The sequence below is a fragment of the Streptomyces sp. NPDC006923 genome (assembly GCF_040635655.1).
Taxonomy (GTDB): Bacteria; Actinomycetota; Actinomycetes; order Streptomycetales; family Streptomycetaceae; genus Streptomyces.
On the sequence record NZ_JBEYIF010000006.1, the window covers coordinates 197,914 to 252,954 of the forward strand.

The window sequence follows — 55,041 nt, forward strand, 5'->3', positions numbered from 1 at the left end:
CCCGACTTTTTTTGGTTGTGGGGGGGGTCCAGTCCTCCCTGGCCCGCGGCCTCACCTCATGTCCTGCGGCAGATCGCCGGCCGTGGTCCACGAACGGGGATCACGCCGACGTCCTACGCGTGCGGCGGCAGCGGTTCCGCCGACGGGGCCCCGTGTCCATGGAGATAGAGCCTCATGGCGCACTGGTCCACGGCCTCGACGAATACCCGCTGACCCCAGTAGGCGCTGAGGCGGTGCGCGACATCGATCAGTCGGCGGCGCTCCTCCGGCGTGTACGCGGGGAACCGTGCCCAGCCCCGGTCGGCGATTTTGTTGCCGAGTTCGCTGAACAGCACGGCGCGCATGCGCTGTTCCTCCTCCTCGGTCAGCGGAGTGAGACCGCCCTCCACGGGCTGCAACCGGACGTTGTACAGGTCTCGGATCACTGTTCGCTCGCAGATCGCTCGGGTTCGGTCCGGAGAGACTACCGGCACGTGTGTGCCGGCAGCCCCTCCATTCCTGGTTCGGTCCGCCCGGTCGCGAGCCCTCTCCCGGGCCGGTCCGCTCCCGGAACTAGAAGTCGTCGTCGAAGCCGACCGTCCCCTCGACCGCGACCTGATACGCCGACGGGCGCCGCTCGAAGAAGTTCGTCAGCTCCTGGACGCCCTGGAGCTCCATGAAGGAGAACGGATTCTCCGAGCCGTACACCGGGGCGAAGCCCAGCCGCTGCAGGCGCTGGTCGGCGACGCACTGGAGGTACTCGCGCATCGAGTCGGTGTTCATGCCGGGCAGCCCGTCCCCGCACAGATCGCGGCCGAACTGCAGCTCCGCCTCGACGGCTTCCTTCAGCATGTCCGTGACCTGCTGCTGAAGGGCGTCGTCGAACAGCTCCGGCTCCTCCTTGCGTACGGTGTCGACGACCTCGAAGGCGAAGTTCATATGCATCGTCTCGTCGCGGAAGACCCAGTTGGTGCCGGTGGCCAGGCCGTGCAGCAGGCCGCGCGAGCGGAACCAGTAGACGTACGCGAAGGCGCCGTAGAAGAAGAGCCCCTCGATACAGGCCGCGAAACAGATCAGATTCAGCAGGAAGCGCCGCCGGTCCGCCTGTGACTCCAGCCGGTCGATCTGCTCGACCGAGTCCATCCAGCGGAAGCAGAACTGCGCCTTCTCGCGGATCGACGGGATGTTCTCCACGGCGTCGAAGGCCGCCGCGCGGTCCTCGGGATCGGGCAGATAGGTGTCCAGCAGCGTCAGATAGAACTGGACGTGCACGGCCTCCTCGAAGAGCTGGCGGGAGAGATAGAGCCGCGCCTCGGGAGAGTTGATGTGCTTGTAGAGCGTCAGCACCAGGTTGTTCGCCACGATCGAGTCGCCCGTCGCGAAGAACGCCACCAGCCGGCCGATCATGTGCTGCTCACCGGGGGAGAGCTTGGCGAGGTCGGCGACGTCCGAGTGGAGGTCGACCTCCTCCACCGTCCAGGTGTTCTTGATCGCGTCGCGGTAGCGCTCGTAGAAGTCCGGATAACGCATCGGCCGGAGCGTCAGCTCGAATCCCGGGTCGAGCAGGTTCTTGGTGTTCTTGTCGTCGGAACTCATCACTGACATGCCTCGCAGGACTCGGGGTTTTCCAGGGAGCAGGCGATGGCGTCCGCGTCGGGCGCCATCGGGCCGGGCTGCTGGACGGGGACCGCCGCCGGCCCGGGGCCGGGGGAGACGGCCGTGGCCGGCGCGCTGCCGCCGCCCGCCGCGCGCGCGATCCGGGTCGCGGGGCGCGAACGCAGGTAGTACGTCGTCTTGAGGCCCTTCTTCCAGGCGTACGCGTACATCGAGCTGAGCTTTCCGATGGTCGGCGTCTCCAGGAACAGGTTCAGCGACTGGCTCTGGTCGAGGAACGGCGTGCGGGCCGCCGCCATGTCGATCAGTCCGCGCTGCGGGATCTCCCACGCCGTCCGGTACAGCTCACGGACCTCCGCCGGGACCCAGGTGAAGCCCGCCACCGAGCCGTTGGACTCGCGCAGCGCCTCGCGCGTCTGCGCGTCCCAGACGCCGAGCCGCTTCAGCTCCGCCACCAGATACGAGTTGACCTGGAGGAACTCGCCGGAGAGCGTCTCGCGCTTGAAGAGGTTGGAGACCTGCGGCTCGATGCACTCGTAGACGCCCGCGATCGAGGCGATGGTCGCCGTCGGCGCGATCGCCAGCAGCAGGGAGTTGCGCATACCGGTGGTGGCGACCCGGGCGCGCAGCGCGGCCCAGCGCTCCGGCCAGTTCAGCTCCACGTCGTAGTGGTCCGGGTGCAGCACTCCGCGTGCGGCGCGCGTCCGGGACCAGGCGGGCAGCGGGCCGTTCCGTTCGGCGAGGTCGCAGGACGCCTCGTACGCGGCGAGCATGATCCGCTCGGCGATCCGGGTGGAGAGCGCGGCGGCCTCGGCGGAGTCGAAGGGCAGCCGCTTCTTGAAGAAGACGTCCTGGAGGCCCATCACCCCGAGGCCCACCGGGCGCCATTTGGCGTTGGAGCGGCCCGCCTGCTCGGTCGGGTAGAAGTTGATGTCCACGACCCGGTCGAGGAAGGTCACGGCCGTACGGACGGTCTCGTCCAGCCGCGCCCAGTCGAGATCGCCGGAGGCCAGCACGAACGCGCCGAGGTTGACCGAGCCGAGGTTGCAGACGGCCGTCTCGCCGTCGTCCGTGACCTCCAGGATCTCCGTGCAGAGGTTGGAGGAGTGCACGACGCTGCCGGGCTCGGCCGTCTGGTTGGCCGTACGGTTCGACGCGTCCTTGAAGGTCATCCAGCCGTTGCCGGTCTGGGCGAGGGTGCGCATCATCCGGCCGTACAGCTCGCGGGCCGGAATCGTCTTCCGGGCCAGGCCCTCCGCCTCGGCCTTCCGGTACGCCGCGTCGAAGTCGTCGCCCCAGAGGTCGACCAGCTCGGGCACATCGGCGGGCGAGAACAGCGACCAGTCGCCGTCCGCCTCGACCCGGCGCATGAACTCGTCGGGGATCCAGTGCGCGAGATTCAGATTGTGCGTACGCCTGGCCTCCTCACCGGTGTTGTCCCGCAGTTCCAGGAACTCCTCCAGGTCCGCGTGCCAGGTCTCCAGATAGACACAGGCCGCGCCCTTGCGCCGGCCGCCCTGATTGACGGCGGCGACCGAGGAGTCGAGGGTCCGCAGGAACGGGACGATGCCGTTGGAGTGCCCGTTGGTGCCACGGATCAGCGAGCCGCGCGAGCGGACCCGGGAGTACGGGATGCCGATGCCGCCGGCGTGCTTCGAGAGCCGGGCGACCTGGTGGTACCGCTCGTAGATCGAGTCCAGCTCGTCCAGCGGGGAGTCCAGCAGATAGCAGGAGGACATCTGCGGATGACGGGTGCCGGAGTTGAAGAGCGTCGGCGACGACGGCAGGTAGTCCAGCCGGCTCATCAGACCGTAGAGCGCGGCGACCTCGTCCAGCGCGTGGGCGGCCGCCGCAGAACCGGGCGCGGCCTCCTCGGCGAGGCCGGAGGCGACCCGGAGCATGAAGTGCTGCGGTGTCTCGATCACCTGACGGGTGATCGGGTGGCGGAGCAGATAGCGGCTGTAGAGCGTCCGCAGTCCGAAGTAGCCGAAGCGGTCGTCGGCGGCCGGGTCGATCAGCCCGTCGAGGCGAGCCGCGTTGAGTGTCACAAAACCGGCGGTCCGGTCGGCGATCAGGCCCTCGCGGTGGCCGACGGCGACGGACGCGGAGAACGACACGGCGCCCTGGCCCGCCGCCTCGTCCGCGATGGCGCGGGCCAGCAGCCGGGCGGCGAGACGGGAGTAGGCCGGGTCCTCGGAGATCAGTCCCGCGGCGGCCTCGGTGGCGAGTCCGCGCAACTCCGCCTCGTCCGAGCGGGCGTTGCGGCCCCGCAGCGCGGCGGCGGCGACTCTGCCGGGGTCGGTGTCGGGCAGATCGGCGGTCAGCTCCGTCAGGGTCCGCAGCAGGGCGGTCCCCGGTCCGTCGGCCGCCCGCGCGGTGATCTCGTAGCTGCCTGAAGCCGGATCGGCTGGCGCGATGGTCACGTGATGCTCTCCCTCGCTCGGCTCTGGGCCGGTCGGCGGGAAAGCGGAGGCGCGCACCCCCGTACGACCCGACTCGGGTCAGCACGGCGTGCGGCGTCCACCGGCCCAGCCTCGGGGCCCGGACGTCTCGGCGTCCGGTTCGGTCGAACCGGACGCGCCGTCGGCAGGTGACCGGACTCGCGGGTATGGCAAAGCACACCACAGCACACCGTTGCGGGACAGTTCCGGATTCGCACCGGATTCCCCTGTGTCGACAGCGAGCACGAGCATACATGTGGGGCCTTGCTCGGAACGCACCCCCCACATCTTGTGTCCCGGTGCTCTTGCCGTCGGGCGTCGGTCGGCTCCGCCGTCGTCGTCGGCGCGAGGAGGTGTCCCGGTGACGAGCCGGACGGGGTGCGTTACGAGAGCGCTCGTACGGTTCCGTTCGGCAGGCAGGTCACGCTTCCCGGACCGGTGGGGATCACGCTGGAGACCGGGCAGCTCAAGGAATGGGTGCGCCGAACGGCGGACGGGCCGCCGGAGGTGTTCCGGCGGCCCGTCAGGCCCGAAGGCGCCATGTGTCGGACAAACACGTGTCGGACAGCGCCGCGTCGGACAGGCACGTGTCGGACAGCGCCGACAGCGCTGTGTCAGCGGGGCCGGTCAGTGCACCGGGTCCGGGTCGGCCGCCGTGGCGGGCGGCAGCTCGACCTGCACGCCCGGGTCCCCGGCGTCGGCCGTGTAGTCGGAGGGACTGGTCTCGTCGATGCCCTCGGGCGCCTTGAACGCCCTCAGGACGAAGGTCAGCACCACCGTGATCACCACATTGAGCACAAACGCCGTGAGGCCGATGTAGCCGATCTCCCCGAGGCCGGGGATCTCCTTGGAGGACCCCCCGAAGTGCGCCTGGGTGGGGCTGGCCACGCCATAGGCCGCGGCCGTGCCGTACACCATGCCGACCGCCCATCCGGCGAGCAGCGCCCAGCGGTGGAACCACCGGGTGAACAGCCCGCCGACCAGCGCGGGCATCGTCTGGAGTATCCAGATCCCGCCCAGGAGCTGGAAGTTGATCGCGACGGTCTTGTCCATGCTCAGCACAAAGACCAGCGCGCCGACCTTCACCAGCAGCGAGACCAGCTTCGACACCTTGGTCTCCTGCGCCGGTGTCGCGTCCGGCTTGATGAAGTCCCGGTAGATATTGCGGGTGAAGAGGTTCGCCGCCGCGATCGACATGATGGCGGCCGGCACCAGCGCGCCGATACCGATCGCCGCGAAGGCCACGCCCGCGAACCAGTCCGGGAACATCGTCTCGAAGAGCTGGGGGATCGCGAGCTGGCCGTTGTCCACCTTGATCCCGGCCGCGATCGCCATAAAACCGAGCAGCGCCAGCAGGCCCAGCATCAGTGAGTACAGCGGCAGGATCGTGGTGTTGCGCCGGATCACCTCACGGCTGCGGCTGGAGAGCGTGGCCGTGATGGAGTGCGGATACATGAAGAGCGCGAGGGCCGAGCCGAGCGCGAGCGTGGCGTATGTCCACTGTCCGGCCGCGGGCGGCACCACGCCGCCGGCCTTGGCTTCCGTGTACTTGTCGCCCGCCGCCTGGAAGATGTCGTCGAAACCGCCGAGCTTGATCGGGATGTAGATGATGGCCACCGCGATCACGATGTAGATCAGGGTGTCCTTCACAAACGCGATCAGCGCCGGCGCCCGCAGGCCCGAGGAATAGGTGTACGCGGCGAGCACACCGAAGGCGATCAGCAGCGGCAGGTCCTTGATGAACCAGTTGGTGTCCTTGCCGCCGCCGACGCCCATCACGTCCAGCACCGCCTGGATCCCGACGAGCTGAAGCGCGATGTACGGCATCGTGGCGAGGATCCCGGTGACGGCGACCGCCAGCGAGAGCCCCTTCGAGCCGAACCGCCCGCGCACGAAGTCCGATGTGGTCACATAGCCGTGCTTGTGCGACACCGACCACAGACGCGGCAGGAAGGTGAAGATCAGCGGATAGACGAGAATGGTGTACGGCACGGCGAAGAAGCCGGACGCGCCCGCCGCGTAGATCGCCGCGGGCACGGCGACGAAGGTGTACGCCGTGTAGAGGTCGCCGCCGAGCAGGAACCAGGTGACCCAGGTGCCGAACGACCGTCCGCCCAGGCCCCATTCGTCCAGGCTGTGTTCGTTCTCGGCCTTGCGCCAGCGCGCGGCCAGAAAGCCCATGGCGGTGACGGCCACGAAGAAGAAGATGAAGACGGCGAGTGCCACGCCGTTCACGCCGCCGTTCATCGCGACACACCTCCCTTGCGGGAGCGCTGGTCGCGCTGCCAGAGCTGATGGGCGATCAGGGTCAGTGCGGTCGAGATCAGTACCCAGGCCATCTGGTACCAGTAGAAGAACGGGATGCCGATGAACGTCGGCTCGACCTTCGCGTACGAACTCACCCAGAGCATCGCCACGAACGGCGCGAGCAGGCAGAGGCCGATGACCACTCGCATGGGTGTGACCGTGGGCGGTTTCTCTTCCGGAACTTCTGACATACGGCGGCTCCGTCCCCTCACTGATCGCCTGTCGTAATGCGCAGGTAATCTAGGGGTGGCTTTCGCCCACCGTCACCCCCCGTCCGCATATCGGTACGGCAACGGTATGTGGCGGGCATATAAGAGGCGCGATATCCGGAACCGGGCCCGGAGGCGCGGTTCTTGACGGTCCGTCCGTTTCTGTTTTCCGTCCGGACGGACCGCCGCCGCCGTTGTCAGGGTGTCGGGCGCTTCAGCCGCGCCACGAACTTGTAGCGGTCGCCGCGGTACACCGAACGCACCCACTCCACCGGTTCGCCGGCCGCGTCGAGAGAGTGCCGCGAGAGCATCAGCATCGGCAGGCCGACATCGGTGCCCAGCAGCCCGGCCTCGCGCGGTGTGGCCAGCGAGGTCTCGATGGTCTCCTCGGCCTCGGCCAGATGCACGTTGTACACCTCGGCCAGCGCCGTGTAGAGGGAGGTGTACTTGACGAGCGAACGGCGCAGCGCGGGGAAGCGTTTCGCCGACAGGTGCGTGGTCTCGATGGCCATCGGCTCGCCACTGGCCAGCCGCAGCCGCTCGATGCGCAGCACGCGTCCGCCGGCGGTGATGTCGAGCAGCCCGGCCAGTGTGTCGTCCGCCGTGACATAGCCGATGTCGAGGAGCTGCGAGGTCGGTTCGAGTCCCTGGGCCCTCATGTCCTCGGTGTACGAGGTGAGTTGGAGGGCCTGGGAGACCTTGGGCTTGGCGACGAAGGTGCCCTTGCCCTGGATGCGTTCCAGCCGGCCTTCGACGACCAGTTCCTGGAGCGCCTGGCGTACGGTGGTGCGCGAGGTGTCGAACTCGGCGGCGAGCGTACGCTCCGGAGGTACCGGCGTGCCGGGCGGCAGGGTGTCCGTCATCTCGAGCAAGTGCCGCTTCAACCGGTAGTACTTGGGCACGCGCGCGGTGCGGGTCGTGGCGCCGCCCTCGGTCTCCGTACCGCCCCCGTCCGTGGCCATGGCCTGCCTTCCCGACTCCTGCGCTGCTGCCGTCACCGGCTCCTCCGTCTGTCGCGGCTCACATGGTGGCACGGTCCGGTCACGGGTCGTCGCCCTCCCTCAGGTGTCGGTCCGATAACGGACACGACTGCCCTTCTTATACACCCTTGACACCCCTAAAGGTCTAGGCCAAGCTCCCCGTACTGGTCTAAACCATTAAAGACCAGGTCCCAGCCCCAGCAGTACTCGTCGTAAGTCTTCGCGGTGGGCGGGGGGTTGCAGGAATCCCTGAGGAGGGTGGCGTGAAGCGCAAGCTCATCGCGGCGGTCGGCGTCGCGGGCATGTTGGTCGGCATCGCGGCGTGTGGCTCCGAGGACAACAAGGGCGGATCGGCCGGTGCCGAGTCCGTCAAGGAGCTCACCGTATGGCTGACGGTCGATGCCCAGAACAACTGGCCGGAGCTGGTGAAGGCCGCTGACGACGCGGTCGCCAAGAAGCACCCCGGTATCAAGATCAAGCACGAGTACTACGGCTGGCCGGACAAGAACGCCAAGCTTGACGCCGTCCTCGCGACGGACAAGGCCCCCGACGTTGTCGAAATGGGCAACACCGAGATGCTCGGTTACACCGTGAAGGGCGCCTTCGCCGAGATCGACCCGGCCAAGTTCGACAACTCCGAGGCGTGGCTCGACGGCCTGAAGTCGTCGGTGACCTACGAGGGCAAGACCTACGGTGTGCCGTACTACGCCGGTGGCCGTGTGGCCAACTGGCGCAAGGACGTGGCCAAGGAGGCCGGGGTCACGGCCGTCCCGAAGACCTACGCCGAGCTGACCGGCGCCCTCGACAAGATCCAGGCGAAGAAGGGCGGCAAGTTCAGCGCCTGGTACCAGCCGTCCCGTGACTGGTACGCGGCCATGTCCTTCGTGTACGACGCCGGCGGCTCCATCGCCAAGGAGGAGGGCGGCGCGTTCAAGGCCAACCTCTCCTCTCCCGAATCCCTCAAGGGCCTGGGCGACTACAAGAAGGTCCTCGACACGTACATGAAGGGCGACAAGACCAAGGACGAGTCCGACCGTTACATCGTCTACGGCCAGGGCAACGCCGGCATGATCTTCGGCGCGGCCTGGGAGGGTGCCTCGACCGAGGACCCGAAGGTCGACAAGACGGGCAAGCTCAAGGGCAATCTGGAGAACTTCGTGATGCCCGGCCCGTCGGGCAAGAACATGCCCGTCTTCCTCGGCGGTTCCGACCTCGCCGTCCCGGTCAAGTCCAAGGCGCAGGCCACCGCGGCCGAGTGGATCAACGCCTTCACCGGCAGCCAGGGCCAGAAGGGCCTGATCGGCAAGGGCAACCTGCCGAACAACAAGACCGACCTCGCCAGCCTGAAGAGCGACCCGGCGACGGCGGTCCCGGCCACGGCGGCCGAGTCGAGCTGGTTCGTCCCGATGGCACCGGGCTGGGGCCAGGTCGAGAAGGCCCAGGTGCTGCAGACGATGCTGCAGTCCATCGCCACCGGCAAGAAGTCGGTCGCGGACGCCGCGAAGGAAGCGGACGCCGCGATCGACAAGGTCATCAACACCAAGTGACCTGAGGGCGGGGTTCCGTCGGCCGGACGGGGCCCCGCCTGGCCCGCACCAGGAGAGGGACCGCTGAGGAGCGCGCGATGAGTGCCGTAGAGACAACCACCGTCAAGGTGCCGCCGGCGCGGCGCGATCCACAATCGGGCGCGGGACCGGGCGGCCCGGGCAGACCGGCCAAGAAGCCCGGCGCGGGCGGGGGTTCGGTGCCCTGGCTGCTGCTGGCGCCCTGTCTGGCCGTTCTCGCCCTGGTGCTCGGCTACCCGCTGGTGCGGCTGGTCACCCTGTCGTTCCAGAAGTTCGGACAGCCCCAGCTCTGGGGCTTCCAGCCCGCGGAGTCCGTGGGCCTCGACAACTTCACCCATGTCCTCGGCGACGGCGAGTTCTGGGCGGTGGTCGTCCGTACGATCGTCTTCGCCGCCGGGGCCGTCGTCCTCACCATGGTGCTCGGCATGCTGATCGCCCTCCTCCAGCAGCGGGTCTCCGGCTGGGTGAAGACGCTGATCAACATAGCCCTGGTGGCGAGCTGGGGCATGCCCGTCCTGGTCGCCATCACCATCTTCAAGTGGATGTTCGACTCGGACTACGGCGTCCTCAACTGGGTGCTCAGCAGAATCCCCGGCGTCGACCTGATCGGCCACAACTGGTTCGCGAGCGGCCCCCAGGGCCTTGCCGTGATCATGCTGCTGGTGGTCTGGGGCGCCGTCCCGTTCGTCGCCATCACCCTCACCGCCGGTCTCACCCAGGTCCCCAAGGAGCTCGAAGAGGCGGCCCGCCTCGACGGCGCCGGAGCCTGGGGCGTCTTCCGCCATGTCACCATGCCGATCCTCAAGCCCATCATCGTGATGCTGGCGACCCTCTCGGTGATCTGGGACATGGGCGTCTTCCCGCAGGTGTTCGTGATGCGCAACGGCCACCCGGAAGCCGAGTTCCAGCTCCTCACCACGTACTCGTACGACAAGGCGTTCGTGGTCAACGACTACTCCCAGGGCTCCGCGATCGCGCTCATCACCGTCCTCCTCCTGCTGGGCGTGATCGCGGTCTACATGCGCCAGATGCTCAAGATCGGAGAGGTGGAGTGACCACGACGACCGCGGCTCCCGCCGCCACCGCCGTCCGCAGCCGCCCCAAGAAGAGCAAGCTCGGCTGGAACCTCATCGGCCTGCTCGTCTTTGTCGTCGTCGGCTTTCCCGTCTACTGGATGCTCAACACGGCGTTCAAACCGGCCAGGGACGCGATCGACCCGAACCCCCGCTTCTTCCCCGGGACGTTCACCCTGGAGAACTTCCGCCGGGCGCTGGACATCGCCGACTTCTGGGGCCCGGTCGGCCGCTCGCTGCTGGTCTCGTCCGTCGTGGTGGTCATCGGCATCGCGGTCGGCCTGCTGGCCGCGCTGGCCATCTCCCGATTCGCCTTCCGCGGCCGGAAGATCGTGATCGTCGGCATCCTCGCGGTCCAGATGGTCCCGCTGGTCGCCATGATCATCCCGGTCTTCCTGCTGCTGAACGACCTCGGCCAGTACGACAGGCTGTCCGGCCTGGTCATCACCTATCTGACCTTCATCCTGCCCTTCACCGTGTGGACCCTCCGGGGCTTCATCGTCAACATCCCGAAGGAGCTGGAGGAGGCGGCGATGGTCGACGGCTGCAGCCGCACCAGCGCCTTCATCCGGGTGGTCTTCCCGCTGCTCGCCCCGGGCATGGTCGCCACCTCCGTGTACGGCTTCATCCAGGCGTGGAACGAATACCTCTACGCGCTGATGCTGATGAGCCAGCAGAACCAGACCGCGACCGTCTGGCTCTCCAACTTCTCGACCAAGCACGGGACCGAGTTCGCTCCGATGATGGCCGGCTCCACGATGATGGCCGTCCCCATCGTGATTCTGTTCCTCCTCGTCCAGCGCAAAATGGCCGCGGGTCTGACGGCCGGCGCGGTGAAGGGTTAGGACCGCCGATGACCACCCTCGTAACCAGTACGGACACCCTCACCCGCGACGCGCTCGCGGTCCTCCAGCCCGGCTTCCTCGGCACCACCGCCCCGGACTGGCTGCTGCGCCGGATCGGCGAGGGCCTCTCCTCCGTCGGCCTGTTCGGCCGCAACATCGACTCGCCCGAGCAGCTCGCCGCGCTCACCGAGCGACTGCGGGCCGAGCGCGGCGATCTCCTGGTCGCGATCGACGAGGAGGGCGGCGACGTCACCCGCCTGGAGGTACGGCACGGCTCCTCCTTCCCCGGCAACTACGCGCTGGGAGAGGTCGACGACCTGGATCTCACCCGGGCCGTCGCCCGGGAGCTGGGCCGGCGGCTCGCCGAATGCGGGGTCAACCTCAACTGGGCCCCGTCCGCCGATGTCAATTCCAACCGGGACAATCCGGTTATCGGCGTGCGGTCCTTCGGCGCCGACCCGGAGCTGGTGGCCCGGCACACCGCCGCCTATGTCGAGGGGCTGCAGAGCGCCGGTGTCGCCGCCTGCACCAAGCACTTCCCCGGCCATGGCGACACCGCCGTGGACTCGCACCTCTCCATGCCCCGGATCGACGTGGACTTGGACACAGTGCACGCCCGTGACCTGCTGCCTTTCCGAGCGGCGATCGCGGCGGGTTCCAAATCCGTGATGAGCGCGCATATCCTGCTTCCCGCGCTCGACCCGAACCGCCCGGCGACTCTCAGCCCGCAGATCCTCACCGGTCTGCTGCGTGAGGAGCTCGGCTACGAGGGCCTGATCGTCACCGATGGCATGGAGATGCAGGCCATCGCCTCGACGTACGGAATCGAGCGTGGCTCCGTCCTCGCGATCGCCGCGGGCGCCGACGCCATCTGTGTCGGCGGCGGCCTGGCGGACGAGGAGACCGTACTGCGGCTGCGCGACGCACTGGTGGCGGCGGTACGGGACGGTGAACTGCCCGAGGAGCGACTGGCCGACGCGGCCGCGCGGGTGCGCGGTCTCGCCGACTGGACGCTTCGGGCCAGGGGGGCTTCGGAGCCGGGCGCGGCTTCACAGGAGGGGACCGCGCCCGGCACCGCGATCGGTCTGGTCGCGGCCCGTCGCGCGCTGCGGGTGACCGGCGGGGCCGAGCCGCTCCGGGACGCCCCCTATGTCGCCGCCTTCACCCCCGTCGCGAACATCGCCGTGGGGGACGAGACCCCGTGGGGCGTGGCGGCGGAGCTGGAGAGGCTCCTCCCCGGCACGGAGACCGGCTCGTACAACAGCGCCGGGATCGCCGGAACGGACACGTCCGACCTGGTCGGGAAGGTGCTCGCGGCGGCCGGCGGACGCACGGTCGTCGCCGTCGTACGCGATCTCCACCGGCACCCCTGGATGGCCGACGCCGTGGACTCGCTGCTGGCCGTCCGTCCGGAGACGGTCGTGGTGGAGATGGGTGTGAACGAGGCGGAGCCGAGGGGGGCCCTGCACATCGCGACCTACGGCGCCGCCCGGGTGTGCGGTCGTGCGGCGGCCGAGGTCATCGCCGGCCGCAGGGACTGAGTCCGGGCCGGTGACAGGATCCCGGCCGGGACGGACATGACGGTGCCGGGCCACCCCCGCGGGTGGCCCGGCACTGTCGTAGCCGCGGGCGGACGCTCGCCCGCGGCCTCAGATCCCCTGCCAGCGCGGCTTGGCGGCGAAGGTGTCGCGGAAGTAGTCCGCGAGCTTCAGCTTGGAGGCGGCGGCCTCGTCGACGACAACGGTGGCGTGCGGGTGGAGCTGGAGCGCGGAGGCGGGCACCAGCGCGGCCACCGGCCCCTCGACGGCCTGGGCCACGGCCTCGGCCTTGCCCTCGCCGGTGGCGAGCAGCACCAGGTGCCGGGCCTCCAGGATGGTCCCGATGCCCTGGGTGATGACGTGGTGCGGCACCTCGTCGAGGCTGTCGAAGAAGCGCGCGTTGTCCGCCCGGGTCTGGCGCGTCAGCGTCTTGATCCGGGTGCGGGAGGCGAGCGAGGAGCACGGCTCGTTGAAGCCGATGTGCCCGTCCGTACCGATGCCGAGCAACTGGAGGTCGACGCCGCCGGCCTCGGCGAGCGCGCGGTCGTACGCCTCGCACGCCTCCTGGACGTCCGCGGCGGTGCCGTCGGGACCCATGAAGGAGCTCTCGCTCAGGCCCAGCGGCTCGACGACCTCGCGGAGCACGACCGAGCGGTACGACTCCGGGTGGCCGGCCGGCAGGCCCACGTACTCGTCGAGCTGTGCGATCCGGGCGCCCGAGGCATCCACGTCACCGGCCCGGACCCGGGCCGTCAGCGCCTGGTAGACGGGCAGCGGGGACGATCCCGTGGCGACGCCGAGCAGCGCGTCGGGCTTGCGGCGCAGCAGGCCGGCGATGCTGTCCGCGATGAGCTCGCCGCCTGCCGCTGCGTCCTGGACGATGACAACTTCCACGCTGGGCCTGCCGATCTGATGATGGGTCTTTTGTGGTATAGACCAATCTAGCAGAGTGGCCGGATCGTCCCGGGAAAAGAGGGAAAGGGCTGGGAACGGCCGGTCCGGCGGGCTCCGTGTCCGCGCCGCCCGGACCGCCGGGCCCGGAAACACCCGCGGGCCGCGGCGCCGCGACGGGACCCTCAGCCCGTCCGGCACCGCAGCCCGGAGTTGCTACGGCCGACGGGTGTGCGGTCCCGCCCGGCCGTGTGGGAGGTCTCGGCGCAGTCAGGGCAGAGAGCGCCGGGTACCTCGTTCCGCCCTCCTGTGCGGGGAGGGAGGAGGCTTTACCTTGCCATTGTGGACTAGACCATTCGGCCCTGTCCATGCGTACGCGGAGCATATTTCCCGCCGTCCGCTCCTGGACAGACCACCGTTCGCCCTGGTTCATACCGCGGGTACGCTCGCCTGTGTGCCCTCCATGAACGACCTCGTCCGCCAGCACACCGCCCTCGGCGAATCCGACCTCGAGTGGCTCCATCTGCTGGTCTCGGAGTGGCAACTGCTCTCCGACCTGTCCTTCGCCGATCTGGTCCTCTGGGTGCCCACCCGGGACGGCACGCGCTATGTGTCCGTCGCCCAGATGCGCCCGAACACCGGCCCGACCTCCTACCAGGACGACATGGTCGGCCATCTGGTCCCGCGCGGCCGGCGGCCACTGCTCGACGCCGCGCTCGACGAGGGCCGGATCGTCCGCGAGGGCGACCCCGAATGGCGCGAAGAGGTGCCGGTACGGGTCGAGTCCATCCCCGTGCGCCGCGAGGGCCGGGTCCTCGGGGTGATCGCGCGCAACACCAATCTGCTCACCGTCCGTACGCCCAGCCGGCTGGAGCTGACCTATCTCCAGTCCGCCTCCGACCTGGCCCAGATGATCGCCGCGGGCTCCTTTCCGTTCCCGGGCCAGCAGGTCGACATGGACGCCTCACCGCGGGTCGGGGACGGACTGATCCGGCTCGACGCCGACGGTGTCGTTCAGTACGCCAGCCCCAACGCGCTCTCCGCGTACCACCGGCTGGGCCTCGCGTCCGACCTGGTCGGGCACCATCTTGGCAAGACCACCGACGAACTCGCCCCGGCCAGGGGCCCGGTGGACGAGGCGATGATCAAACTGGCCAGCGGCTACGCGCCACGTGAGACCGAGGTCGAGGGGAGCGGCGGAGTTATTCAATTGCGCGCCATTCCGCTCAAACCGAAAGGCACCCGGATCGGTTCTCTGGTCCTGCTCCGGGATGTCACGGAACTCCGACGCCGTGAGCGCGAGTTGATTACCAAGGACGCCACCATCCGGGAAATCCACCACCGGGTGAAGAACAATCTCCAGACCGTCGCGGCGCTGCTGCGGCTCCAGGCCCGGCGCATGGATTCTCCCCAGGGCCGGGACGCGCTGAACGAGGCCGTGCGGCGCGTCGGTTCCATCGCGATCGTGCATGAGACGCTCTCCCAGAATCTGGATGAGCGGGTGGATTTCGACGAGATCGCCGACCGGGTGCTGTCCATGGTCTCCGAGATCTCCCCGGGGACGGTGAGCTGCCGGCGCACCGGGCGGTTCGGCATTCTCGACGCCGAGGTGGCCACTCCGCTCTCGATGGTGCTCGCGGAGATCATCCAGAACGCGCTGGAACACGCCTTCGCGCCGGGAGAGCAGGGCCGGGTCGAGCTCTCGGCGGTCCGCAGCGGGGGTTCCTCGGTGAAGCGGGGAGACGGCACGCGCTCGGACGCCCGGCTGCTGATCACCATTCAGGACGACGGGTGCGGCCTGCCCGAGGGATTCGACCCGCGAAGGGCCGGAAACCTGGGGCTGCAGATCGTACGGACCCTGGTGGAAGGGGAGTTGGGCGGCGGCTTCGACATGGTGCCCGCTCCGGTGCGCGGCACCCGGGTGCTGCTCGACATTCCGGTGGAGCCGCTCACCTAGGGACATCACGGTCCCGGCACAGCAACGAGCCCCGGACCGTGACATACGGTCCGGGGCTCGGTTCGAAGCTCACTTTGCGATGCGCATCGGGGGTACTGCGCGCTGCGGTTCGGGGGCGGGGCTATGCGTACACGCTGTACGCTCCGCCGGGCTCAGGCTCGTGGCAGGGGGCTTCAGGCGGTCGCGTTACGCGCCCGGTTACGAGCGGCGCGGCGCTTCATAGCGCGGCGCTCGTCCTCGCTGAGGCCACCCCAGACACCCGAGTCCTGACCGGACTCGAGCGCCCACTGCAGACACTGCTCCATGACGGGGCAGCGACGGCAGACGGCCTTGGCTTCCTCGATCTGCAGCAGCGCAGGACCGGTGTTGCCGATGGGGAAGAACAGCTCGGGGTCTTCCTCGCGGCAAACGGCGTTGTGACGCCAGTCCATGGCTGCTACCTCTCTTGGTATTACGTGCAGATTGCTTGTGAATGTGAACGCTTTCACGAATCCCTCGACAAGGGAAGGGCCGACCGCCAGACGGACTGGTGTGGTCCTAGGTTTGAGGAGGGGTTCTGGTTCTCAGGGAGGCCGATGCTGCGGGCCGTCCCGATCGCCATGTAGAGATTCGCAAACCTCGGCGGCGGATACAACCCCTTCCGGAAAGTTTTTTTTGATTCCTCGGTGTCGACTAGGTCACAGCCGTACTTCCATGGGGTGGATGCCAGGCTAAACGTTCGAGTGAAAGGACTTTGGCCCCTTCCACTCACACAATCACACGCAGTGCACGGCGTACGCCTGTGAACGTCACGCTCGTGCGCACTCCGAGATGGTCGCCGTCCATCTGGAAGGGGAGGGGCGCCTTGGAATGCAAGGTGAAGTCCGTCAGATCGTGAAGTGACGCCGCGTGCCGTCCATGAGGGCCCCGATCCGGGGTCGAAGTGAGCAATTGGGTCGCGTAACGCGCAACGGCCGAAGGAGACAAACTGGTCAGCCCGAGCACATCGAGAGCCGTGTCGAAAGAGGCCCTCGGGGACGCGTAGAGCGCTCTGTTGCCCAGGTAGGACCAGGGGGACGTGTTGCAGACTATGGACAGCACCAGGCCCTTGACGGGGTCCTCTCCGGGCCGGTCCAGAGTGATCACCCCGTGTCTGCGGTGCGGCTCCTGAAGGAACTGGCGTACCACCTGGCGCACATAGAGGGCGTGCGTCGACCGCTTCCCGCGCTCCCGCTGTTGTTCGACCCGGCCCACCACTCCCGCGTCGAAGCCGAAGCCCGCGCAGAAGGTGAACCAGCGGGAGGGCACCGACTCGTCTTCCGTGCCGGGAGTTCCGCCCGCCAGTCCCAGACCGACCGTACGTTCGCTCCGCCGGGCCAGCGCGTCGAGGATCGCGCCCGTCGCCTCCACCGCGTCGTTGGGCAGACCGAGCGCGCGCGCGAAGACATTGGTCGAGCCGCCGGGCACGACCGCGAGGCGCGGCAGCCGGTCGGGATCGGGCCCCTTGTGGAGCAGGCCGTTCACGACCTCGTTGACCGTGCCGTCCCCGCCGAGGGCGACGACCAGCTCGATGTCGTCGGAATCGGCGGCCCGCCGGCCCAGGTCCCGCGCGTGCCCGCGGTACTCCGTCGTCACCGCCTCCAGCTTCATCTCACTGGCCAGCGCGTGGATGAGAACGTCGCGGGTGCGGGCACTGGTGGTGGTTGCTGCCGGATTGACCACGAGGAGTGCGCGCATGCCCAGCAGATTACCGGCCGGGGCCCGGCGGGTCGCCCCCGGTGCGATGTGGCATACCGCACGGTATGTGACCTCGCACGGAGAGTCACCGGGTCTGCCCTGCCGGGCTGCCGGTCTCTCCCGCTCCCGGGCGCCGACGTCCGCCCGGGGACGGCGGCTACCCTGCAGGGGTGAGCAGCAGCGAGCAGACAGCACCCGCACCCACCCCGCGCCCTCCGCGCCTGACCGCGGCGGCCGCCGTCTGTGGGCTGGACGCCCTGGCGCTGCTCGCCGGCGGTGTGTATCTGCTGGTGATGGGGTTGCTCGGGCGGCCCGACAGCCCGCAGCAGGCGGAGATGGGCGGTCTCACGCTGATCGCGCTCGGTGTCATCCCCCTGCTGGCCGCCCGCGGTCTGCTGCTGCGCCGCGGCTGGAGCCGGGGGCCCGCGCTGATCACCCAGATCATGGCGCTGCCGGTCGCCTGGACGCTGCTCCAGTCCTCGGCCGGGCTGATCCCGGTGGGCATCGCGCTCGCGGCGGTGACCGTGACGGGCCTGGTCCTGCTGGTCAACCCGGCGACCACCGAGGCCCTGAACATGCGCGGCCGGGACCGCGAGGACCGGCCGGGCGTGTAGGTCCCGGACCGGCCGGGACCCGGACCCGGTACGGCCGGCCGCGAGCGCCGCTACTCCTCCACCAGCAGCCGCTCGCGGAGCTGCGCCAGCGTGCGGGCGAGCAGGCGCGAGACATGCATCTGGGAGATGCCGACCTCCTGGGCGATCTGAGACTGCGTCATATTGCCAAAGAACCGGAGCAGCAGGATCCGCTTCTCTCGCGGCGGCAGATCCTCCAGCAGCGGCTTGAGGGACTCCCGGTACTCGACGCCCTCCAGCGCCTCGTCCTCCGAGCCCAGTGTGTCCGCGACGGCCGGGGACTCGTCGTCCGTGTCCGGGACGTCCAGCGAGAGCGTGGAGTACGCGTTGGCGGACTCCAGCCCCTCCAGGACCTCTTCCTCCGAGATGCCCAGCCGCTCGGCCAGCTCATGGACCGTGGGCGAACGGCCGTGCTGCTGGGAGAGTTCGGCGGTGGCCGTCGTCAGCGACAGGCGCAGCTCCTGGAGCCGGCGCGGCACCCGCACCGCCCAGCCCTTGTCCCGGAAGTGCCGCTTGATCTCACCCACGACCGTCGGTGTCGCGTAGGTCGAGAACTCGACCCCGCGCTCCGGATCGAACCGGTCCACCGACTTGATCAGGCCGATGGTCGCGACCTGGGTCAGATCGTCCAGCGGCTCGCCCCTGTTGCGGAACCTTCGGGCGAGATGCTCGACCAGCGGCAGATGCATCCGCACGAGCTGATTGCGGAGATCCGCGCGTTCGGACGAACCGTCAGGCAGCTTGCGCAGCTCGATGAACATCGCCCGCGCCCCGCTGCGGTCATGTGGATCGTGGTGTTGCTCGCTCATAGTGGCCGCCCGCTCTGCCTGCTCCGCCGCGGCCGTCTGGCCGTCAAGCCCGTCCTCCGGGTGGGGACGGGCCTGCTGTCCTGGGATGCCCGACGGGGCGAGCTCCGGCTCCGCCGGAGCCTCGTGCCCGCCCTGCGGCTCCCCTGGGATGCGCCCCTCGTCACGCACCGGACCGTCCCCGTTCCTCACGCCGGCCCGGGTCCCGCGCCGCGCTGTTTGTAGAGGCTGATGGTGACCGTACGGTCTTCCGCGACGGTCGACTCGACCTTGCCGGCCAGCGCCGAGAGCACCGTCCAGGCGAAGGTGTCGCGCTCCGGCGCGCGCCCGTCGGTGGTGGGGGCCGAGACGGTCACTTCGAGCGAGTCCTCGATGAGGCGGAAGACGCAGCTCAGAACGGAGCCAGGGACGGCCTGCTGGAGCAGGATCGCGCAGGCCTCGTCGACCGCGATGCGCAGGTCCTCGATCTCGTCGAGAGTGAAGTCCAAGCGCGCCGCGAGGCCGGCCGTAGCCGTACGCAGCACGGACAGATAGGCACCCGCAGCGGGCAGCCGGACTTCCACGAAGTCCTGGGTCCCGGGCTCGCCTGCGATCTGGGACACCCTCACCTCCAAGGTGGCACAAGCTCTTCAGGGCTCCGACGGGGTGCGTCCGGAGCCTTGCGGTACGTAGTCGGTACGTATCCGGTCTGGACTGGCGACGCTATCGCGATCCAGGGTCCCCTGTCGCCGGGACCCCCGCCCGGCGTCCATTACTCATGGTAAGCGTATGGGTACGGAAAGTGGCCAGAGGTCGGGTGTGCCCAATTGCGCGGGAGCGGCGAAGGTTTGATGGTTTGACGTACCCACGCCTCAGACGATCGAACCGTCCACGAAGCACCAGCGCCAGCGCTCGCCCGGTTCGAAGCTCCGCATGACCGCGTGGCCCGTGTCCTTGTAATGCTGTGTGGCGTGTTGATATGGCGAGGACTCGCAGCATCCGACCTGCCCGCAGACGAGACAGAGCCGCAACTGAACGGGATGACTCCCGGCCGAGAGGCATTCGGGGCACGTCTCCTCCCGCGGTTCGGGCTCGGGGCGCGGCAGTTCCGCTACGTGTGGGCACTCGCTCATGATGACCAGGTTACGACGCATGTGAGGACAGTGTGATGGACGTATTGCCGCTGATCGCGCTGGTGGCGGGGAGCGCGGCGATCGCCGGGGCGGCCCGCAGGACACCGGTGGCCGCGCCGCTGCTGCTGGTGGCCGCGGGGCTGATCGCCTCGTACATCCCGGGCGTGCCGGATTACACGCTCGATCCGCACATCGTGCTGCCGCTGCTGCTGCCGCCTCTCCTCTACACCGCCGCGATGGACAGCTCGTACCTCGATCTGCGGGCGAACTTCCGGCCGATCGCGCTGCTCTCGGTGGGGTATGTCCTCTTCGCCACCGTCGCCGTCGGTCTCCTCGCGTATCTGCTCGTGCCCGATCTGCCGCTGACCATGGCCCTGGTGCTGGGCGCCGTCGTCGCGCCGCCGGACGCGGTGGCGGCGACGGCCATCGCCCGCAGCCTGGGACTGCCGAGCCGGATCACCACGATCCTCCAGGGCGAGTCGCTGGTGAACGACGCGACCGCGATCACCGCGTTCAAGGTGGCGCTGGCCGCCGCGGCCGGCGCGGAGGCGAGCTGGGGCAGCGGAGTCGAGGAGTTCGCCCTGGCGTCGCTCGGCGGCGTCGGCATCGGGCTCGCGCTGATGGTGCCGCTGCACTGGCTGCGCACCCATCTCGGCGCGGCCCTGCTGCAGAACACCCTTTCGCTGCTCATCCCGTTCGTCGCCTACGCGGTGGCGGAGCAGGTCGGCGCGTCGGGCGTGCTGGCCGTCGTGGTGGTGGCCCTCTATCTCGGGCACCACGCCTGGCAGGTCGACTTCGCGACCCGGCTGCAGGAGGCGGCGGTGTGGAAGATGGTCGCGTTCGTGCTGGAGTCGGCGGTGTTCGCGCTGATCGGGCTCCAACTCCCGTTCGTACTGGAGGGGCTCGGGCAGTACGGCGTCGCGGAGGCCCTGGTGTACGCGCTCGGGGTCTTCGCGGCGGTCGTGGTGGTCCGCTTCGTCTGGGTCTTCCCCGCGACGTTCCTGCCGCGCGTCCTCTTCCCGAAGATCAGGGAGCGTGAGCCGGACACCAACTGGACCGCGCCGGTGATCGTCGGCTGGGCCGGGATGCGCGGTGTGGTGTCCCTGGCGATCGCGTTCTCCATTCCTCTGGCGATGGCCGACGGCCGGCCCTTCCCCGGACGCAATCTCGTGCTGTTCCTGACCTTCACGACCGTGATCGGCACGCTGGTCGTGCAGGGCCTCACCCTGCCGCCGCTGATCCGGCTGCTGAAGGTGCCGGGCCGGGACCGGCAGGCCGAGACGCTGGCCGAGGCGCAGGCGCAGAGCGAGGCGTCCCGGGCGGCGGAACGACGGCTGGACGAGCTGCTGGCCGACGAACGGAACACACTGCCCTCACCACTGACGAAGCGGCTGCGGACGGTGCTCGAACGCCGCCGCAACGCCGTCTGGGAACGGCTCGGGACGGTCAACGAGATAACGGGGGAGTCGGCGGACGAGACCTACCGGCGGCTGTCCCGGGAGATGATCGAGGCGGAGCGCGAGGTGTTCGTGGAGCTGCGGGACCGGCGGAGCATCGACGACGAGATGCTGCGGACACTGCTGCGCAGACTCGATCTGGAGGAGGCGGCGGCCTACCGCGAGGACGGCTCCGAGTGATCAGGGGCGGAACGGCCCCGGCCCGGACGGCTCCGGCGGGCCGGTGACCACCGCGGCGACGGAGCTGCCGGGAGGGAAGGCGCCCTCTTCCGCCAAGGCCGTGAGGCCGTACAGCATTTTGGCGACATAGAGACGTTCCACCGGAAGTCCGTGCCGGTCCTCGAAGTCCTCGGCGAAGGCGTTCAGCGCGGGCGGGGTACGGGCGAAGCCGCCGAAGTGGAAGCGGTCGTCGAGACTCCAGGCGCCCGCGGGGCCGCCGAACGCCGCGCGCTGGAGGTCCTGTATCTCCCGCCCCAGGAAGCCGCCCCTGAGCACCGGGAAACCGAGCGCCCGCTGATCCGGTCCGAGTCCTGCGGCGAGTCCGGCGAGCGTCCCGCCGGTGCCGCAGGCGACGGCGACGGTGCCGGCCGCGCCGCGCAGTTCCCGGCCGAGATCCACGCAGCCCCGTACGGCGAGCGCGTTGCTGCCGCCCTCCGGCACGACATGGACGGAGCCGGGCGCCAGCCCGGCCCCGTCGAGCACCGCGGCCACCACCGCGGGATCCGACGTGCGGCGGTAGGTCGCGCGGTCCATGAAGCGCAGCCGCATTCCGTCGGCCGCGCACTGGGCGAGCGACGGATTGAGCGGCCGGCCGGCCAGTTCGTCGCCCCGTACGACGCCGACCGTGGCGAAGCCCAGCAGCCGCCCGGCGGCGGCGGTCGCGCGGAGGTGGTTGGAGTAGGCGCCGCCGAAGGTCAGCAGGGTGTCCCGGCCGGCGTCGGACGCGGCCCGCAGATTGGGCGCCAGCTTGCGCCATTTGTTGCCGGCCAGCTCCGGGTGGATCAGATCGTCCCGCTTGAGCAGCAGCGTCACCCCACGGCGGGCGAAACGCTCGTCCCCGACCGGTCGCAGGGGCGACGGCAGCCGGGGCCGCAGGGTGGCGGGATCGCGTGCATCGAAGGGTGTCACCCGGACATTGTCGGACGCGGTGCGCCGTGTGTGCCCGGAGGCTCCCGGTGCCTCAGGGCCCAGGGCGATTCGTACACCGTACGAGCCGCTTCTGGGCCATGAGGTGCCGGTTTGCCCGTGAGGGTGAATTTCCGCGTGTTGTGCCCTGTCCCGCGCGATCCAGTCCCACTCATTTGTGTAATGGCGCTCCCACTCTCCGTGCTGGAAGTCTTTCTTTTGCAGGTCAGCACATGATCGAGAGGGAGACTTCATGTCGGTTGGTGACGAGGTCCGCGCAGTGCAGCCGCCGCCCCAGCAGAGTCTGGGGACGGCCGCCGCGCGGAATCTGGCGACCACCACCAAGTCGGCACCGCAGATGCAGGAGATCACCTCGCGGTGGCTGCTGCGGATGCTGCCGTGGGTCCAAGTGCAGGGTGGCACCTACCGGGTGAACCGCAGGCTCAGCTACGCGGTCGGCGACGGGCGCGTCACATTCGTACAGACCGGGGACCGGGTGGCGGTCATCCCCGGCGAGCTCGCTGAGATCCCTGCGTTGCGCGGCTATGAGGACGAGGAAGCGCTGGCCGAGCTGGCGCGCCGCTGTGAGCAGCGGGAGTTCGCGGCGGGCGAGGTCCTGGCCGCGTCGGGGGACGCCGCGGACAAGGTCTTCCTGCTCGCGCACGGCAGGGTGGAGAAGGTGAGCGCGGGCCCCTACGGGGACGACGCCGTGCTCGAAGTGCTCGCCGACGGGGCGTACTTCGGTGACCAGGCGCTGGTGGACGGGGAGGCCACCTGGGCCTACACAGCACGCGCGGCGACCGCGTGCACGGTGCTGGTGCTGTCGCGGCAGGACGTGACGAACCTCGCGGACCGTTCGGAGTCGCTGCGGGACCATCTGCGGTCGCTGGCGTTCGTGCCGCACCAGCGGACCAACAAGTACGGCGAGGCCGAGATCGAGCTGTCCGCGGGCCATGTCGGCGAGGCCGTCGTGCCGCATACGTTCGTGGACTACGAGGGGGCGCCGCGCGAATACGAACTGAGCGTCGCCCAGACGGTGCTGAAGGTCCACAGCAGGGTCGCGGACCTTTACAACCAGCCGATGAACCAGACCGAACACCAGTTGCGGCTGACGGTCGAGGCGCTGCGCGAGCGCCAGGAGCACGAGCTGATCAACAACCGCGAGTTCGGTCTGCTGAACAACTGCGACTACGGGCAGCGGCTCCAGCCGCACGACGGCGGTCCGAGCCCGGACGACATGGACGAACTGCTCTCCCGCCGCCGTGGCTCGAAGCTCTTCCTCGCGCACCCGCGGGCCATCGCCGCCTTCGGCCGGGAATGCAACAAGCGGGGGATCTATCCGGACAGCGTGGAGGTCGCGGGCCACCATGTGCCGGCCTGGCGCGGTGTGCCGATCTTCCCGTCCAACAAGATCCCGATCTCGGACGCCAGGACGACCTCGATCATCTGTATGCGTACGGGCGAGGCCGAGCAGGGGGTCGTCGGGCTCCAGCAGAGCGGGATCCCGGACGAGATCGAGCCGAGCCTGTCGGTCCGCTTCATGGGCATCGACGAGCAGGCGATCATTTCCTATCTGGTCACGGCCTACTACTCGGCGGCGGTTCTGGTGCCGGACGCGCTCGGTGTCCTGGAGAACGTCGAAGTGGGCCGCTGGAGTTGAGGCGACCGACCCGGGTGGGCCGGCCGGACGATCCATGAGTCGGCGGCCGCCCCACCCGGGTTCCGGTATCCCGGTCCCACACACGCTGGAAGAGGAAGTGACCGTGACCATGACCAGTACGGATGCCGCCACCGAGGGCCACGAGGCCGTGGCTCTCCTGGAGCGCACCCGCACCGTCGTCCATCCCGAGCTGAGATCCGCCGTCGAGTCGTTGCCCGGTCCCATACGCCGGGTCTCGATGTACCACTTCGGCTGGGAGGACGCCGACGGCACCCCGGCCTCCGGGCCGGCCGGCAAGGCGATCAGACCCGCGCTCGTCCTGGCCGCCGTGCGGGCGCTCGGAGGGGATCCGCGGCACGCCGTGCGGGCCGCCGTCGCCGTGGAGCTGGCCCACAATTTCACCCTGCTGCACGACGATGTGATCGACGAGGACCCGACCCGGCGGCACCGCGCCACCGCCTGGACGGTCTTCGGCACCCCGGACGCCATCATCGCGGGCGACGCCATGATGGCCCTCGCCCTGCGGCTGCTCGCCGAGGACCCGCACCCCGCGTCGGCCGCCGCCTCGGCGCGGATCGCGGCGTGCGTCATCGAGCTGTGCGCGGGCCAGCAGGCGGACTGCGCCTTCGAGCAGCGCGGACCGCACGAGGTCTCGCTGGACGAGTGCGTGGCCATGGCGACGGCCAAGACGGGCGCCCTGCTGGGGACTTCCTGCGCGCTGGGCGCGCTCTACGCGGGCGCGGGGGAGGAGGAGGTCACCGCCCTGGACGCCTTCGGCCGGGAGGCGGGACTGTCCTTCCAGCTCATCGATGATCTGATCGGGATCTGGGGAGACCCCGACCGCACGGGTAAACCGGCCGGAGCCGATCTCGCGGCGCACAAGAAGTCGTTGCCGGTGGTCGCGGCCCTGGCGTCCGGCACCCCGGCCGCCGAGGAACTCGCCGCGCTGTACCAGGCTCCGATGGACGCCGCCGCGGTACAGCGCGCGGCGGCCGCGGTCGAGCAGGCCGGCGGACGCGACTGGGCACAGATCCAGGCCGCCGACCGGATGTCCCGGGCGGTCCACCAGCTCTCCCGGGCGGTGCCCGATCTCACGGCGGCGGGCGATCTGCTGGCCCTGGCGGAATTCGTCACGCGCCGTACTCGATGAACCGGGGCAGAGCGACCGGTCCACTTTAGGATCACCGGTGGTGTTGGCGATCCAGGAGGAGGCCGGGCGATGAGCAGAGGGATCAGACGGGCGGGAGAGGAGGACCGGGAGGTCCTCGTGCGGCTGCTTGACGAAGCGTTCCTGCACGACCCGGTGAGCAGTTGGGTGTTTCCCGACGAGGAGCACCGGCGCAGGGTGCACGGCCGCTTCCTCGGCATGTTCGTCGATGTGGGGCTCGCCGAGGGCCGGGTGGACATCATGGAGGACGGGACGGCCATGGCGCTCTGGCTCCAGGTGCCGGCGGGCGCGCCCGAGGAGGAGGACGACCTCCCGGCCCGGATGCGGGAGGTCGCGGATCCGGACAACGAACGAGCGGAGCTGATCGGCCGGCTGATGGGTGCGATCCATCCGCACGACCGGGCGCACGAGTATCTGCTCATGATCGCGGTTTCTCCGGCTCACCAGGGCCGGGGGCTGGGGCGCGCGCTGATCGAGCCCGTCCTGGAGCGCTGCGACCGCGAGGGTGTTCCGGCCTATCTGGAGGCGAGCAGCGAACGCAGCAGCCGGCTCTACGAGCGGCTGGGCTTCGCCTTCACGGGGACCACCCTCGACCTTCCGGACGGGCCGAGCATGTGGCCCATGTGGCGCGAACCGGGGGGCGGCTGAGCGGCCCGTCACCAAAAGGAACGCGCCACCGACGAGTTGACGCCGTGCCGGTCGGGGGCACCGGGGACGGCGTGCTCGTCGCCGGGGACGGCGGGAAGCGGTGACCCACGGTTCGACAGAAGATCGCGTACCGCTACAGTCCGCGCCATGACAGCGGAGTCGACGGATACATGGGCGGGTTGGTACCGGGACCGCCAGGGGGCGGAAGCGATCACCCTCACTGCCGGCGGGCAGCAAGTACGCACCCGAATAAGGGGAGTTGAGTATGAAGGGGCGGATTTCGCCGTCCTGGAGTCGGCGGAGGCGGGCGAAGCCCTGTCGTCCTGCGTCATGGAGTGGGACATCCCGCTTCCGGTCAGCTCGGACGGCACGGTCCAGCAGGCGACACTGAGCTGCCTGCTGACCCTGGGCGAGCGCCCTGCCGAGGGCACGGCCGGGCGGGCCGAGCTGAGTCTGACACTGCACTGCGGTGGGGCGGCCTACGCGTCCGGGATCGCCGGGAGCGGTTTCGAGGAGGCGCTCGACCGCATTCGGCGTCAGTTGCCCGCCGACACGGAGCTGGGAGGCCGGCCGCTGGTGGGAGCGGCGTGACGCGCGCACCGGGGCGCCGGAGCGTGCCGTAGGCCGTGTCCGGTCCGGACGGGAGCCGCGGCCCGTCGCGGCTGCCGGTGTCACGGCGCGCCGGCGTACCGGGCGGGATCCATCGGCCGGGCGCGGGCCGGATCCCTCGGGCCGGATCCCTCGGGCCGGATCCCTCGGGCTGGATCCCTCGGGCAGGGGCTGTCGGCCGCGCCCGGCCCCGGGCGCGGCTCCGTTCAGCCGTCCGGCCGCTCCACCGACTCCTCCGCCCAGCCGCTGTCCAGCGCGGGATTGTCGTCGTGGAGGACGAACTCCTCGTCCACGTCCACCGGTTGGAAACCGGCCGGGACGAGCGCGTCGAGCAGGGCCACCAGCCGGGCCCGCGCGGCCGGTCTGCCGACCCGGCGGGCCCGCTGGGTCACCGAGCGCTCCTGGACCCCGCCCGGCAGCGCCCGACGGGCGTTGCGCGAGACATGCGCGAGGTGCCGTTCGGCGATGGCGGCGAGCCGCTGCGTGTCGTACGGGATGCGCAGCCGCAGCGTGACGCGGTGCTCGAAGTGGCAGTGCGCGGGAAACGCCGCGGCCTCGGCGTCGGTGGCCGGCACGCCGTCGTTCCAGGGCGCCGCCCCGATCTTCGTCCTGACGACCGTGAACCCGGCCCGCGCCAGGCGCTCGGCGCACTGCCCGGCGTCGCTCCGCTGCCGGCCGAGGGTGCCCCTGCCGTACCGGGTGAGTACCGGCCGGCAGGGTGTCCGGCCGCGGTCCAGGACGGTACGAGTGAGCCGGAGCCCATGGGCGGCGGCCCAGTCGCCCAGTGAGGCGACGGTGTCGGCCCGGTCGGCCCGCACCGCGAAACGCGTCGTGAAATCACCCTCGACGGTCCGGCCGGGATCGGGTCGCCGGGCCGATGCGCCCAGCTCCGTACTGAAGTCCACCGAGAGACGTTACCAAGGGGGACACGGGGAGGGGCGCCCCGTGGTGCTGCTTCGGGGCGCCCCTGTCGAGCCGCTCGCGGGTGCCTTCCGGGCGGTCCGTCCACGCGCCGCCCGGCGCCCTGCGGTTGTCCTGTCGGCGTGAGGTCAGGACACCTTGGCGAGGGCGGCGGCGAGGCCGTTCGCCCACAGCGTGTTGACCCGGGCGATCTCCTGCGCGTTGGGCCGGGTGTTCTGGCAGGACGTGCCGGGACCGCCACCGGACATCAGCTCGCTGCACGGCCCCGAGTAGTGGTCCGGGAGACCCAGGACGTGTCCGGTCTCGTGCGCGGTGACCCGGGTCGAGTTGTACTGCTGGTTCTGGGCGTAGTCCAGGAAGACATAGCCCCGGCCGTGCCCGTCGGTGCTCGCGTACGAGCCGATCGGGTCGTTGCCCTCGTAGTACGCGAAGTCGGCGTTGCCGCCCGCCTGGAGCTTCACATTGGAGACGGCGCTGTTCCAGATCGAGGCGCTGCTGGCTATCTGGCCGGCGAAGCTCGGGGCGTTGGAGGCGTCGTAGACGACGGTGACGGCCTGGGCGCCGGGGTTCGCGGCGCGCTTCTCGGCGACGGACTTCAGCACGGCCTCGAAGAAGGCCTTGTTCCCGGCGGCCTCCGCCTTCGAGCCGGTGAAGGCGGCGTACGAAGAGGTGGCGGCGGGGCTGGTGGGGGCAGCCGCCGCGGCGGTGGTGACGGGCGCGACGCTGAACGCGGTCGCAAATGCCAGGCCAATTCCGCAGATTGCGGAAATCACCGTCTTGGGGTGTCTCATGTGGGGGGCTCCTACTCGTCCGGTGAACCGGTTCGGTCCCGGAGAGTCTCGGCGAGTTCGCCCCCGAGCGGATGATGTCAATCACCGATAACACCAGCGCATCCCCCTGGTCTGCTTTCTTCAAATGCAAGCCAATTACTGCGATTTGGGGACCTGGTGCGCTTCAGGAGGCCGCTCTACCCTCGGGTCATGGAGCTGGAGGTGAGGCATCTGCGTGTCCTGTGCGCCATTGCGGAATCGGGCAGTCTGCACAAAGCGGCCCGAAAGCTGGGAATGAGCCAGCCGTCTCTGACGACTCAGCTACGGCGAATTGAGAACTCCCTGGGTGCGGAGCTTTTCATCCGCGAACGCACCGGTTGCAGGCCCACCCCGCTTGGCCGCTCCGTACTGAGCCGGGCCCGTCCCCTCCTCTCCGGCATGGCCGCGCTCGTCGCCGAGGCCCGGGCCGCCGCGGACCGGGCCGACGGCCCCCGGCTGCGGATCGGCTCCACGGCGAGCCGCGCGCTCGCCGGCTGGCTGCGCCGGCTCAGACGCCGGCTGCCCGGCACCGACATCACGCTCCATGTCGATGCCTCCGCCAACGCGCTGCTGCGGGCCACCGCCGCGGGCCGCCTCGACGTGGCCTTCGTACACGAGGTGGAGGGATGTCCGCTGATCGTCCCCGACGGGCTGGAGAGACGCGTACTGGTGGAACGCGAGCCGCAGTTCATCTCCATGGCCAGCGACCATCCGGCCGCCGCCTGCGAGGTCGTGGAGCTCGCCGATCTCGCCGGTGACCGCTGGATGGTCGACCCGACGGTGGACGGCGAATGGGACGGGCTGCGCCGTGTCCTGGGCGAGGCCGGTATCGACCCCCCGGTGTTGCAGGGGGACTACCTCACGGCGGCCTCACTGATAGCCGTCGGAGAAGCTGTCGCGCCCTGTCAGCCCACCGCGGATCCGCGCGACGACACGGTGATCAGGCCGCTGCGCGACGATCCGCTGGCGGTACGGCTGCTGCTGTTCTCGCGGCCGGGCGCCCGGGAGGACGGCGCCGGTCCCCCGGAGGGGTCCGCGGGCGCGGAGGTCTTCGCGGACCTGGAGGCCGCGTACCGGGAGGCGGCCCTGCGCGCGGTGGACTACCGCCAGTGGCTGACCCGCCACAAGAGCCCGCTGCTGCACGCGCCGGCGGCCTGAGGAGGGGCCGGGGCGGTGCGCCGGCCCCTCCGCCGCCCCGCCCGTGCCCGGACTGTCCGCGCGCCGGTCCCGGGCGGCGGGCGGTGGAGGACTCGTCCGATCATCGGTCTTCGCGGGACTGGGCGGAGTCGTCGCGGCAGAGGCGTTCTGCCCGCGTACCGTGCTCACTCGTAGGGAACTCGCGATCAGGACATGGGCAGTTGGAGGCGGGATATGGCGCGGCGGGCGTTGTGGGGGGTCGGCCACCGGAGGTGGCCCGGTGTGGCGCGGGCGCGAGGCCGCCTCGACGGCATGGCGGCGGATGGCGGGCCGCCGCCGGGCGCGGGACCGCGTCAGGCCGGTGCCGGAGCCGCTCCGGCGGCGCGCGGGGCCGCCGTACCGGCGACAGCGGGCTGGGACCGATGAGCAATGACCAGGCGACGATGGTGGCCTTCGTCCGTGCCCGGCTGTACGAGGAAGAGCAGATCGCGAAGGCGGCGGGCGGAGACACCTGGTGGAGTCCGCCCGATCTGCCGGGAGAAGTGCACGACGAACTCGGCGGCATCGCCTTCGCGGTGAAGACGCGCGGCTACGACACCCACATCGCCCGGCAGAACCCGGCGTCCACGCTGCGCCGTATCGAGGCGAGCCGGGTCGTCCTGGACGAGTACGCCGCGGTGGCCGAGCTGGACACCGATACGCCCGCGCACGACTATCCGTCCGGCCGCGCGGTGGGTCTCGGATTCGCCGTCCGGAACATGGCGGCGGAGTACGCGGACCATCCGGACTACCGGGCGAGCTGGCTGCCGAGGTTCACCTGAGGGCTGTTCCGTAGTCCCCGGCGGGCTCGCGACGACGGCCACGGCACCGGGCCTATACTCGAACGTATGAACGAATCCCTGTCCTTCCGGGCGGCACCGGCCACGCGGCGAGCGCGCCTCCCGGGCACCGGGGACCGGACGGGACTCCGGCGGCGGGCCCTCCGGCCGGGCTCGACAGGCCGGCCGGACCCGACTCCCGGCGTGCTGGAGTGACCGGGACGTCGCACCCTGGAGAGATGGACGCTGTGCCGATAGTCGTACACAGGCCGTCTCCCAGCGGTGGCCGGCGGGTGACCGTACGCGGGCAGATCGTCGGCCTGGCCCATGACGACCGCGATCTGGTGGAGTTTCTGCGCCGCGCGGGGCTGCCCGACGCCTGGGATCTGATCGACGACCCCACATGGGTGGAGTGGCGGGGCGGCCGCGCCCACGAATGGGACGCGGCCTGACAAGGCATTGCCGAAACGGCCGGGTCCGGACCCTTACGGGGACTGACGGATCCGGCGGTTCGTCCGGCCATTCCCCGGCCCGCCGGGCGGTCCTTGATCCGTCTATCCGTCGAGGCTCAGGGCCTTTTCCGAGGAGGCGGGGACCGGCGAATCCTGGCGGTAGAAGATGTCGATGTCGACCTCTTCACCCCCGACGACCAGGGTGTCCCACGCTCCGCTCATGCGCAGGGTGCGCAGGGTCTCGCTGTTCAGCGTCCGCAGATGGTCCCTGAGGGTGGTGTCGTCGGGCATGCCCGCGATACGTGACGACAGGCGGTCCCGGATCTCTCGCAACTGCTCCATGAGCGCGTCGATCTCGGTTTCCCTGTCCAGCGCGTCCGGGACCGCCTCCTCGATGCTCAGCGCGATCTTGTCCTTGATCGCGGAGGTGATTCCGTGCTCATCGGTGGTGACCATGGCTTTCCAGGCCCGGCTCTTGTGCCGGTACTGGAGCATCGACATCGCCGCCTCGTGGCGGACGAAGTCGGCGTCGCGGAAGGGCTTCCCGCTCCAGGTGGTGCTGAGGGACCGTGCCAGCGAGATGGCCGACGCCAGTCCGCTGTTGAGTCCGCGTCCCGGCCAGAAGTGGATGGCGTTGGCCGCGTCCCCGAGCAGAAATCCGTAGGTGCCCGGGGTGGTCGAGGTCGCGGAATACAGATGGGCGGTGAAGCGCGAGCGCTGCACCATGTCCAGCCGGAACGCGGTCACGGCGCTCAGGTCCTCCTCGGCGACACCGAAGAAGGCCAGCCCCTCCCGTACGCGCTTCCACAGCGCCGAGCCCTTGATCAGGGCGGGCAGGAACAGCGTGCTGTGCGTCGAGCAGTGGAAGTCGCCATGGTCGTCGCGTCCCATCACGCAGGGCCGCGAAGCAATGCAGTCTTCGAACACCTGCCGTACGGGATCGATCCCGACGACTTCCTTGGCCTCGTCGTCGGTGAGGCGCATATTGAGGAAGCCCTCACCGCGCAGGGCGTTGAGAAGGAAACGGTTCTGGGCGACGGTCAGCAGGACGGTCATGGGGTCCGAGAGGCCGGACTTCACTCGCAGGCCCAGCACGACATCCTGTATGTGATGGCCGTCGAGGGAATAGCTTGACGTGTCGGCGACGCCGAACTTGCTGGTGAAATGCTCGCGCGTGCGGGAGCGCCCTCCCTCGCAGATGGCGAGCACATGGTCCTTGACCACGGTGTCATGGTGCTCGGTGGGGTCGAACTTGGCGGGCACGAGCCGGATACGGTCGGATTTCTCGTTCGCTATTTCAAGGAGCTTGTCCTCGATATAGGCGATTCGGATGTTGCGCGGGCTGTAGCCGCGAATCGAATCGGGGCCGGCCGGCCACATCTCCGAGTAGGAACCGGCGCTGAACAACCGCGCCTGCACCTCCTCCGGGAGATTCAGATACTGGCGGCTCTGGACGGTGACGACCTGCTGCCGCCTGACATTTCCCTGGCCCTGGTTCTTCCAGACGATCTGTGCACCGTCCTGAGTCCAGCGACCGTCGTACACCGTGATGGCCACACGCCGGCCCATGAGGTGTTCGAGCAGCAGGGCGAAACTCAGTCCGACGGGACCGCCGCCGGCGACCGTGACCTGGAGGACGGGGCCCGGTTCATCGGCCGCGGCGGATGCCATCAGGGACTGGATCATGGCGAGGTCCATGATCGTCTCCATCGCGTCGGCCGCCTCGAAACAGAATGTTTCGTCGCCGACCGTGATCAGATCGCCGGGCCGGAGCACATGCGCGGTCACCCGCACCCCGTTGACCAGCGTGCCGTTGCTGCTTCCCCGGTCGTACAGGACGTATCCGTCGTCCTCCGGAAGGATCTCCGCGTGAAAGCGTGAGGCGCTTCCGCTGGCGATCACCACACTGTTGTCGCTCTTGCGGCCGAAGGTGATCGGTGCTTCTCCGACGGGAAATCGCTGTCCAGTGAGAGGACCTTTACGCCCAACAATCTCGGGTGGCACAGGTCGCTCCTTTCCAAGAGTCATAGAGCTGATGAGATCGATCCGATCGTCGGTCGCCGAGGAGGCCGCCTGCTGGCCGGGCGCCGGGAGACCGGTCTCACCGCAAGATCCTCTATCGCTTCGGAGCGGAGTCGTCCCTGGTCTGTGGTGCTGTAGGGGCTCGGCTGAGCGGCAGCATAGCCGCCTTTCCCAAGGGACTTGAGGCCCGTGTGCGCTTGCCCCCGGCACGGCCCGGGCTCCCGGGCGGGCAGGGCGTACGGGAGGCGGTCTCATCGCGCGAGCCAGGGCGACGGCCTCCCGGAGAACGACCGCACCCGGACCGCGGGCCGCCGTTCCCGGCGGCCCGCGGTCCGGGTGCGGACAGGGGGAAGGGCTCTTGGGTTACACCAATGGGCGTTCTACTGACCGTGCGTCGACGCGCTGCGGTAGTCGGTGTAGGTGTAGGGGTTGTCGAGGACCTTCGATTCGGGGATGTCGGGATTCATCCCCTTCCGCCATTCCTCCTCGCCCAGGGCCGACCGCAGATGGCCGACCGTGTGCTGGACCTCACGGCGCACGGCGGCCAGGTCGATGCCGAGCAGGCGATGTTCGTGCTTCACCACCCGGCCGTTGACGAGCACGGTGTGCACGTCGCCGCGCTGGGCCTGGAAAGCTACGTGGCCGTACGGGTTGAGGAGCGGGAAGGACACCGGTGAGTGGTCGTTCTTCAGCAGTACCAGGTCGGCCTTCTTGCCGACTTCGAGGCTGCCCAGGTCGTGCTCGCGGCCGAGCGCGCGGGCACCGCCGCGCGTTGCCCATGCCACGACCTGGTCCGCGCGCAGGGCGCTGTGGGTGACGGTCTCGCCCCGGGCGTGGGCCTCCAGGTGCTCGCGGGCCCGGTCAGCGCCGAGGGTGGTGCGCATGGCGGAGAACAGGTCGCCGCTCCACCACACGCTGGTGTCCATCGACAGGGACACGGGAATGTCGTGCGAGCGGACCGCCCAGGTGGTCGGGTAGCCCTGACCGGCGCTCTGCTCGCTCTCCGTGGACACCGAGATCGAGCCGCCGGTCGCCGCTATGCGGTGGTACGAGTCGGCGGACAGTGTCGACGCGTGCACATACACCGTCTCCGGCGTCATGAAGCCGTTCTCGTACATCAGCCGGACGCCGTCGTCGTTGGTGGCTCCCCAGACCCCGGCATGGGTGGTGACGGCGACGCCGAGTTCCCGCGCCACCTCGAAGGCGGGCCTCTCGGGGAACGCGGGATCGCCCGTGACGTCGAAGGCGAGCTGGAAGCCGAGCAGGTCGTCGCCGTCGATGTGGCGGCGCGCGAAGTCCCGGAAATCGGTCCCGGCGGTCCATTCCGCCGGTGCCTGGTGGATATTGCCGTAGGCGAGGACGAACCGGCCCGGCACGGACCGCAGCGCGTCGACCGCCGCCTCCGCGTGGCCCACCGTCCGGAGCCCGTGCGACCAGTCGACCACCGTGGTCACACCGGCGTCGAGAGCCTCGACCGCGGCCAGGCGGTTGCCCGCGTGCACGTCCTCGGGCCGGAAGTGCTTGCCGTGTTCCAGATAGAACCAGACGAAGTACTGGCTGATCGTCCAGTCGGCGCCGTAGCCGCGCATCGCCGTCTGCCACATGTGCCGATGTGTGTCGATCATGCCCGGCATCACGATGCCGTCGGTGGCATCGATCTCCGCGGTGCCGTCCGGGACGGCGAGCCGCGGGCCGACCGCGGCGACCCTGTCGCCGGCCACGAGTACGTCGGTGCCGGTGAGCACCTGACGCGCACGGTCCATGGGCAGCACGGTGCCGCCGCGGAAGACGACGGGCCGTCCTGGCAGGAATTCGATGGGCCGACTCATCACTGATCTCCTTCTGGACGATCATCCGCACAGCGGTCACTGCGGCTGCCGACGATAGTCAGCACGCTGAAACACGAAGTCAATACGAAACTCGTGATCCATAGGTGGGCCATCCTGGTCCCACTGTCCGCATCGCGGTCAGGGGCCATCTCTTCACCGAGATGGGCACGCGTCAAAGGGCTCTATGCTGCCCATAGGGCGGCGCCCGTGGTGTCCGTACACCGGACGACGGCCGGGCCTGGCCGTCGCAGTCACAGCAGCTCAAGTCGCAGTCACAGCAGCTCAAAAGGAGAAACCATGCCGCGCGAAGGAACCGGCCCCGATTTCATCGAGGCGCTGGCCCGAGGGCTGGAGGTGATCACCGCGTTCCAGCCCCGGCGCCCGGTGATGTCGCTGACCGAGGTGGCGAGCGCGACGGGACTGGCCAGGCCGACCGCGCGCCGGATCCTGCTCACCCTGGCCGAGCTGGGATATGTACGGCAGCGGGCCGGCGGGTTCGCGCTCACGCCCCGGGTGCTCGAACTCGGCGTCGCGTACGTCCGCTCGACGGGACTCTGGGACGTGGCGCGACCGCATCTGGAGTGGCTGGTCGAGCGGACGAATGAGTCCTGCTCGATCGCGCAGCTCGACGGCTCGGACATCGTCTATGTCTCCCGCGTCTCCGTGCCCAAGATCGTCACGCTCGCCGTGCAGATCGGCACCAGGTTTCCCGCGTTGCAGACGTCCCTGGGCAAGGTGCTGCTGGCCGCGCTGACGCCGGAGGAGGCGGCCCTGACCCTCGCCGAGCCGAGCCGGTCGGGTCTCGTTCCCGTATGGCGGCCCGGTCGCACGGAGTGGGAGGCGGAACTGCGGGAGGTCCGCGCGCGCGGCTGGGCGGTGACGGACGAGCAACTGGCGCGGGGCATCAGGTCGGTGGCCGCCCCGCTGCGCGACGGCTCAGGGCGCGTCGTCGCGAGCGTCAATGTCAACGCGCACGCGGCCGAGACCTCGGTGGAGGTGCTGCTCAACGAGTATCTGCCCCTCCTCCTGCAAGCCGCGGGCGAGATCAGTGTGGACTTCGCGCGGCTTGAGTCCGCGCCGGACAGGACCCGGCCGTCGAGCGTGGCCACGACGCCTTGACGTTTCCACCGCCCGAGACTCAGAATCCCTGCAACGGACAGTCGTCCGCTGATCGGACAAGGGGGCTCGATGTCAGAGAGCGACGCAGGCGCTCGGCCGGGTGTCGAGGGGCCGCTCTCCGGGGTGCTGGTGGCGGACTTCTCGCGGATACTCGCCGGGCCGTACGCCACGATGCTGCTGGCGGACCTCGGGGCCGATGTCGTCAAGGTCGAGGGACCGCACGGTGACGACACCCGGACCTGGACGCCTCCGGTGCGTGACGGTGTCTCGACCTACTACCTGGGGATCAACCGCGGGAAGCGCTCGATCGCGCTGGATCTCCGTGACGAGGCCGACGCCGGGGTCGCGCGCGAACTGGCCAGGCGCGCGGACGTCCTGATCGAGAACTTCAAGCCCGGCGGACTCGCGAAGTACGGGCTGGACTTCGAGGCGGTCCGCCGTGACAACCCCGGCGTCATCTACACGTCCATCACGGGGTTCGGTTCCGGCGCGGGACGCCATGTGCCCGGTTATGACCTCATGGTGCAGGCCGTCTCGGGACTGATGAGTCTGACGGGCGACCCGGACGGGCCGTCCTACCGGGCCGGGATCTCCGTCTTCGACGTGATGGCCGGCAACCACGCCACGATCGGTGTCCTGGCGGCGCTGCGCCACCGGGACGCGACGGGCGAGGGCCAGCTCGTCGAGGTGAACCTGCTGTCATCGGCGCTCACCGGACTGGTCAACCACAGCTCGGCCTTTGTCGCGGGGGACACCGTGCCGTACCGGATGGGCAACGCCCATCCGAGCGTGTTCCCGTACGAGCCGCTGCCCACCGCGGACAACGACCTCATCGTGACCGCGGCCAACGACGCGCAGTTCCGCAAGCTGTGCGAGGTGCTGGGGATCGCGGAGGTCGCCGACGACCCGCTCTTCGCCCGTAACGCAGACCGCACGGTCAACCGCGACCGGCTCCGGCCCCTGCTGGTCGAGCAGCTCGTCAAACGCGGCGCCGACGAATGGTTCGAGGCGCTGGTCGAGGCCGGTGTGCCGAGCGGGCCGATCAACACCATCGACGGCGGATTCGCCATGGCAGAGAGGTTCGGGCTGGAACCGGTCGTCACGGTGGGCGAGGGCGAGCGCGCCGTACCCACCACACGCCACCCGATCCGCTTCTCCGCCACCCCGGCCGCCTATCGGCTGCCGCCGCCGGAGCTCGACGAACACGGCGACCAGCTCCGCGCGTGGCTGTCCGGACCCGAGGAGGAAGGCCGTGACTGAGCCGGAGAGCGGAGCCGTCTATCCCACCGCGCTGGGCGCGTCCGATCTGAAGACCATCACTCTGCTCGGTCATGACCTGGCCGAGGACATCATGGGCTCGGTGGGCTTCGGCGAGCTGGCGTTCTGGCTGGCCACCCAGCGGCGGCCCAGCCCCGGCGAGACACGGGTCTTCGAGGCGGTTCTCGCCGCGCTGGCCGACCACGGTTTCACGCCCACCGCCATCGTCACCCGGCTGACGTACCTGTCCGCGCCGGACTCCGTCCAGGGCGCGCTCGCCGCCGGCCTGCTCGGCGGCGGTTCGCGATTCCTCGGCGTCACCGAGGACACCGGCATGTTCCTGCACGACGTGCTGGAGTCGCTGGGCGGCACCCTGCCACGCGACGAGGCGGGCTGGGACGCGGTGGCTCTGCGTACCGTGCGGGAGCGGCGCGAGGCCCGGGAATTCGTGCCGGGGCTGGGGCATCACGTCCACAAGACGGGCGATCCGCGCACGCCGAGGCTGATGCGGATCGCGGCGGAGGAGGGCCTGTTCGGTCCGCACCTGTCGCTGTTCGCCGCCATCGGCCGGGTGCATCCGACCGTGCTGGGCAAGACGCTGCCGCTCAACGGAGCGGGCGTGTGCGGCGCCGCGCTCGCCGACCTGGGCCTGCCGCTGCCCCTGCTGCGCGGCTTCGCGCTGCTGGCCCGCACCGCCGGACTCATCGGGCAGCTCGCCGAGGAGATCCGGCACCCGGTCGCGCGTGATGTCTTCCTCTCCGTCGACCTCAACAACACCTCGGTGCCGCCGGATCCCTTTGTCCCCGCGCCGTTCACGGAGGAAGGCCGCGAAGAAGGCCGCACCGACTGACGCCGCCGCCGTCCAGCGGCAGGCAGCAGACCGAGAACCGCCGCACCCGTGTGCCGCGCTCGCCGACGAGCGTGGCGCCGACGGCGTCACGCTCCGCCGTCAACGGGCCGACCGCGCTCGACAGGAACCAGCCGCCCAACGGCCGTCACCACACCTGCCAGGCACACCAGGGAGCAACCATGTTTGTCGACGACGACAACATCACCGACCTTGCCGTCCAGCGCTGGGCCACCGCCCACTCGCCGCGTCTGGCGGAGCTGATGACGGGGCTCGTCCGCCACCTGCACGAGTTCGCCCGGGACGTGCGGCTGACCGAGGACGAGTGGATGGCCGCGATCGAATGGCTGACCGCGGCCGGCCGGATCAGCGGCGACAAGCGCCAGGAACTCATCCTGACCTCCGACGTGCTCGGGCTGAGCATGCTCGTGGTGCAGCTCAACAACCAGTCCTCGCCGGAGGCGACACCCGCCACCGTGCTCGGGCCGTTCCATATCGACGGCTCGCCCGCCGCGCCGTACGGCTTCGACATGTCGGACGGTATCCCGGGAACACCGCTGTTCATCACCGGCAGGGTCACCGACCTCGACGGCACGCCACTGCCTCACGCCGTCCTTGACGCGTGGCAGGCCGACGCCGACGGCACCTACGAATCGCAGCTTCCCGCCATCGACGAGGCCCGTCTGCGGGCGAAGTACCGGACGCGGGAGGACGGCACGTACTGCATCCGCACGATCGCACCGCGCGGGTACGCCATCCCCATGGACGGCCCGGTCGGCGATCTCATCCGCAAGACGGACATCAGCTACTTCCGTCCCGCGCATGTGCACTTCCTGATCGACGAGCCCGGTTACCAGAGGCTGATCACCCACCTGTTCCAGGAGGACAGTGAGTATCTCGACAGCGATGTGGTCTTCGGTACGAAGGACGCGCTGATCGTCAGCTTCACCGAACGGCCGGCCGGGGTCGCGCCCGACGGAACCACCCTCGAAGTGCCCTACCTGCACGCCGAGTACGACTTCGTCCTGCAACGGGCCTGACGGCGCTTCCTTTTTGGGGCGCGCAGGGGCTACGGAGCTCGCGGCCCACCCGGATGCGCTGGAGACTTTTCGGCGGGAGATCAGTTACTGGGGTTGGCCTCCAGATCAGATCGACCATTTCCTCGACTCCCTAGACAAGGCCGGACAGCCGAGCGCCTACCTCTTCCGGTGCCGGGTTTGTGCGATCTATCTTGCCTACGTGGACTTCACGTTGTCCTCGTGGCCGTCGGTCTGGTGTCGCTCGTTGGGCTTGAGGGTGCCGCTGGCACTGATCAGAGTTCACACAGCGCTCGACCTTCTTGCTCGGCTGCGTCGACTTTCTTGGTCAGTGCATCAACGAGGCCTATGCGGCCCTCGAACAGTTGGGATACGTCCTGCCCGGTAAACATGATGACGTTGTTGCGACTGCCTCGGGAGTTGCGCACGAAGTGGTCTAGCACGCCGGGGTCGTAGCCAGCCATGGATACGAAAGTGCCTCGCGTGCTGTCGAGTTTGCCGTCGACCTTTCCCTTGAAGTCGAGCAGGTCCCCAAGGTCTGGCTGTGCGGTTCGCCATCGAGCTTCGACGATATATGTAAACCCTCGGAAGTGGAACGAGCCGTCGATTTGCTCATGGGCTATGCGGTAGGACAGGCGGTAGTCCAGGTCGTAGGTCCGAAAAAGCCGTGCGAATAGCTTCTCCAAGTCGTAACCACGCCGTTGTGTAGACTCGCTTGCACCTTGCTGGACGAGCTTCAAGAAGTCGAGACGCAGTTCTCCGATCGTGGCCTGGCGTTCTTGGAGCAGTTGGAGGCGCCTCTTTTCGGCGACCCGGCGGGCAGTAGCTGCTGCTCGCTTCGGGTCGATAAGGACCTTTTGCTCCTGTGCTACTTGCTTCAACTCGGCGAGAGCTTCGGCGCCAGCTTTCTGGTCAGGGGCTTCCGCGTGCGGCTTCCGCATATGGCAAAGCTCTTCGACGATCTTGCGTTGGATGGTGTATCCAGATGCGCCTTGCTCGTGGAGTTCGTCAAAGATGAATAATTCACGTGCAACATGACCCCACCGGCCCTGCACGCTCGGTACCGTCTGGAGTGTCCGCCACGGGGACGACCCGAATCCACGCGCTCCAGCGCACCGCCGCCGGACTCGCCGAGCCTCTGGCCGTACCCGCCCGGATGGAGTGGACCACCCGCCCTGGCCAAGGCCACGGGCTGCAGCCCGAGCACCTGACCGGGCTCGCGACGTGGGTCTCGCAGTTACCCACAGCCCGCGCCGCCTGACGCCCTGATGCCCTCGCTGCCACGAGCAGAGAGGGCATCAGAGTGTTACTCAAGCGTGAGCCGCCTGCGGTCTGTGGCACGTATCGGCGGCGCTGATGTCGGAGTCGGCTGGAACACTGCGGTCGTGATCAACGAGATGACCCCAGACCTTTCTGGTGCTCCCGCCAGCTCCCTGCCACCCAGAGCACAGGCAGAGCTCGCCGGCACCGTCTGGGAAGAGCTGCCGCACGTCTGTACGGGCCAGCACGGTGTGCCTGACACACCGGACATCCTCGGCGCTGTGCTCGCTGCCGACCCGGCCCGCCGGGTACGGGCGGTAGGCGATCTGTATCGGCTGCTCCTGAATCAGGAGCAGGTGTTTCCAGCGACCGCTCCGGCAGCCTTGGTCCTGGCCGGTCTTCTCGACGATCCGCGCACCCTCGCCGAAGACCGGTGGGAGCGCAGGGCCGGTCGGCGGTCGCTTCGCGCCGAACTGCTGAACTGGCTGGCTTCGTTCGCCGACATCGCCCGCCTGGACGTCGAGGGCGGCGTCGGCACGGCGCAGAATCTGGCCGCCGCCCGAACGGCAAGGCCAACACTCCACGACCGCATCGCGGACTTCTGCGACGCCGACGATCCACTGGTGAAGGAGGCCGCGCTCGCTGCCACCGCCCTGCTCCTGGCCGACCCCGCCCTCGCCTCGTCCGTACCCCGGTACGCGCCCGCCGTTCGCGAGGTCCTTGCCGTGAGCGCGGACTCGTACTACCGGTGGATCGCCCGAGAACGGCTGGCTGCCTGGGAGGAGGATGTCACTGGTCTTGTCACTGCGGAGAAGGAGCGCCGTGCGGCCCTGGACCGGGCAGGCGAGTTGGCGGAGGACCCGTTCGGCGGCCAGGAGCAGGAGCAGGCGATCCGCTGGCTGGAAGATCAACCCGAGGACACCGCTGCTCCGGAACGACTCGGCCGCCAGCGTGAGGACCGGACCGCTCCCATGCCGGCTGCCCTGCACGAGCCAGCACCCGAGCCGTCCGTGGCCGCCCCTGGAAGCGAAGCGGGGTACCGCGGCCCGTGGCGGATCGCCCGGGAGGAGGAGCGCGCCGAGTGGACGTTCACGCCGTACGTAGGAGTCGGCCCCCTGCACTTCGGGATGACCTTGGAGGAGATCACCCGCGTCCTCGGCGAAGGACCGGCCGTCTCGTCCTACTCCCACCACGGCGAAGACCAGCAGCTCAACTACGCCGACTTCACTGAGAGCGGGATCAGGGCCCTCTTTCACGACAGCCGCCTGGGGTGCGTCGCCGCAGACGCCCTCACCGGCCCCCAGGTGAGACTGAACGCAGCCCCGCTGACCGGCTGCGCGCCTTCCCACGTGGAGGACTGGCTCGTCCACCGCACAACACGGCCTGGCAGCCTGGCGTACAGCGTCGCTGGCGATCCGGTCTTCGCCGACCTCGGCCTGGCGATCCGCTCCCAGCGGGCCGGCGACATCGTCCTGACCCGCCCCCTCTTCCTGCTCCACGACTGGCTCGACCTGTGGCACGCACTGCCCAGCGAGGAGTGGAACTGCTCGTGAAGCGTTGTTCGCCGGTCGGCCTCACCTGAGTGCGAGGCCGACCGGAGCGACATCTCGTCCACTCGAGCGATATCGGGGACGTAGACCACCGGCCGAGTGGGGAATCAACGTGAGCAGCTCTGCGCTGGCCGGGGTCAGCGGTGTCGACTGCGTTCTTCGGGCCTCATGGCCGCTGGTGTGGTCGGAGGGTGTGGCGTGGCGGACATGGCCGAGGTGCCGCTGGTGGCGCTTCCCATGCGAGCCGCTTGCGTCCTCCGGTTCGGCTGAGCCGTGATACGCCAGTTGAGGACCTCGGCAGGGTGGTCGGCGCTGTCGAGTTCCCGCTGGTGCCCACTTCGGCCAGGAGGCGTCGGGGGTTGTGGCCGGCGCTCTCGGCCTGGGCGAGGGCTGTGGTCAGAGCGGTCCAAGTGGGGTCGGCGAGGATCCGGTCGGCGTGGGCGGGGAGGGCCACGCGTACGTCTTGTTCGAAGCGGCTGGCGGTTGGGGCTCGTGGTGCGCGGCGGGCCAAGTCCGCCAAGACGGGCGCGGCGGCCTGCTGGTAGCCCGCCTGGAGGTGGCGGAAGGCTTCCTCGGCCGCAGCGGCCTGCTGTGCGTGGCCGCGCTGTTCGTGCCACTTGGCGGCGGCGCGGGCCAGGTGCACGGTGGCGAAGAGCAGGGCGATGGCGAGTCCGCCCGGCTCGTTGGAGGCGTAGGCGAGTTCCTTGGCGGCCTTGCGTAGAGCGGTGGCGGCCTGGTGGTCGGCGCGGGTGGCGGAGCGGCGGGCTCGGTGGAACGCCATTGCCGCCGCCCGCAGTTCCGCCCGCGGCGTGAAGATGAACCAGACGGCGGTCTGGCGCATCGAGAACGGCACGCCGCGTCGGCGCATCAATCTCGATGAGGCCCTCGCCTCAAGGCCGGCGCCATCCGCGTCGAGCGGCAGCGGCTCCAGTCCGGGAAGATCGGCCCGCCGAAGACCGCCAAGTCCCGGCGTACGGTCCCGGTCGGCGAGGTCGTCACTGACGCGCTCCTCGCGCATCTCGCCGCGCGTCCGTCCAAGGGGTGGCTGTTCACCATGGAGGAGGGCGAGCCGCTCAACTACCGGCGCTGGAAGACCGAGTGGAACGGCGCCCGCAAGGCGCTCCAGGCGGCCGAGAACGGGGCCGCCGAGCGGGAAGGCCGTAAGGCCGTCGAGCTGCCGCACATGGTCACTCACGACCTGCGGCACTTCTACGCCTCCGCGCTCATCGGCGGCGGCGCGAGCGTCAAGCAGGTGCAGCTCGTCCTCGGGCACGCGTCCGCCGTCATCACGCTGCGGATCTACGCGCACCTGTGGCCCGGGGAAGAAGACCGCACCCGGGCCGTCATGGACGCCGTGCTCGGCGGCCTGCGGACCGGGTGCGGACAGGTAGGCGACATGACCCGCGAAACCGCAGGTCAGAACGCCTGACCAGAGATCAAGCCTTCTTGGTCTCCCAGAAGATCTTGTCGATCTGGGCGATGTAGTCCAGCGCCTTCTGGCCCGTCGCCGGGTCCTTGGAGGCCTTGGCGGCCGACAGCGCCTTGAGGGTGTCGTTGACCAGCTGGTGCAGCTCCGGGTACTTCTCGAAGTGCGGCGGCTTGAAGTAGTCGCTCCACAGCACCGAGACATGGTGCTTGGCGAGCTCTGCGCGCTGTTCCTTGATGACCGTGGCGCGCGCCTGGAAGTGGGCGTCGTCGTTGCCCTGCATCTTCTCCTGGACGGCCTTGACCGACTCGGCCTCGATGCGGGCCTGGGCCGGGTCGTACACACCGCAGGGGAGGTCGCAGTGGGCGCTGACCTTCACCTTGGGGGCAAACAGGCGGGAAAGCATGGAGCTGTCCTTCCTCGTGATCGTCTTCTCAGGTGGGACATTACTCCGTGAGAAGCCTGATTTCGCGGGGGCCCCCTTGGCCTTGTCCGACAAATGGCGCCGTTCGACCGGCGGGCGGGGCCCGTCCCGGCAGCGCCCGGGCCGGTGTCTCGCGGTATGCGTGATCGCCGGGCGGAGGAACGGCCCAGTACGGGGCGCCACTCGGCCGATTCCGGCACCGCGGCGGGCGCCCGCGCCGGGCGTCGCGAGCCCGCCGGAGGAGCCGGTGGACCGGGCCGGAGGCTTAGGACAAAAGTCCGGGGTGAATATGAGACTGGTGGCGGAACATACGGTGGGGCCGGGAGGTGCCGGATGACGGAACTGGGGCGGGAGCCGAGAGTGCGGTTGGGGATCGCCGAGGTGATGGGTCCGTCCATGTACCCGACGCTCAGACATGGCGATCAGCTCCTCGTGCAGTACCGCGCTCCGGTGAAGGCGGGCGACGTGGCGGTGCTGAAGCATCCGCTGCAACAGGACCTGCTCATCGTGAAGCGGCTGGTGGAGCGGCGCGACGGCGGCTGGTGGGTGCTCGGTGACAATCCGGGGGCCGAGGGCGACAGCCGGGTCTTCGGCGCCGTGCCCGAGGAGCTGCTGCTGGGGCGGGTCAGGGCACGCTACCGGCCGCTGGGCGATCAGCGGTCGGCGCGCGCGGTCGCCTGCTGGCTGGTGTCCGCGCTGCGGCCGGTGCTGGCGGAACGTTCGGTCTCCAGGCGTTTGCGGGCCCGGTAGGCCGCGACGTTGGCGCGGGTCGCGCAGCGGTCCGAGCAGTAGCGGCGCGAGCGGTTGGTCGAGGTGTCGAGGTAGGCGTTGCGGCACGGCGCTGCCTGGCAGAGGCCGAGCCGGTCGACGCCGTACTCCGTCAGGTGGAAGGCGAGCCCCATGGCGGCGGTCGCCGCGTATCCCGCCGTGGCGTTGGAGGGGTGGTCCGCGAGATGCATGTGCCAGCGCGGACAGCCGTCGTCGTCGAGGAAGTCGTGGCCGGAGATCTGCGGGCTGACGGGAAATTCCAGCAGCAGCGAGTTGAGCAGGTCCACCGCCTGGGTGGCCTCGCCGGAGTCGGCCGCGGTGAAGACCGCGCGCAGCCGGGCCCGTACCGACCGGAAACGGGTGACATCCGCGTCGGTGGCGCGGCGGGCCGCCTGGGAGTTGGGGCCGAAGAGAGCGCGGACGGCATCGACCGAGGTCAGCGTGTCCGTGCCGCGGGCCGGCTCCTCGGTGTTGACCAGGCGTACGGCGGAGTCCGAGTAAGAGGCCAGTTCCACTTGTAGTCCTTACGGCTTCGGTCTAGGGTTCGGTCTAGGATTTGCTGTAATGGCTGGTGGCACTTCTAGGGTATTACTGAGTGGGGGTTTTCCATGAGTGAGCCGGGGGCCGGTGCGGCGGCCGGGACGATCGGCCAGGACACGGGCGCCGGGGCGGGTCAGCCGGCGGCGGCCGACTGGCGCGGCTGGCAGGAGAGCTGGGACCGCCAGCAGGAGTGGTACATGCCCGACCGGGAAGAGCGTTTCCGGGTGATGCTGGACATGGTCGAGGCCGTGGCCGGCCCGGAGCCGAGGGTGCTGGACCTGGCCTGCGGCACGGGAAGCATCACGGACCGGCTGTTCCGCCGATTCCCCGGCGCGACCAGCACGGGCGTCGACCTCGACCCGGCGCTGCTGGCGATCGCGCGCGGATACTTCGCCGGGGACGAGCGCGTGAGCTTCCTGACCGCCGATCTGCTGGACCCGGGCTGGACGGCGCTGCTGCCGCACTCCTCGTACGACGCGGTGCTCACCGCGACCGCGCTGCACTGGCTGCACAGCGAGCCGCTCAAGGCGCTGTACGGGCAGCTCGCCGGGCTGGTGCGGGACGGCGGCGTGTTCCTGAACGCCGACCACATGAGGGACGAGAGCACCCCCCGTATCAACGCGGCGGAGCGGGCCCACCGGCACGCCAGGATGGACAGCGCCAGGGCCGCCGGAGCCCTCGACTGGGCGGAGTGGTGGGACCTGGCGGCCAAGGATCCGGTGCTCGCCGGGCCGACCGCCGAGCGCTTCAAGATCTACGGTGAGCACGCGGACGGCGACACCCCGTCCGCGGACTGGCACGCGCGGGCGCTGCGTGAGGCCGGCTTCGGCGAGGCGCGGGCGGTCTGGTCCTCGCCCTCGGACTCCCTCGTCCTCGCGCTGAAGTAACCGGCGCTGAAGCAGCCGTGCCGCTCCGGCCCGCCGCGCCGGGTCACCCGGCGGCCGGGGCGGTCGTACGAGCTGGTGCAACCGTGGCAACGAACCCCCTCGCGCCTACGGTGAGGGGCGGTACGGAGTCGTCCGCACCGCCCCTCACCGGCGTCACAGCACCTTGGAAAGGAAGGACTTCGTCCGGTCGTGCTGCGGGTTCGTCAGGACGTCGCGCGGGTGGCCCGACTCGACCACCACACCGTCGTCCATGAAGACCAGCGCGTCCCCGACCTCACGCGCGAAACCCATCTCGTGCGTGACCACGATCATCGTCATACCGTCCTCGGCCAGGTCGCGCATGACGTCGAGGACATCACCCACCAGCTCCGGGTCCAGCGCCGAGGTCGGCTCGTCGAAGAGCATCAGCTTGGGCTCCATGGCCAGCGCGCGGGCGATCGCCACCCGCTGCTGCTGGCCGCCGGAGAGCTGTGACGGATAGCTGGCGGCCTTGTCGGCCAGACCGACCCGGTCCAGCAGCCGCACCGCGCGGGCCCGTGCCACGGCCTTCGCCTCGCCGCGGACCTGGACGGGCGCCTCCATGATGTTCTCGATCGCCGTCATGTGCGGGAAGAGATTGAAGCGCTGGAAGACCATGCCGATGTCCCGGCGCTTCCGGGCGACTTCGCTGTCCTTGAGCTCGTAGAGCTTGTCGCCCTTCTGCTGGTAGCCGACCAGCTCACCGTCGACCGACAGCCGGCCGGCGTTGATCTTCTCCAGGTGGTTGATGCACCGCAGGAAGGTCGATTTGCCGGAGCCCGACGGCCCGATCAGGCAGAAGACCTCACGGGGAGCGACCTCCAGATCGATGCCCTTGAGGATGTGGGCGGTGCCGAAGGACTTGTGGACGCCCTCGGCCTTCACCATCTGGGTCATGCCATGCCTCCCTTGGGCCGGCCGAGGGACAGCACATTGACTCTGATGCGCTGGAACGGCGTCGGCGGCAGGCTGCGGCTCGATCCGCGCGCGTAGTAACGCTCCAGGTAGTACTGGCCGATGCTGAGCACCGAGGTCAGGATCATGTACCAGACCGCCGCCAGGAAGAGCATCTCCACGGTGGCACCCGACGTCTGGGACACGTTCTGTGTGGCCCGCAGCAGCTCCGTGTACTGCACCGCCACCGCCAGCGACGAGGTCTTGAGCATATTGATGACCTCGTTGCCCGTGGGCGGCACGATCACCCGCATCGCCTGGGGCACCACGATCCTGCGCAGCGTCTTGCCGTGGCTCATGCCCAGCGCGTGCGCCGCCTCCGTCTGGCCCTCGTCGACCGACTGGAGACCTGCCCGGCAGATCTCCGCCATGTACGCCGCCTCATTGAGCCCGAGGCCCAGCAGCGCGCAGAGGAACGGAGTCATGAACGAGGACCACTCGTCCTTGTAGACCGGGCCCAGGTTGATGTACTCGAAGACGATGCCCAGGTTGAACCAGACCAGGAGCTGCACATAGACGGGCGTGCCGCGGAAGAACCAGATGTAGAACCACGCGATGGCCGAGGTCACCGGGTTCTTGGAGAGCCGCATCACCGCCAGGACGATGCCCAGCACCACGCCGAGCAGCATCGCCAGCACCGTGATGATCACGGTGTTCTTGACGCCCGTCAGTATCTGGCCGTCGAAGAAGTAGTCCGGCACGGCCGCCCAGTTCACATCGCCCTGCGCGAAGGCGTAGACGAGGGCGACCAGGACACCGATGGCGACGACGGCGGACACGTACCGCCCGTAGTGCCGGACCGGAATGGCCTTGATGGACTCCGGCGGGGGCGGCGGTGTGTCCCGGGGTGCCTCCCCGGGACCGTCCGCCTTGTTGATCTCAACAGTCACGGATGTTGCCTTTCAGAGCCGGGAGCGGATCAGGAACCGCCGTTGAGCTTGGCTTCCTCGACCGCGCCGGCCTGCACGCCCCACTTGGCGATGACCTTGTCGTACTCGCCGTTCTTGATGATCGCGTCAAGGGCGGCCTGGAGCGCCTTCGTCAGCTCGTTGCCCTTGGCCACGGCGATGCCGTACGGAGCGGCCTCGACCTGCTCGCCGACGAGCTGGAAGTCATTGCCGCCGCCCGAGGTCTTCACCGCGTACGCGGCGACCGGGAAGTCACTGGAACCGGCGTCGGCGCCGCCGCCGCGCAGCCGGGTCTGGGCCTCCAGGTCGTTGTCGAACGCCTCGATCGCGATCTTGCCCTTGCCGGCCTCCGTACACTTGGTGCTCTCGGCCTTGGCGAGGTCGTGCGAGACGGTGCCGCGCTGGACGACCATCTTCTTGCCGCAGAGGTCCGACCAGGTGGTGATGCCCTTGTCGGCGCCCTTCTTCGTATAGATGGACACCCCGGCGGTGAAGTAGTCGACGAAGTCGACGCCCTCGCCGACCTTCTTGCCGGTGTCGCCGTCCACACCGTTCTGGCGGTCCTTGGTGTCCGTCATGGCGGACATCGCGATGTCGTACCGCTTCGAACGCAGGCCCGTCAGCAGGGTGTCGAACGTGCCGTTCTCGAACTCGAACTTCACACCGAGCTGCTTGCCGAGCGCGTCGGCGAGATCCGGGTCGATGCCGACGGTCTTGCCGGACTTGTCCTTGAACTCGACGGGCGGGTACGCGATGTCGGAGCCGACCTTGATCACGCCCTTGTCCTGGATCGCCTGGGGAAGCTGGTCGAAGAGAGGGGCCTTGGACGCCTCGGCGGTGCCGGTCTTCTTCGAGCCGCTGTCCGTCTGGTCACCACAGGCGGTCAGCAGCATGGTGCCCGCGACCGCGATGGCGCCCACCGCGGCGATCCGGGATTTCGCGACAGCCGTGCGACGGGTGGAGCGTGCGGTCATGATCAGGGTCCTCCGACGGGTGAGGGAGCTGCCAAGTGGTCGGGCACGCCTCTTCGAGTGTCGCGACCGTGTGTGATTAGGGCATCCTGCCATTTGGACTGACCCATTCAGGGGACCAGGCATGTCAAAATCGGGTAACGGGACACCGCCCGACTTCCATGTGCTGAGCCGACAAGACCGGATCATCTTGCGGAACGCCTTCTTCCGGCCGGAGGATCTCCGGCCCATTTCGCCTTTTGAACGTGATTCACACCGTGTAACGGAAGTGTCGGACTCTTCGGCTATGAGCCTTGTCACCGCAAGTATCTGGACTCGTGGACGATGCTTCCGTCCGGTAAGAAGGACGATTACACCCCTCATCCGGGGCTCAGGGCGCGTGTGCGGCGCGCCCGCGCGTACGTATATCCCCCTGGCGGGCGGGCCAACCGTCGACGCGGGGCGCGGACGTGGTTGCGCCCACCCCTCCTCGACCAGGAGCGGCCACCCTCAACTGATGAAAGACTTAAGGGGTCATTGAACATGGCAGCGGAGATCGTCAATCCTCGCAGCGACAGCGCTCCCGGCAGCGCTCATGACACGCCTCCGCGGAGCGGCGACGGTACGGAGAACGGGCTGGAAGACCCCTTCGACCCGGCGTTCGCACTTCACCGCGGCGGCAAGATGGCCATTCAGGCCACGGTCCCGGTGCGCGACAAGGACGACCTGTCCCTGGCCTACACGCCCGGCGTCGCGAAGGTGTGCAGCGCCATCGCCGAGCAGCCCGAGCTGGTGCACGACTACACCTGGAAGTCGCAGGTCGTCGCCGTCGTGACGGACGGTACGGCGGTGCTCGGCCTCGGCGACATCGGCCCGGAGGCATCGCTCCCCGTGATGGAGGGCAAGGCGATCCTGTTCAAGCAGTTCGGCGGTGTCGACGCGGTGCCGATCGCGCTCGCCACCAAGGACACGGACGAGATCGTCGACACCGTGGTGCGGCTCGCGCCCTCCTTCGGCGGCGTCAACCTGGAGGACATCTCGGCTCCGCGCTGCTTCGAGATCGAGCGCAGGCTCCAGGAGCGCCTGGACATCCCCGTCTTCCACGACGACCAGCACGGCACGGCCGTGGTCACGCTCGCCGCCCTGCGGAACGCGGCGAAGCTGACCGGGCGCACCCTGGGTGAGTTGCGCGCCGTCATCTCGGGCGCGGGCGCGGCCGGTGTCGCCATCGCCAAGTTCCTGCTGGCGGCGGGCATCGGCGATGTGGCGGTGGCCGACCGCAAGGGGCTCGTCAGCCGCGACCGCGACGACCTGAACGACGTCAAGCGCGAGCTGGCCGCGATCACCAACCGGGCCGGGCTCTCCGGTTCGCTGGAGGCAGCGCTGTCCGGCGCGGACGTCTTCATCGGTGTGTCCGGCGGTACGGTCCCGGAGCCGGCGATCGCCTCGATGGCGCCCGGCGCGTTCGTCTTCGCCATGGCCAACCCGACCCCCGAGGTCCATCCGGACATCGCGCACCGGTACGCGGCGGTCGTGGCGACCGGGCGCAGTGACTACCCCAACCAGATCAACAATGTGCTGGCCTTCCCGGGGATCTTCGCCGGGGCGCTCCAGGTGCGCGCGTCCCGGATCACCGAAGGTATGAAGATCGCTGCGGCGAACGCGCTGGCGGATGTGGTCGGCGGCGAACTCGCCGCGGATTACGTCATCCCGTCGCCGTTCGACGAGCGGGTGGCACCGGCCGTGACGGCCGCGGTGGCCGCGGCGGCCCGCGCGGAGGGCGTCGCCAGGCGCTGACCGCCGCCGTTCCGGTGTGCTCGTCACGGGCCGCGCCGCGTCCCCCGACCGGGGGACACGGAGCGGCCCCGCCGCGTTTACCGGGCGGTCCGCCGGCGACGCGCGCCAGGACGTGCGTACGGGTTCCGCCGTGTCCCGTTCTCGCCCTATGGTCAAGGTCATGTTCGCCGCCTACGCCGCCCGTATCGATCGCGATCAGCCCCTCAACGGCCTTGAGCTGGGCGAGCGCCCGGCGCCCGAGCCGCGCCCGGGATGGACCACCGTCACCGTCAGGGCCGCCTCCCTCAACCACCACGACCTCTGGTCGCTGCGCGGGGTGGGACTGGCGGAGGACAAGCTGCCGATGATCCTCGGCTGTGACGCCGCCGGCATCGACGAGGACGGCAACGAGGTCGTCGTCCACTCCGTCATCGGGCAGACCGGCCACGGGGTCGGGCCGCGCGAGAGCGGGTCGATCCTCACCGAGCGCTATCAGGGCACCTTCGCCGAGCGGGTCACCGTGCCCGCGTGGAATGTGCTGCCCAAGCCGGCCGGGCTGAGCTTCGAGCAGGCCGCCTGTCTGCCGACCGCCTGGCTGACCGCGTACCGGATGCTGTTCACCAACGCCGGTGTGCGGCCCGGGGACTCGGTCCTGGTGCAGGGCGCGGGCGGCGGCGTCGCCACCGCCGCGATCGTGCTCGGCAGCGCGGCGGGACTGCGGGTGTACGCCACGAGCCGGGACGCGGCCAAGCGGGCGCGGGCCGTGGAGCTGGGCGCGCTGGAGGCGTTCGAGCCCGGTGCGCGGCTGCCGGGCCGGGTGGACGCCGTCATCGAGACGGTCGGCGCCGCGACCTGGTCACACTCCGTCAAGTGCCTGCGGCGCGGCGGCACCCTGGTGATCTCGGGCGCGACGAGCGGCGACCGGCCCGCGCACGCCGAGCTGACCCGGATCTTCTTCCTGGAGCTGAAGGTCGTGGGCTCGACGATGGGGACCAAGGACGAGCTGGAGGATCTGCTCTCGTTCTGCGCCACGACGGGTGTGCGGCCGGTGATCCACGAGGTGCTGCCGCTGGACCGGGCGCGGGAGGGCTTCGAGACGATGGCCTCGGGCGATCTCTTCGGGAAGATCGTGCTGACGACCTGAGCGCTCTCCGGGCCGCCCGGCCGCCGCCTCCGGACGGCATCACCTTCGGCCCGTCGCCACCTCGTCACCCTCCTCGTCACCGAACTCGTCCTCGTCCAGCTCGTCAGGAGTGAACCAGGCCCGGGACGACTCAGGCACCGCAAGAAGAAAGACCAGCACGATCGCGCCCAGAATCGACGGGAACGCGAGCACGAACGCCGCGATCCGCGCGCCGCGATTGCCTTGCCACAGCCCAAGGGCCACCGAGCCCGGCAGGAGCGCGCCGAGGCCGAGCAGCGCGAGCGTCGGCGCGCCGGCGATCGCGATGGCCACGGCACCGATCAGCAGGGCGGCAGCCAACAGCGCGTAGATACAAACCGCCGCCAAGACCGGCGTCGGCGGCCTGTTCATCTCATCAGTGGACATCTCAGGGAGGGTATCGAAGCCGCCCCACAACAGGCCCCGTTCAGCCGGATCATTTCTTTGTCCGCACAAACCGATGGAGGGGATCGGCAAACAGGTCCTCAGGACGGTGCGCCCTGGTGTACGACGATGAAGTCGCCGTACGGGTAGGAGCCCGGCCGGCCCCCGGTCTCCGTCAGCGCCCGGCGCAGCGTGCGCAGATGCCCGGGGGTGAGCGGGAGCGGCGGTTCGTCGGGCTGGTCGACGGTGCCGCGCGGATAGTCCACACCGGGCGTGGTCGTCATCTCGATGTGGCAGCCCAGCACCTGGGTGACGGGCCGGGACGCGCAGAAGCGGAGCAGCCGGTCCACCGTACGCGTGAACGCCGTCGCGTCCGCGATGTAGAGGCGGCCGGGGTAGAGGGAGTCGCCGGTCAGCAGCAGGCCGGTGTGGCGGTCGTGGAAGACCACGGCGGCCGTCTGATGGCCCGGCCCGGGGATGAGATCGAGGACCCGGCCGCCCAGATCCAGCTCGCCGAGCCCGTCCGGCCAGCCGGTCAGCGAGTACGCCGCGATCACCTCGTCCAGATCCGGTCCGACGACCGTGGTGCCCGGGCGGCCGTCGAACTGCCCGTCCGCCGCGATGTGGTCGCCGTGCCCGTGGGTGTGGGCGACGACCAGTCCGTACGCCGGGGCGTCCGGCCGGCGCGGATGACGCCGCAGCCAGTCGTCCAGGAGCGCGTCGACGGTCGCGCGCAGCGGGAAGAGCGCGGGGTCGGCGGTCGCTCCGGTGTCCAGGAGCAGCGCGCGGTCGTTCCCGAACAGCAGAAAGAGGAACGGCGCCTCGAAGTGCGCCCTTTTGCTCTGACGCAGGATCAGCGTGTGCTCGGTATAGGCGTGCACCTGAAGAGGCGCGTCGCTGTGCCAGTCCACGTCGAGCGCCCCGGGCACGGGAGCGTCCGCGAGGTAATCGATCACCCGTCCACTCTATGTCTGTCAACCGTGGTTGATGCCTGTCAACCGTATTGACGAGCACGTGTGTCAACGTACATTGACAAGATGACCGAAGCGACGGATCTCGCCGAGCGGGCGGGTGACCGCGATCCCCGGGTCGCGCTGAGGGCGGTCGCCGCGCTGCGGCGGCTGCTGGAGCAGCTCGAAGCCGTACAGGTGCGCGGTGCGCGGAATCAGGGCTGGTCGTGGCAGGAGATCGCGGACGCGCTGGGTGTCAGCCGGCAGGCCGCGCACAAGAAGCATGGGAGGCGCTGATGGGGGGCGCTGTCCGGGCATCGCGCGCCGTACGTCCGGACACCGCCGTCCCCGCCTCCGTCTCCTCAGGGCCTGGGCCCGCGCAGGAGTGCGCCGATATGGGCGGCCGCCGTGGAGAGATGGCGGCGGGCCTCGCCCAGTTGCGACTCCGTCACCCCGTGGTCCCTCGCCGCGTCCCGGATGTCGTCACGGAAGCGGTCCAGCAGCCGGTCCAGATCCCGCGCCGGATCGCCCGTCCCGGGAGTGTCCTTCGCCCAGCCGGCCCCCGCGGACTCCGGCGGTGCGGCCTTGGCCGCCGTGGCCTCCTCGGCCGTGGCATCGCCCGGTGCGTCCGTGGTGGCGCCGTCCGTGGAGTCCGGCCGGGGGTACGGCGGCCAGGAGGTGCCGCGTGCCAGACCGCCGAGCTGTCCGGCCAGCTCGGAGAGGCCCTCGCGCACGCCCGTCGGCCAGTCGCCCCGGGCGAAATGGCCCTGCACCTGGTCCTGGACCTGCTTCGCGATGCGCTGCATCTCCTCGCGGGCCGTCTCCTGGGCCTCCTTGGCCTGGCGGCGGGCCTGCTGCGCGTCCTCGCGGGCCCGCCGCGACTCGTCCTTGGCCCGCCGGGCCTGCTCCTTCCAGCCCTGCTTCGCGCGCCGCAGCTCCTCCTTCGCCGCCCGCCAGGACTCCTTGTCGCCGAAGCTCCCGTCCCAGTCGGCTCCCGGATCGCCCTTGGGCGCGGAGGGCCTGCGGTTCTCGGAGGCCGCCGCGCGCATCTCGCTGCGCAGCCGGCCCGCCGCACCGCGCACGTCGTCACGGATCTCGGCGGCCAGCTCGGAGACCGACTCGCGGATCTCCAGCTCCAGATCGGCCAGCTCGCCGCTGCGCCCGGCCAGCTCCGCGCGGCCCGCGTCGGTGATCGAGTAGACCTTGCGGCCGCCCTCGGTCGCGTGGGTGACCAGCCCCTCGGCCTCCAGCTTGGCGAGCCGTGGGTAGACGGTGCCGGCGGAAGGCGCGTACAGCCCCTGGAAGCGCTCCTCCAGCAGCCTGATCACCTCATAACCGTGGCGCGGCGCCTCGTCGAGGAGTTTGAGCAGATAGAGCCGCAGGCGGCCGTGGGCGAAGACCGGAGGCATGTCAGAGCTCCTTCGTGTCGGCCGGTGTCGGGACGAGGTCGCTCGGTTCGTCCTCCCCGGGCGGCCTGCGCAGCAGCGCGATCGAGCCGGACACCGTCGTCGCCCGCAGCGTGCCCGTGCCCGCTCCCAGCGTGCCGGTGATCTTCTTCGCGCCCCACTGCCCGCTGACCCGCAGATCGTCGAAGGCGTTGGAGACGGACCCGCTCGCGGTGTTCGCCTCGACCCGGGCGTCCGTGGGATGCGGAAGGCGGATCGCCACCTCGCCGGAGACGGTGGTCAGCTTGATGTCCGTGGGCCTGCCCGCCGTGTCCAGGTCGATGACCATGTCGCCGCTGACCGAATCGGCCCGTACGGACGACCCCGCTCCGTCGATGACCGTCAGATCGCCCGAGACCGAGTGGAAGCGCAGATCCCCGGTGACCGCCTGGGCCTCCAGACCGCCGGAGACGGTGTCGGCCCGGACCGTGCCCGAGAGACCGACCAGGGTGGTGTCCCCGGTGACCCCCCGCACCTCCGTGCGCCCTCGCACCCCGGAGATCACGGCCGCGGCGCCGACCACTCCGACCTCGACCGCTGTCCCGGCGGGCACGGTGAGGGAGACGACCGCGCTGCGGTGCCACGCCTTCCGTTCGAGCCACTTGAGAACATTCGTCCAGGGCAGGTCCTCGTAAGCCACCGTGAGGGTCGAGCCCTCCCGGGTCACGACCAGCGGTGGGCCCTCGACCTCGGAGATCTCCAGCCGGGCGCCGCCCTGCTCCGCCGGGCCGGCCTCGTCCGTGCCGACGATGTTCACCGTCCCGTTGACGATGCGCACACTGAGCGCCGTCACCGGGTCGTCGAAGGTGAGCTTCCTCGCCTCGGCGACTTCCCACGTTGACTCTGCCATGGTGCCGACCTCCCTGGGAGGGCCATGACGCAACATATCGCGTCTCCTGAACAACACGATATATCGCGGTCGCGGGAAGTCAAGGTCGGGCGAGGCGCCGAGGGTCCGTACCGGGCGCGCGCCGGGTATCCGGGGGATACGGGTATCCGGGGGATACGGACCGGCCCCGGGCATCCCCGGGCCTCACGCGTCGCGCGCGGACACGCACC

Annotated in this window: 52 protein-coding genes, 4 pseudogenes and 1 riboswitch; of the genes and pseudogenes, 28 read left to right on the top strand and 28 right to left on the bottom strand. The window is 69.6% G+C overall.

All coding sequences use genetic code 11. The features are described from left to right. Nucleotides 1-113: 113 nt before the first annotated feature. The 3 genes from ABZ707_RS14275 to ABZ707_RS14285 all read right to left on the bottom strand — a co-directional run bounded on the left by ABZ707_RS14275 (nt 114) and on the right by ABZ707_RS14285 (nt 4,016). Nucleotides 114-389: a hypothetical protein gene (locus ABZ707_RS14275; protein WP_360173846.1), complete on the bottom strand. Its 276-nt coding sequence runs from the start codon at nt 387-389 to the stop codon at nt 114-116. Nucleotides 390-552: 163 nt separating this feature from the next. Continuing rightward, a complete protein-coding gene (locus ABZ707_RS14280; protein WP_319680828.1) occupies nt 553-1,575 on the bottom strand; it encodes a ribonucleotide-diphosphate reductase subunit beta in 1,023 nt (340 codons plus the stop codon). After that, a complete protein-coding gene (locus tag ABZ707_RS14285) occupies nt 1,575-4,016 on the bottom strand; it encodes a ribonucleoside-diphosphate reductase subunit alpha (RefSeq protein WP_360173102.1) in 2,442 nt (813 codons plus the stop codon). Before ABZ707_RS14285 ends, ABZ707_RS14280 begins: the two co-directional genes overlap by 1 nt. A 144-nt stretch (nt 4,017-4,160) precedes the next feature. Beyond that, nucleotides 4,161-4,303: riboswitch (cobalamin riboswitch) on the bottom strand. A gap of 100 nt (nt 4,304-4,403) precedes the next feature. On the opposite strand from ABZ707_RS14285, the pseudogene ABZ707_RS14290 reads away from it, so the two are divergent. Continuing rightward, nucleotides 4,404-4,517, top strand: a pseudogene (locus tag ABZ707_RS14290) (Uma2 family endonuclease); the annotation flags it as partial. A 144-nt stretch (nt 4,518-4,661) separates the two neighbouring features. Here the strand turns inward: ABZ707_RS14290 and mctP are convergent. From mctP to ABZ707_RS14305, 3 genes are all read right to left on the bottom strand, one after another. After that, a complete protein-coding gene (gene mctP / locus ABZ707_RS14295) occupies nt 4,662-6,281 on the bottom strand; it encodes a monocarboxylate uptake permease MctP (RefSeq protein WP_360173105.1) in 1,620 nt (539 codons plus the stop codon). Continuing rightward, nucleotides 6,278-6,532, bottom strand: a complete 255-nt coding sequence (locus ABZ707_RS14300) for a DUF3311 domain-containing protein (RefSeq protein WP_360173108.1) — start codon at nt 6,530-6,532, stop codon at nt 6,278-6,280. The genes mctP and ABZ707_RS14300 overlap by 4 nt, the downstream gene beginning before the upstream one ends. Before the next feature lie 215 nt (nt 6,533-6,747). After that, a complete protein-coding gene (locus tag ABZ707_RS14305) occupies nt 6,748-7,512 on the bottom strand; it encodes a GntR family transcriptional regulator (RefSeq protein WP_360173849.1) in 765 nt (254 codons plus the stop codon). Between the two features lie 281 nt (nt 7,513-7,793). On the opposite strand from ABZ707_RS14305, the gene ABZ707_RS14310 reads away from it, so the two are divergent. The 4 genes from ABZ707_RS14310 to ABZ707_RS14325 all read left to right on the top strand — a co-directional run bounded on the left by ABZ707_RS14310 (nt 7,794) and on the right by ABZ707_RS14325 (nt 12,554). Next, nucleotides 7,794-9,077: an extracellular solute-binding protein gene (locus ABZ707_RS14310; protein ID WP_360173111.1), complete on the top strand. Its 1,284-nt coding sequence runs from the start codon at nt 7,794-7,796 to the stop codon at nt 9,075-9,077. 77 nt (nt 9,078-9,154) lie between these two features. Further along, nucleotides 9,155-10,150: a sugar ABC transporter permease gene (locus tag ABZ707_RS14315; protein ID WP_360173114.1), complete on the top strand. Its 996-nt coding sequence runs from the start codon at nt 9,155-9,157 to the stop codon at nt 10,148-10,150. Beyond that, a complete protein-coding gene (locus tag ABZ707_RS14320; protein WP_360173117.1) occupies nt 10,147-11,013 on the top strand; it encodes a carbohydrate ABC transporter permease in 867 nt (288 codons plus the stop codon). The genes ABZ707_RS14315 and ABZ707_RS14320 overlap by 4 nt, the downstream gene beginning before the upstream one ends. A gap of 8 nt (nt 11,014-11,021) precedes the next feature. Continuing rightward, the gene (locus tag ABZ707_RS14325) at nt 11,022-12,554 is read left to right on the top strand and encodes a glycoside hydrolase family 3 protein (RefSeq protein WP_360173120.1); all 1,533 of its coding nucleotides are present in this window, start codon (nt 11,022-11,024) and stop codon (nt 12,552-12,554) included. 108 nt (nt 12,555-12,662) lie between these two features. On the opposite strand, the gene nagB is transcribed toward ABZ707_RS14325, so the two are convergent. Next, nucleotides 12,663-13,445 carry a glucosamine-6-phosphate deaminase gene (nagB, locus tag ABZ707_RS14330; protein WP_360173123.1) on the bottom strand — a complete coding sequence of 261 codons (783 nt, stop codon included), beginning with the start codon at nt 13,443-13,445 and terminating at the stop codon, nt 12,663-12,665. A 460-nt stretch (nt 13,446-13,905) separates the two neighbouring features. Here nagB and ABZ707_RS14335 point away from each other — a divergent pair, with 460 nt between their 5' ends. Then, nucleotides 13,906-15,399: a PAS domain-containing sensor histidine kinase gene (locus ABZ707_RS14335; protein WP_360173852.1), complete on the top strand. Its 1,494-nt coding sequence runs from the start codon at nt 13,906-13,908 to the stop codon at nt 15,397-15,399. A 173-nt stretch (nt 15,400-15,572) separates the two neighbouring features. On the opposite strand, the gene ABZ707_RS14340 is transcribed toward ABZ707_RS14335, so the two are convergent. After that, nucleotides 15,573-15,830: a WhiB family transcriptional regulator gene (locus tag ABZ707_RS14340; RefSeq protein WP_004937597.1), complete on the bottom strand. Its 258-nt coding sequence runs from the start codon at nt 15,828-15,830 to the stop codon at nt 15,573-15,575. Nucleotides 15,831-16,146: 316 nt separating this feature from the next. Then, the gene (locus tag ABZ707_RS14345) at nt 16,147-17,115 is read right to left on the bottom strand and encodes a diacylglycerol kinase family protein (protein WP_360173127.1); all 969 of its coding nucleotides are present in this window, start codon (nt 17,113-17,115) and stop codon (nt 16,147-16,149) included. 170 nt (nt 17,116-17,285) lie between these two features. Between ABZ707_RS14345 and ABZ707_RS14350 the strand changes: the two genes are divergently transcribed. Further along, nucleotides 17,286-17,729, top strand: a complete 444-nt coding sequence (locus ABZ707_RS14350) for a hypothetical protein (RefSeq protein ID WP_360173130.1) — start codon at nt 17,286-17,288, stop codon at nt 17,727-17,729. Between the two features lie 50 nt (nt 17,730-17,779). Here ABZ707_RS14350 and ABZ707_RS14355 read toward each other — a convergent pair whose 3' ends face one another. From ABZ707_RS14355 to ABZ707_RS14365, 3 genes are all read right to left on the bottom strand, one after another. After that, nucleotides 17,780-18,706, bottom strand: a complete 927-nt coding sequence (locus tag ABZ707_RS14355) for an RNA polymerase sigma factor SigF (protein WP_360173855.1) — start codon at nt 18,704-18,706, stop codon at nt 17,780-17,782. A 35-nt stretch (nt 18,707-18,741) separates the two neighbouring features. Next, on the bottom strand, nt 18,742-19,155 hold the full coding sequence (locus tag ABZ707_RS14360) for an anti-sigma regulatory factor (protein WP_319680839.1): 414 nt from the start codon (nt 19,153-19,155) through the stop codon (nt 18,742-18,744). 249 nt (nt 19,156-19,404) lie between these two features. Beyond that, nucleotides 19,405-19,665: a UBP-type zinc finger domain-containing protein gene (locus ABZ707_RS14365; protein ID WP_360173134.1), complete on the bottom strand. Its 261-nt coding sequence runs from the start codon at nt 19,663-19,665 to the stop codon at nt 19,405-19,407. A 35-nt stretch (nt 19,666-19,700) separates the two neighbouring features. Here ABZ707_RS14365 and ABZ707_RS14370 point away from each other — a divergent pair, with 35 nt between their 5' ends. Continuing rightward, nucleotides 19,701-21,302: a Na+/H+ antiporter gene (locus ABZ707_RS14370; protein ID WP_360173137.1), complete on the top strand. Its 1,602-nt coding sequence runs from the start codon at nt 19,701-19,703 to the stop codon at nt 21,300-21,302. Here ABZ707_RS14370 and ABZ707_RS14375 read toward each other — a convergent pair whose 3' ends face one another. Continuing rightward, nucleotides 21,303-22,250 (bottom strand): pyridoxal-phosphate dependent enzyme, encoded by a 948-nt coding sequence (locus ABZ707_RS14375; protein WP_360173139.1) that lies wholly within the window; start codon nt 22,248-22,250, stop codon nt 21,303-21,305. A 250-nt stretch (nt 22,251-22,500) separates the two neighbouring features. On the opposite strand from ABZ707_RS14375, the gene ABZ707_RS14380 reads away from it, so the two are divergent. From ABZ707_RS14380 to ABZ707_RS14395, 4 genes are all read left to right on the top strand, one after another. After that, on the top strand, nt 22,501-23,907 hold the full coding sequence (locus ABZ707_RS14380) for a family 2B encapsulin nanocompartment shell protein (protein WP_360173142.1): 1,407 nt from the start codon (nt 22,501-22,503) through the stop codon (nt 23,905-23,907). 109 nt (nt 23,908-24,016) lie between these two features. Beyond that, a complete protein-coding gene (locus ABZ707_RS14385) occupies nt 24,017-25,057 on the top strand; it encodes a family 2 encapsulin nanocompartment cargo protein polyprenyl transferase (protein WP_360173145.1) in 1,041 nt (346 codons plus the stop codon). A 69-nt stretch (nt 25,058-25,126) separates the two neighbouring features. Then, nucleotides 25,127-25,723 (top strand): GNAT family N-acetyltransferase, encoded by a 597-nt coding sequence (locus tag ABZ707_RS14390; RefSeq protein ID WP_360173147.1) that lies wholly within the window; start codon nt 25,127-25,129, stop codon nt 25,721-25,723. 147 nt (nt 25,724-25,870) lie between these two features. Continuing rightward, nucleotides 25,871-26,314 carry a DUF6304 family protein gene (locus ABZ707_RS14395; RefSeq protein ID WP_360173150.1) on the top strand — a complete coding sequence of 148 codons (444 nt, stop codon included), beginning with the start codon at nt 25,871-25,873 and terminating at the stop codon, nt 26,312-26,314. Nucleotides 26,315-26,538: 224 nt separating this feature from the next. On the opposite strand, the gene ABZ707_RS14400 is transcribed toward ABZ707_RS14395, so the two are convergent. Both ABZ707_RS14400 and snpA read right to left on the bottom strand, forming a co-directional pair. Next, nucleotides 26,539-27,237, bottom strand: coding sequence for a hypothetical protein (locus ABZ707_RS14400; RefSeq protein WP_360173153.1), 699 nt, complete (start codon nt 27,235-27,237; stop codon nt 26,539-26,541). Nucleotides 27,238-27,381: 144 nt separating this feature from the next. Beyond that, entirely contained in the window at nt 27,382-28,044 is a 663-nt protein-coding gene (gene snpA / locus ABZ707_RS14405; protein ID WP_360173156.1) for a snapalysin, read from the bottom strand. A gap of 189 nt (nt 28,045-28,233) precedes the next feature. On the opposite strand from snpA, the gene ABZ707_RS14410 reads away from it, so the two are divergent. The 3 genes from ABZ707_RS14410 (at nt 28,234) to ABZ707_RS14420 (ending at nt 30,469) form a co-directional block, all read left to right on the top strand. Then, nucleotides 28,234-29,220 carry a LysR family transcriptional regulator gene (locus tag ABZ707_RS14410; protein ID WP_360173159.1) on the top strand — a complete coding sequence of 329 codons (987 nt, stop codon included), beginning with the start codon at nt 28,234-28,236 and terminating at the stop codon, nt 29,218-29,220. 401 nt (nt 29,221-29,621) lie between these two features. Next, nucleotides 29,622-30,020: a DUF6221 family protein gene (locus ABZ707_RS14415; RefSeq protein WP_360173162.1), complete on the top strand. Its 399-nt coding sequence runs from the start codon at nt 29,622-29,624 to the stop codon at nt 30,018-30,020. A gap of 236 nt (nt 30,021-30,256) precedes the next feature. Next, nucleotides 30,257-30,469, top strand: coding sequence for a hypothetical protein (locus ABZ707_RS14420; RefSeq protein WP_360173165.1), 213 nt, complete (start codon nt 30,257-30,259; stop codon nt 30,467-30,469). 102 nt (nt 30,470-30,571) lie between these two features. Here ABZ707_RS14420 and ABZ707_RS14425 read toward each other — a convergent pair whose 3' ends face one another. Continuing rightward, nucleotides 30,572-32,497, bottom strand: coding sequence for an FHA domain-containing protein (locus ABZ707_RS14425; protein WP_360173168.1), 1,926 nt, complete (start codon nt 32,495-32,497; stop codon nt 30,572-30,574). Nucleotides 32,498-32,871: 374 nt separating this feature from the next. Beyond that, entirely contained in the window at nt 32,872-34,320 is a 1,449-nt protein-coding gene (locus ABZ707_RS14430) for an amidohydrolase family protein (protein WP_360173171.1), read from the bottom strand. Nucleotides 34,321-34,617: 297 nt separating this feature from the next. Here ABZ707_RS14430 and ABZ707_RS14435 point away from each other — a divergent pair, with 297 nt between their 5' ends. The 5 genes from ABZ707_RS14435 to ABZ707_RS14455 all read left to right on the top strand — a co-directional run bounded on the left by ABZ707_RS14435 (nt 34,618) and on the right by ABZ707_RS14455 (nt 38,968). Next, a complete protein-coding gene (locus ABZ707_RS14435; RefSeq protein WP_360173174.1) occupies nt 34,618-35,439 on the top strand; it encodes an IclR family transcriptional regulator C-terminal domain-containing protein in 822 nt (273 codons plus the stop codon). Nucleotides 35,440-35,508: 69 nt separating this feature from the next. Then, nucleotides 35,509-36,699, top strand: a complete 1,191-nt coding sequence (locus tag ABZ707_RS14440; protein WP_360173176.1) for a CoA transferase — start codon at nt 35,509-35,511, stop codon at nt 36,697-36,699. After that, nucleotides 36,692-37,546, top strand: coding sequence for a citryl-CoA lyase (locus ABZ707_RS14445; protein ID WP_360173179.1), 855 nt, complete (start codon nt 36,692-36,694; stop codon nt 37,544-37,546). The genes ABZ707_RS14440 and ABZ707_RS14445 overlap by 8 nt, the downstream gene beginning before the upstream one ends. A 179-nt stretch (nt 37,547-37,725) precedes the next feature. After that, nucleotides 37,726-38,583 (top strand): dioxygenase, encoded by an 858-nt coding sequence (locus ABZ707_RS14450; RefSeq protein ID WP_360173182.1) that lies wholly within the window; start codon nt 37,726-37,728, stop codon nt 38,581-38,583. Between the two features lie 13 nt (nt 38,584-38,596). Continuing rightward, on the top strand, nt 38,597-38,968 hold the full coding sequence (locus ABZ707_RS14455; RefSeq protein ID WP_360173185.1) for a CbrC family protein: 372 nt from the start codon (nt 38,597-38,599) through the stop codon (nt 38,966-38,968). Here ABZ707_RS14455 and ABZ707_RS14460 read toward each other — a convergent pair. Beyond that, nucleotides 38,856-39,635, bottom strand: a complete 780-nt coding sequence (locus tag ABZ707_RS14460) for a hypothetical protein (protein ID WP_360173917.1) — start codon at nt 39,633-39,635, stop codon at nt 38,856-38,858. The two genes, ABZ707_RS14455 and ABZ707_RS14460, sit on opposite strands and share 113 nt — an antisense overlap. A 330-nt stretch (nt 39,636-39,965) precedes the next feature. On the opposite strand from ABZ707_RS14460, the gene ABZ707_RS14465 reads away from it, so the two are divergent. Next, complete coding sequence (locus ABZ707_RS14465) at nt 39,966-41,393, top strand: hypothetical protein (RefSeq protein ID WP_360173188.1); 1,428 nt, start codon at nt 39,966-39,968, stop codon at nt 41,391-41,393. A 134-nt stretch (nt 41,394-41,527) separates the two neighbouring features. Here ABZ707_RS14465 and ABZ707_RS14470 read toward each other — a convergent pair. Beyond that, nucleotides 41,528-42,195, bottom strand: a pseudogene (locus tag ABZ707_RS14470) (mobilization protein); the annotation flags it as partial. A 1-nt stretch (nt 42,196) separates the two neighbouring features. On the opposite strand from ABZ707_RS14470, the pseudogene ABZ707_RS14475 reads away from it, so the two are divergent. Beyond that, nucleotides 42,197-42,280 (top strand): annotated as a pseudogene (locus ABZ707_RS14475) (XRE family transcriptional regulator); the annotation flags it as partial. Between the two features lie 2 nt (nt 42,281-42,282). Then, nucleotides 42,283-42,819, top strand: a pseudogene (locus tag ABZ707_RS14480) (tyrosine-type recombinase/integrase); the annotation flags it as partial. Between the two features lie 7 nt (nt 42,820-42,826). On the opposite strand, the gene sodN reads toward ABZ707_RS14480, so the two are convergent. Continuing rightward, the gene (gene sodN / locus ABZ707_RS14485) at nt 42,827-43,222 is read right to left on the bottom strand and encodes a superoxide dismutase, Ni (RefSeq protein WP_360173191.1); all 396 of its coding nucleotides are present in this window, start codon (nt 43,220-43,222) and stop codon (nt 42,827-42,829) included. Nucleotides 43,223-43,573: 351 nt separating this feature from the next. Between sodN and sodX the strand changes: the two genes are divergently transcribed. Next, the gene (sodX, locus tag ABZ707_RS14490; protein ID WP_360173193.1) at nt 43,574-43,990 is read left to right on the top strand and encodes a nickel-type superoxide dismutase maturation protease; all 417 of its coding nucleotides are present in this window, start codon (nt 43,574-43,576) and stop codon (nt 43,988-43,990) included. Here the strand turns inward: sodX and ABZ707_RS14495 are convergent. Continuing rightward, nucleotides 43,894-44,523: a CGNR zinc finger domain-containing protein gene (locus tag ABZ707_RS14495; protein ID WP_360173196.1), complete on the bottom strand. Its 630-nt coding sequence runs from the start codon at nt 44,521-44,523 to the stop codon at nt 43,894-43,896. The two genes, sodX and ABZ707_RS14495, sit on opposite strands and share 97 nt — an antisense overlap. A gap of 222 nt (nt 44,524-44,745) precedes the next feature. On the opposite strand from ABZ707_RS14495, the gene ABZ707_RS14500 reads away from it, so the two are divergent. After that, complete coding sequence (locus ABZ707_RS14500) at nt 44,746-45,435, top strand: class I SAM-dependent methyltransferase (RefSeq protein ID WP_360173858.1); 690 nt, start codon at nt 44,746-44,748, stop codon at nt 45,433-45,435. 153 nt (nt 45,436-45,588) lie between these two features. Here ABZ707_RS14500 and ABZ707_RS14505 read toward each other — a convergent pair whose 3' ends face one another. The 3 genes from ABZ707_RS14505 to ABZ707_RS14515 are packed head-to-tail and all read right to left on the bottom strand — an operon-like array spanning nt 45,589 to nt 48,289. Further along, nucleotides 45,589-46,341, bottom strand: coding sequence for an amino acid ABC transporter ATP-binding protein (locus ABZ707_RS14505; protein WP_360173860.1), 753 nt, complete (start codon nt 46,339-46,341; stop codon nt 45,589-45,591). A 5-nt stretch (nt 46,342-46,346) separates the two neighbouring features. After that, nucleotides 46,347-47,297, bottom strand: a complete 951-nt coding sequence (locus ABZ707_RS14510; RefSeq protein ID WP_360173199.1) for an amino acid ABC transporter permease — start codon at nt 47,295-47,297, stop codon at nt 46,347-46,349. Between the two features lie 29 nt (nt 47,298-47,326). After that, the gene (locus ABZ707_RS14515; protein ID WP_360173202.1) at nt 47,327-48,289 is read right to left on the bottom strand and encodes an ABC transporter substrate-binding protein; all 963 of its coding nucleotides are present in this window, start codon (nt 48,287-48,289) and stop codon (nt 47,327-47,329) included. 519 nt (nt 48,290-48,808) lie between these two features. On the opposite strand from ABZ707_RS14515, the gene ABZ707_RS14520 reads away from it, so the two are divergent. Both ABZ707_RS14520 and ABZ707_RS14525 read left to right on the top strand, forming a co-directional pair. Next, entirely contained in the window at nt 48,809-50,062 is a 1,254-nt protein-coding gene (locus ABZ707_RS14520) for an NADP-dependent malic enzyme (RefSeq protein WP_360173205.1), read from the top strand. A gap of 160 nt (nt 50,063-50,222) precedes the next feature. Next, on the top strand, nt 50,223-51,185 hold the full coding sequence (locus tag ABZ707_RS14525) for a zinc-binding dehydrogenase (RefSeq protein ID WP_360173208.1): 963 nt from the start codon (nt 50,223-50,225) through the stop codon (nt 51,183-51,185). 39 nt (nt 51,186-51,224) lie between these two features. Here ABZ707_RS14525 and ABZ707_RS14530 read toward each other — a convergent pair whose 3' ends face one another. Further along, nucleotides 51,225-51,590: a hypothetical protein gene (locus tag ABZ707_RS14530; RefSeq protein ID WP_360173211.1), complete on the bottom strand. Its 366-nt coding sequence runs from the start codon at nt 51,588-51,590 to the stop codon at nt 51,225-51,227. A 98-nt stretch (nt 51,591-51,688) separates the two neighbouring features. Next, entirely contained in the window at nt 51,689-52,543 is an 855-nt protein-coding gene (locus tag ABZ707_RS14535) for an MBL fold metallo-hydrolase (protein ID WP_360173215.1), read from the bottom strand. An 81-nt stretch (nt 52,544-52,624) separates the two neighbouring features. On the opposite strand from ABZ707_RS14535, the gene ABZ707_RS14540 reads away from it, so the two are divergent. Beyond that, a complete protein-coding gene (locus ABZ707_RS14540) occupies nt 52,625-52,834 on the top strand; it encodes a helix-turn-helix domain-containing protein (RefSeq protein WP_360173218.1) in 210 nt (69 codons plus the stop codon). 65 nt (nt 52,835-52,899) lie between these two features. Here ABZ707_RS14540 and ABZ707_RS14545 read toward each other — a convergent pair whose 3' ends face one another. Both ABZ707_RS14545 and ABZ707_RS14550 read right to left on the bottom strand, forming a co-directional pair. Further along, complete coding sequence (locus tag ABZ707_RS14545) at nt 52,900-53,946, bottom strand: helix-turn-helix transcriptional regulator (RefSeq protein WP_360173221.1); 1,047 nt, start codon at nt 53,944-53,946, stop codon at nt 52,900-52,902. Nucleotide 53,947: 1 nt separating this feature from the next. After that, nucleotides 53,948-54,832, bottom strand: a complete 885-nt coding sequence (locus ABZ707_RS14550) for a DUF4097 family beta strand repeat-containing protein (RefSeq protein ID WP_360173224.1) — start codon at nt 54,830-54,832, stop codon at nt 53,948-53,950. Nucleotides 54,833-55,041: the final 209 nt, after the last annotated feature.

What these genes read in the sequence shown, in the direction of transcription:
- ABZ707_RS14280 (WP_319680828.1), bottom strand. Translation starts at nt 1,575, where the DNA reads ATGAGTTCCGACGACAAGAACACCAAGAACCTGCTCGACCCGGGATTC.
- mctP (WP_360173105.1), bottom strand. Translation starts at nt 6,281, where the DNA reads ATGAACGGCGGCGTGAACGGCGTGGCACTCGCCGTCTTCATCTTCTTC.
- ABZ707_RS14300 (WP_360173108.1), bottom strand. Translation starts at nt 6,532, where the DNA reads ATGTCAGAAGTTCCGGAAGAGAAACCGCCCACGGTCACACCCATGCGA.
- ABZ707_RS14305 (WP_360173849.1), bottom strand. Translation starts at nt 7,512, where the DNA reads ATGGCCACGGACGGGGGCGGTACGGAGACCGAGGGCGGCGCCACGACC.
- ABZ707_RS14315 (WP_360173114.1), top strand. Translation starts at nt 9,155, where the DNA reads ATGAGTGCCGTAGAGACAACCACCGTCAAGGTGCCGCCGGCGCGGCGC.
- ABZ707_RS14325 (WP_360173120.1), top strand. Translation starts at nt 11,022, where the DNA reads ATGACCACCCTCGTAACCAGTACGGACACCCTCACCCGCGACGCGCTC.
- ABZ707_RS14335 (WP_360173852.1), top strand. Translation starts at nt 13,906, where the DNA reads ATGAACGACCTCGTCCGCCAGCACACCGCCCTCGGCGAATCCGACCTC.
- ABZ707_RS14340 (WP_004937597.1), bottom strand. Translation starts at nt 15,830, where the DNA reads ATGGACTGGCGTCACAACGCCGTTTGCCGCGAGGAAGACCCCGAGCTG.
- ABZ707_RS14345 (WP_360173127.1), bottom strand. Translation starts at nt 17,115, where the DNA reads ATGCGCGCACTCCTCGTGGTCAATCCGGCAGCAACCACCACCAGTGCC.
- ABZ707_RS14365 (WP_360173134.1), bottom strand. Translation starts at nt 19,665, where the DNA reads ATGAGCGAGTGCCCACACGTAGCGGAACTGCCGCGCCCCGAGCCCGAA.
- ABZ707_RS14370 (WP_360173137.1), top strand. Translation starts at nt 19,701, where the DNA reads ATGGACGTATTGCCGCTGATCGCGCTGGTGGCGGGGAGCGCGGCGATC.
- ABZ707_RS14380 (WP_360173142.1), top strand. Translation starts at nt 22,501, where the DNA reads ATGTCGGTTGGTGACGAGGTCCGCGCAGTGCAGCCGCCGCCCCAGCAG.
- ABZ707_RS14385 (WP_360173145.1), top strand. Translation starts at nt 24,017, where the DNA reads ATGACCAGTACGGATGCCGCCACCGAGGGCCACGAGGCCGTGGCTCTC.
- ABZ707_RS14390 (WP_360173147.1), top strand. Translation starts at nt 25,127, where the DNA reads ATGAGCAGAGGGATCAGACGGGCGGGAGAGGAGGACCGGGAGGTCCTC.
- ABZ707_RS14395 (WP_360173150.1), top strand. Translation starts at nt 25,871, where the DNA reads ATGACAGCGGAGTCGACGGATACATGGGCGGGTTGGTACCGGGACCGC.
- snpA (WP_360173156.1), bottom strand. Translation starts at nt 28,044, where the DNA reads ATGAGACACCCCAAGACGGTGATTTCCGCAATCTGCGGAATTGGCCTG.
- ABZ707_RS14410 (WP_360173159.1), top strand. Translation starts at nt 28,234, where the DNA reads ATGGAGCTGGAGGTGAGGCATCTGCGTGTCCTGTGCGCCATTGCGGAA.
- ABZ707_RS14415 (WP_360173162.1), top strand. Translation starts at nt 29,622, where the DNA reads ATGAGCAATGACCAGGCGACGATGGTGGCCTTCGTCCGTGCCCGGCTG.
- ABZ707_RS14420 (WP_360173165.1), top strand. Translation starts at nt 30,257, where the DNA reads ATGGACGCTGTGCCGATAGTCGTACACAGGCCGTCTCCCAGCGGTGGC.
- ABZ707_RS14425 (WP_360173168.1), bottom strand. Translation starts at nt 32,497, where the DNA reads ATGACTCTTGGAAAGGAGCGACCTGTGCCACCCGAGATTGTTGGGCGT.
- ABZ707_RS14430 (WP_360173171.1), bottom strand. Translation starts at nt 34,320, where the DNA reads ATGAGTCGGCCCATCGAATTCCTGCCAGGACGGCCCGTCGTCTTCCGC.
- ABZ707_RS14435 (WP_360173174.1), top strand. Translation starts at nt 34,618, where the DNA reads ATGCCGCGCGAAGGAACCGGCCCCGATTTCATCGAGGCGCTGGCCCGA.
- ABZ707_RS14440 (WP_360173176.1), top strand. Translation starts at nt 35,509, where the DNA reads ATGTCAGAGAGCGACGCAGGCGCTCGGCCGGGTGTCGAGGGGCCGCTC.
- ABZ707_RS14450 (WP_360173182.1), top strand. Translation starts at nt 37,726, where the DNA reads ATGTTTGTCGACGACGACAACATCACCGACCTTGCCGTCCAGCGCTGG.
- sodN (WP_360173191.1), bottom strand. Translation starts at nt 43,222, where the DNA reads ATGCTTTCCCGCCTGTTTGCCCCCAAGGTGAAGGTCAGCGCCCACTGC.
- sodX (WP_360173193.1), top strand. Translation starts at nt 43,574, where the DNA reads ATGACGGAACTGGGGCGGGAGCCGAGAGTGCGGTTGGGGATCGCCGAG.
- ABZ707_RS14500 (WP_360173858.1), top strand. Translation starts at nt 44,746, where the DNA reads ATGCCCGACCGGGAAGAGCGTTTCCGGGTGATGCTGGACATGGTCGAG.
- ABZ707_RS14505 (WP_360173860.1), bottom strand. Translation starts at nt 46,341, where the DNA reads ATGGTGAAGGCCGAGGGCGTCCACAAGTCCTTCGGCACCGCCCACATC.
- ABZ707_RS14515 (WP_360173202.1), bottom strand. Translation starts at nt 48,289, where the DNA reads ATGACCGCACGCTCCACCCGTCGCACGGCTGTCGCGAAATCCCGGATC.
- ABZ707_RS14520 (WP_360173205.1), top strand. Translation starts at nt 48,809, where the DNA reads ATGGCAGCGGAGATCGTCAATCCTCGCAGCGACAGCGCTCCCGGCAGC.
- ABZ707_RS14525 (WP_360173208.1), top strand. Translation starts at nt 50,223, where the DNA reads ATGTTCGCCGCCTACGCCGCCCGTATCGATCGCGATCAGCCCCTCAAC.
- ABZ707_RS14530 (WP_360173211.1), bottom strand. Translation starts at nt 51,590, where the DNA reads ATGTCCACTGATGAGATGAACAGGCCGCCGACGCCGGTCTTGGCGGCG.
- ABZ707_RS14540 (WP_360173218.1), top strand. Translation starts at nt 52,625, where the DNA reads ATGACCGAAGCGACGGATCTCGCCGAGCGGGCGGGTGACCGCGATCCC.
- ABZ707_RS14545 (WP_360173221.1), bottom strand. Translation starts at nt 53,946, where the DNA reads ATGCCTCCGGTCTTCGCCCACGGCCGCCTGCGGCTCTATCTGCTCAAA.
- ABZ707_RS14550 (WP_360173224.1), bottom strand. Translation starts at nt 54,832, where the DNA reads ATGGCAGAGTCAACGTGGGAAGTCGCCGAGGCGAGGAAGCTCACCTTC.